The 55739-nt window shown below is 70.1% G+C and carries 57 protein-coding genes and 1 pseudogene (2 of these 58 running past the window's edge); 33 read left to right on the top strand and 25 right to left on the bottom strand.

Annotated features, from left to right (window positions below; all coding sequences use genetic code 11):
- Positions 1–307 carry the 3' portion of an energy transducer TonB gene (locus tag LDO11_RS02525; RefSeq protein WP_129135763.1) on the top strand. 266 nt of this gene lie to the left of the window's left edge, so only the last 307 of its 573 coding nucleotides appear in the window; the start codon falls outside the window, past its left edge; its stop codon occupies positions 305–307.
- A 12-nt stretch (positions 308–319) separates the two neighbouring features.
- On the opposite strand, the gene aroA is transcribed toward LDO11_RS02525, so the two are convergent.
- The 3 genes from aroA to serC are packed head-to-tail and all read right to left on the bottom strand — an operon-like array spanning position 320 to position 3891.
- Positions 320–1672 (bottom strand): 3-phosphoshikimate 1-carboxyvinyltransferase, encoded by a 1353-nt coding sequence (aroA, locus tag LDO11_RS02520; RefSeq protein ID WP_232140206.1) that lies wholly within the window; start codon positions 1670–1672, stop codon positions 320–322.
- Positions 1669–2802 carry a prephenate dehydratase gene (gene pheA / locus LDO11_RS02515; RefSeq protein WP_129135761.1) on the bottom strand — a complete coding sequence of 378 codons (1134 nt, stop codon included), beginning with the start codon at positions 2800–2802 and terminating at the stop codon, positions 1669–1671. The genes aroA and pheA overlap by 4 nt, the downstream gene beginning before the upstream one ends.
- Before the next feature lie 3 nt (positions 2803–2805).
- Complete coding sequence (serC, locus tag LDO11_RS02510) at positions 2806–3891, bottom strand: 3-phosphoserine/phosphohydroxythreonine transaminase (RefSeq protein ID WP_232140328.1); 1086 nt, start codon at positions 3889–3891, stop codon at positions 2806–2808.
- Between the two features lie 159 nt (positions 3892–4050).
- Here serC and msrP point away from each other — a divergent pair, with 159 nt between their 5' ends.
- The gene (gene msrP, locus LDO11_RS02505; protein WP_232140205.1) at positions 4051–5037 is read left to right on the top strand and encodes a protein-methionine-sulfoxide reductase catalytic subunit MsrP; all 987 of its coding nucleotides are present in this window, start codon (positions 4051–4053) and stop codon (positions 5035–5037) included.
- 45 nt (positions 5038–5082) lie between these two features.
- Positions 5083–5700, top strand: coding sequence for a protein-methionine-sulfoxide reductase heme-binding subunit MsrQ (msrQ, locus tag LDO11_RS02500; protein WP_232140327.1), 618 nt, complete (start codon positions 5083–5085; stop codon positions 5698–5700).
- Between the two features lie 26 nt (positions 5701–5726).
- Here msrQ and LDO11_RS02495 read toward each other — a convergent pair whose 3' ends face one another.
- Positions 5727–6518, bottom strand: coding sequence for an FHA domain-containing protein (locus tag LDO11_RS02495; protein ID WP_232140204.1), 792 nt, complete (start codon positions 6516–6518; stop codon positions 5727–5729).
- Between the two features lie 84 nt (positions 6519–6602).
- Here LDO11_RS02495 and LDO11_RS02490 point away from each other — a divergent pair, with 84 nt between their 5' ends.
- The 8 genes from LDO11_RS02490 to phoU all read left to right on the top strand — a co-directional run bounded on the left by LDO11_RS02490 (position 6603) and on the right by phoU (position 13862).
- A complete protein-coding gene (locus tag LDO11_RS02490; protein ID WP_232140203.1) occupies positions 6603–6881 on the top strand; it encodes a polyhydroxyalkanoic acid system family protein in 279 nt (92 codons plus the stop codon).
- 143 nt (positions 6882–7024) lie between these two features.
- Positions 7025–7723, top strand: coding sequence for a phasin family protein (locus tag LDO11_RS02485; protein ID WP_232140202.1), 699 nt, complete (start codon positions 7025–7027; stop codon positions 7721–7723).
- A gap of 120 nt (positions 7724–7843) precedes the next feature.
- Positions 7844–8788, top strand: coding sequence for a restriction endonuclease (locus tag LDO11_RS02480; RefSeq protein WP_232140201.1), 945 nt, complete (start codon positions 7844–7846; stop codon positions 8786–8788).
- A 457-nt stretch (positions 8789–9245) separates the two neighbouring features.
- Positions 9246–10355 carry a phosphate ABC transporter substrate-binding protein PstS gene (gene pstS, locus LDO11_RS02475; protein WP_232140200.1) on the top strand — a complete coding sequence of 370 codons (1110 nt, stop codon included), beginning with the start codon at positions 9246–9248 and terminating at the stop codon, positions 10353–10355.
- 21 nt (positions 10356–10376) lie between these two features.
- Entirely contained in the window at positions 10377–11351 is a 975-nt protein-coding gene (pstC, locus tag LDO11_RS02470; RefSeq protein WP_232140199.1) for a phosphate ABC transporter permease subunit PstC, read from the top strand.
- Positions 11351–12235, top strand: a complete 885-nt coding sequence (gene pstA / locus LDO11_RS02465; RefSeq protein WP_100323107.1) for a phosphate ABC transporter permease PstA — start codon at positions 11351–11353, stop codon at positions 12233–12235. The genes pstC and pstA overlap by 1 nt, the downstream gene beginning before the upstream one ends.
- Before the next feature lie 33 nt (positions 12236–12268).
- Positions 12269–13096, top strand: a complete 828-nt coding sequence (pstB, locus tag LDO11_RS02460; protein WP_435574578.1) for a phosphate ABC transporter ATP-binding protein PstB — start codon at positions 12269–12271, stop codon at positions 13094–13096.
- Positions 13097–13157: 61 nt separating this feature from the next.
- Positions 13158–13862 carry a phosphate signaling complex protein PhoU gene (phoU, locus tag LDO11_RS02455; protein ID WP_232140197.1) on the top strand — a complete coding sequence of 235 codons (705 nt, stop codon included), beginning with the start codon at positions 13158–13160 and terminating at the stop codon, positions 13860–13862.
- A gap of 63 nt (positions 13863–13925) precedes the next feature.
- Here the strand turns inward: phoU and LDO11_RS02450 are convergent, their stop codons facing one another.
- Positions 13926–14507 (bottom strand): NUDIX hydrolase, encoded by a 582-nt coding sequence (locus LDO11_RS02450; RefSeq protein WP_129135755.1) that lies wholly within the window; start codon positions 14505–14507, stop codon positions 13926–13928.
- A 167-nt stretch (positions 14508–14674) separates the two neighbouring features.
- On the opposite strand from LDO11_RS02450, the gene LDO11_RS02445 reads away from it, so the two are divergent.
- Together LDO11_RS02445 and LDO11_RS02440 are read left to right on the top strand one after the other, a co-directional pair.
- On the top strand, positions 14675–16144 hold the full coding sequence (locus tag LDO11_RS02445; protein WP_232140196.1) for an amino acid permease: 1470 nt from the start codon (positions 14675–14677) through the stop codon (positions 16142–16144).
- Between the two features lie 84 nt (positions 16145–16228).
- Positions 16229–17530: an amino acid permease gene (locus LDO11_RS02440; RefSeq protein WP_164972135.1), complete on the top strand. Its 1302-nt coding sequence runs from the start codon at positions 16229–16231 to the stop codon at positions 17528–17530.
- Positions 17531–17626: 96 nt separating this feature from the next.
- Here LDO11_RS02440 and LDO11_RS02435 read toward each other — a convergent pair whose 3' ends face one another.
- Positions 17627–18970, bottom strand: coding sequence for a dicarboxylate/amino acid:cation symporter (locus tag LDO11_RS02435; RefSeq protein ID WP_343226073.1), 1344 nt, complete (start codon positions 18968–18970; stop codon positions 17627–17629).
- A 101-nt stretch (positions 18971–19071) separates the two neighbouring features.
- On the opposite strand from LDO11_RS02435, the gene LDO11_RS02430 reads away from it, so the two are divergent.
- The 4 genes from LDO11_RS02430 (at position 19072) to LDO11_RS15815 (ending at position 21974) form a co-directional block, all read left to right on the top strand.
- Positions 19072–19713, top strand: a complete 642-nt coding sequence (locus tag LDO11_RS02430) for a methylthioribulose 1-phosphate dehydratase (protein WP_129135752.1) — start codon at positions 19072–19074, stop codon at positions 19711–19713.
- 110 nt (positions 19714–19823) lie between these two features.
- A complete protein-coding gene (locus LDO11_RS02425) occupies positions 19824–20372 on the top strand; it encodes a 1,2-dihydroxy-3-keto-5-methylthiopentene dioxygenase (RefSeq protein ID WP_129135751.1) in 549 nt (182 codons plus the stop codon).
- A gap of 13 nt (positions 20373–20385) precedes the next feature.
- Entirely contained in the window at positions 20386–21081 is a 696-nt protein-coding gene (mtnC, locus tag LDO11_RS02420; protein WP_232140325.1) for an acireductone synthase, read from the top strand.
- Positions 21078–21974 carry a C13 family peptidase gene (locus LDO11_RS15815; protein WP_232140195.1) on the top strand — a complete coding sequence of 299 codons (897 nt, stop codon included), beginning with the start codon at positions 21078–21080 and terminating at the stop codon, positions 21972–21974. Before mtnC ends, LDO11_RS15815 begins: the two co-directional genes overlap by 4 nt.
- 102 nt (positions 21975–22076) lie before the next feature.
- Here the strand turns inward: LDO11_RS15815 and LDO11_RS02410 are convergent, their stop codons facing one another.
- On the bottom strand, positions 22077–23591 hold the full coding sequence (locus LDO11_RS02410) for a calcineurin-like phosphoesterase C-terminal domain-containing protein (protein WP_435574588.1): 1515 nt from the start codon (positions 23589–23591) through the stop codon (positions 22077–22079).
- Between the two features lie 192 nt (positions 23592–23783).
- Between LDO11_RS02410 and LDO11_RS02405 the strand changes: the two genes are divergently transcribed.
- Positions 23784–24428 (top strand): mechanosensitive ion channel family protein, encoded by a 645-nt coding sequence (locus LDO11_RS02405; protein WP_129135747.1) that lies wholly within the window; start codon positions 23784–23786, stop codon positions 24426–24428.
- A gap of 117 nt (positions 24429–24545) precedes the next feature.
- Here the strand turns inward: LDO11_RS02405 and LDO11_RS02400 are convergent, their stop codons facing one another.
- A complete protein-coding gene (locus tag LDO11_RS02400) occupies positions 24546–24812 on the bottom strand; it encodes a DksA/TraR family C4-type zinc finger protein (protein WP_129135746.1) in 267 nt (88 codons plus the stop codon).
- 151 nt (positions 24813–24963) lie between these two features.
- Between LDO11_RS02400 and LDO11_RS02395 the strand changes: the two genes are divergently transcribed.
- Genes LDO11_RS02395 through LDO11_RS02380 form a run of 4 tightly spaced genes read left to right on the top strand, consistent with a single transcriptional unit; the run spans position 24964 to position 28825 of the window.
- Complete coding sequence (locus LDO11_RS02395) at positions 24964–25356, top strand: hypothetical protein (RefSeq protein WP_232140193.1); 393 nt, start codon at positions 24964–24966, stop codon at positions 25354–25356.
- 27 nt (positions 25357–25383) lie between these two features.
- Entirely contained in the window at positions 25384–26673 is a 1290-nt protein-coding gene (locus LDO11_RS02390) for a TIGR03862 family flavoprotein (protein WP_232140192.1), read from the top strand.
- A 38-nt stretch (positions 26674–26711) separates the two neighbouring features.
- Positions 26712–27017, top strand: coding sequence for a DUF2388 domain-containing protein (locus LDO11_RS02385; protein ID WP_129135743.1), 306 nt, complete (start codon positions 26712–26714; stop codon positions 27015–27017).
- Between the two features lie 32 nt (positions 27018–27049).
- Positions 27050–28825, top strand: coding sequence for a DUF7844 domain-containing protein (locus LDO11_RS02380; protein WP_232140191.1), 1776 nt, complete (start codon positions 27050–27052; stop codon positions 28823–28825).
- A gap of 12 nt (positions 28826–28837) precedes the next feature.
- Here the strand turns inward: LDO11_RS02380 and LDO11_RS02375 are convergent, their stop codons facing one another.
- Entirely contained in the window at positions 28838–29695 is an 858-nt protein-coding gene (locus LDO11_RS02375; protein WP_232140190.1) for a hypothetical protein, read from the bottom strand.
- A 58-nt stretch (positions 29696–29753) separates the two neighbouring features.
- Between LDO11_RS02375 and LDO11_RS02370 the strand changes: the two genes are divergently transcribed.
- The 3 genes from LDO11_RS02370 to LDO11_RS02360 all read left to right on the top strand — a co-directional run bounded on the left by LDO11_RS02370 (position 29754) and on the right by LDO11_RS02360 (position 33488).
- The gene (locus tag LDO11_RS02370) at positions 29754–31580 is read left to right on the top strand and encodes a DUF885 domain-containing protein (protein ID WP_232140189.1); all 1827 of its coding nucleotides are present in this window, start codon (positions 29754–29756) and stop codon (positions 31578–31580) included.
- A 200-nt stretch (positions 31581–31780) separates the two neighbouring features.
- Positions 31781–32686 (top strand): hypothetical protein, encoded by a 906-nt coding sequence (locus tag LDO11_RS02365; RefSeq protein WP_232140188.1) that lies wholly within the window; start codon positions 31781–31783, stop codon positions 32684–32686.
- A 34-nt stretch (positions 32687–32720) separates the two neighbouring features.
- Complete coding sequence (locus LDO11_RS02360) at positions 32721–33488, top strand: hypothetical protein (protein ID WP_232140187.1); 768 nt, start codon at positions 32721–32723, stop codon at positions 33486–33488.
- 211 nt (positions 33489–33699) lie between these two features.
- Here LDO11_RS02360 and LDO11_RS02355 read toward each other — a convergent pair whose 3' ends face one another.
- Positions 33700–35826, bottom strand: coding sequence for a M13 family metallopeptidase (locus tag LDO11_RS02355; protein ID WP_232140186.1), 2127 nt, complete (start codon positions 35824–35826; stop codon positions 33700–33702).
- A 146-nt stretch (positions 35827–35972) separates the two neighbouring features.
- On the opposite strand from LDO11_RS02355, the gene LDO11_RS02350 reads away from it, so the two are divergent.
- Complete coding sequence (locus LDO11_RS02350) at positions 35973–36401, top strand: VOC family protein (protein WP_232140185.1); 429 nt, start codon at positions 35973–35975, stop codon at positions 36399–36401.
- 11 nt (positions 36402–36412) lie between these two features.
- Here the strand turns inward: LDO11_RS02350 and LDO11_RS02345 are convergent, their stop codons facing one another.
- The 6 genes from LDO11_RS02345 to LDO11_RS02320 form a co-directional block, all read right to left on the bottom strand.
- Positions 36413–38206: a GGDEF domain-containing protein gene (locus tag LDO11_RS02345; RefSeq protein ID WP_232140184.1), complete on the bottom strand. Its 1794-nt coding sequence runs from the start codon at positions 38204–38206 to the stop codon at positions 36413–36415.
- Between the two features lie 49 nt (positions 38207–38255).
- Positions 38256–38498, bottom strand: a complete 243-nt coding sequence (locus LDO11_RS02340; RefSeq protein ID WP_232140183.1) for a hypothetical protein — start codon at positions 38496–38498, stop codon at positions 38256–38258.
- A 73-nt stretch (positions 38499–38571) separates the two neighbouring features.
- Positions 38572–39426, bottom strand: a complete 855-nt coding sequence (locus tag LDO11_RS02335) for an SAM-dependent methyltransferase (RefSeq protein ID WP_255683148.1) — start codon at positions 39424–39426, stop codon at positions 38572–38574.
- A gap of 37 nt (positions 39427–39463) precedes the next feature.
- On the bottom strand, positions 39464–39790 hold the full coding sequence (locus tag LDO11_RS02330; protein ID WP_232140181.1) for a GNAT family N-acetyltransferase: 327 nt from the start codon (positions 39788–39790) through the stop codon (positions 39464–39466).
- Complete coding sequence (locus LDO11_RS02325; protein ID WP_232140180.1) at positions 39751–40689, bottom strand: M20/M25/M40 family metallo-hydrolase; 939 nt, start codon at positions 40687–40689, stop codon at positions 39751–39753. The genes LDO11_RS02330 and LDO11_RS02325 overlap by 40 nt, the downstream gene beginning before the upstream one ends.
- An 84-nt stretch (positions 40690–40773) precedes the next feature.
- On the bottom strand, positions 40774–41925 hold the full coding sequence (locus LDO11_RS02320) for an NAD-dependent epimerase/dehydratase family protein (RefSeq protein WP_232140179.1): 1152 nt from the start codon (positions 41923–41925) through the stop codon (positions 40774–40776).
- 242 nt (positions 41926–42167) lie between these two features.
- Between LDO11_RS02320 and LDO11_RS02315 the strand changes: the two genes are divergently transcribed.
- Positions 42168–42422, top strand: a complete 255-nt coding sequence (locus LDO11_RS02315) for a hypothetical protein (protein WP_232140178.1) — start codon at positions 42168–42170, stop codon at positions 42420–42422.
- 69 nt (positions 42423–42491) lie between these two features.
- Positions 42492–43040 (top strand): BON domain-containing protein, encoded by a 549-nt coding sequence (locus LDO11_RS02310; protein WP_232140177.1) that lies wholly within the window; start codon positions 42492–42494, stop codon positions 43038–43040.
- A 52-nt stretch (positions 43041–43092) separates the two neighbouring features.
- Here LDO11_RS02310 and LDO11_RS02305 read toward each other — a convergent pair whose 3' ends face one another.
- The 4 genes from LDO11_RS02305 to LDO11_RS02290 form a co-directional block, all read right to left on the bottom strand.
- Positions 43093–44070: an HDOD domain-containing protein gene (locus tag LDO11_RS02305; protein ID WP_232140176.1), complete on the bottom strand. Its 978-nt coding sequence runs from the start codon at positions 44068–44070 to the stop codon at positions 43093–43095.
- Between the two features lie 82 nt (positions 44071–44152).
- Positions 44153–45085, bottom strand: coding sequence for a M14 family metallopeptidase (locus LDO11_RS02300; RefSeq protein ID WP_232140175.1), 933 nt, complete (start codon positions 45083–45085; stop codon positions 44153–44155).
- A 119-nt stretch (positions 45086–45204) separates the two neighbouring features.
- The gene (dinG, locus tag LDO11_RS02295; RefSeq protein WP_232140324.1) at positions 45205–47364 is read right to left on the bottom strand and encodes an ATP-dependent DNA helicase DinG; all 2160 of its coding nucleotides are present in this window, start codon (positions 47362–47364) and stop codon (positions 45205–45207) included.
- Positions 47365–47466: 102 nt separating this feature from the next.
- Positions 47467–47868: a hypothetical protein gene (locus LDO11_RS02290; RefSeq protein WP_232140174.1), complete on the bottom strand. Its 402-nt coding sequence runs from the start codon at positions 47866–47868 to the stop codon at positions 47467–47469.
- A gap of 174 nt (positions 47869–48042) precedes the next feature.
- On the opposite strand from LDO11_RS02290, the gene LDO11_RS02285 reads away from it, so the two are divergent.
- Together LDO11_RS02285 and LDO11_RS02280 are read left to right on the top strand one after the other, a co-directional pair.
- On the top strand, positions 48043–48540 hold the full coding sequence (locus LDO11_RS02285; protein WP_232140173.1) for a lipocalin family protein: 498 nt from the start codon (positions 48043–48045) through the stop codon (positions 48538–48540).
- Positions 48537–49319, top strand: a complete 783-nt coding sequence (locus tag LDO11_RS02280; protein ID WP_232140172.1) for an oxygenase MpaB family protein — start codon at positions 48537–48539, stop codon at positions 49317–49319. The genes LDO11_RS02285 and LDO11_RS02280 overlap by 4 nt, the downstream gene beginning before the upstream one ends.
- A gap of 66 nt (positions 49320–49385) precedes the next feature.
- Here the strand turns inward: LDO11_RS02280 and LDO11_RS02275 are convergent, their stop codons facing one another.
- Positions 49386–50114, bottom strand: a complete 729-nt coding sequence (locus LDO11_RS02275; protein ID WP_232140171.1) for a hypothetical protein — start codon at positions 50112–50114, stop codon at positions 49386–49388.
- 123 nt (positions 50115–50237) lie between these two features.
- On the opposite strand from LDO11_RS02275, the gene LDO11_RS02270 reads away from it, so the two are divergent.
- On the top strand, positions 50238–51548 hold the full coding sequence (locus LDO11_RS02270) for a diguanylate cyclase (RefSeq protein WP_232140170.1): 1311 nt from the start codon (positions 50238–50240) through the stop codon (positions 51546–51548).
- Positions 51549–51603: 55 nt separating this feature from the next.
- On the opposite strand, the gene LDO11_RS02265 is transcribed toward LDO11_RS02270, so the two are convergent.
- Complete coding sequence (locus LDO11_RS02265) at positions 51604–52116, bottom strand: ferritin-like domain-containing protein (RefSeq protein ID WP_232140169.1); 513 nt, start codon at positions 52114–52116, stop codon at positions 51604–51606.
- A gap of 179 nt (positions 52117–52295) precedes the next feature.
- Between LDO11_RS02265 and LDO11_RS02260 the strand changes: the two genes are divergently transcribed.
- Positions 52296–53171, top strand: a complete 876-nt coding sequence (locus tag LDO11_RS02260) for an MBL fold metallo-hydrolase (RefSeq protein ID WP_232140168.1) — start codon at positions 52296–52298, stop codon at positions 53169–53171.
- Between the two features lie 15 nt (positions 53172–53186).
- Here LDO11_RS02260 and LDO11_RS02255 read toward each other — a convergent pair whose 3' ends face one another.
- The 3 genes and pseudogenes from LDO11_RS02255 to LDO11_RS02245 all read right to left on the bottom strand — a co-directional run.
- A complete protein-coding gene (locus LDO11_RS02255) occupies positions 53187–53942 on the bottom strand; it encodes a DUF72 domain-containing protein (RefSeq protein ID WP_232140167.1) in 756 nt (251 codons plus the stop codon).
- Positions 53943–54085: 143 nt separating this feature from the next.
- On the bottom strand, positions 54086–54502 hold the full coding sequence (locus tag LDO11_RS02250; protein ID WP_435574587.1) for a DUF1428 domain-containing protein: 417 nt from the start codon (positions 54500–54502) through the stop codon (positions 54086–54088).
- 18 nt (positions 54503–54520) lie between these two features.
- Positions 54521–54811: pseudogene (locus LDO11_RS02245) on the bottom strand (DUF1428 domain-containing protein); the annotation flags it as partial.
- Between the two features lie 191 nt (positions 54812–55002).
- On the opposite strand from LDO11_RS02245, the gene LDO11_RS02240 reads away from it, so the two are divergent.
- A protein-coding gene (locus LDO11_RS02240) for a DNA-formamidopyrimidine glycosylase family protein (RefSeq protein ID WP_232140166.1) crosses the window boundary here: on the top strand, positions 55003–55739 show its 5' portion. 67 nt of this gene lie beyond the right edge of the window; the window shows 737 of its 804 coding nt (coding positions 1–737); its start codon is at positions 55003–55005; its stop codon lies beyond the right edge, outside the window.

The raw sequence follows: 55739 nt of genomic DNA, 5'->3' as shown, positions 1-55739 counted from the left end.
GCCGGCCGTCGGCGTGACCCGCGATGCCAGCCCGGTGACCCCGATCGACCCCGGCTACCCGGCCGCCGCCCTGCGGGCACGTGAGGAGGGCCTTGTCATGCTGAGCGCCAGCGTCGACAGCGAGGGCCGGACCGGCGACATCGAGATCATCGAGTCCAGCCGTTCGCGGGAACTCGACCGTGCCGCGCTTGCGGCGGTACGCGATGCACGTTTCTCCCCGGCCATGCGCGATGGCGAGCCGATCGCCTCCACCGTGCAGGTGCCGGTGGACTTCCGCCTCGAGGCCAACGCGTCCGCGCAGCGCTGAGCACGCGCGACTTCAGGAAGTCCGATCCACGGCGAGTGCGGCAGGGAGGCCGCCCTCGCGTGCCAGGCCGAAGCCTGCGGCCTGGCCGAGTTCCACGAATCCCGGAAACGACGTGGCGACGTTGGCCACGTCCTCGATGATCACCGCATCGCGCGCGCACTGCGCGGCCACCGCGAACGCCATCGCCACGCGATGGTCGCCGTGGCTGTCGACGCGGCCGCCCCGCAGTTCGCCGCCATGGATGCGCGCCCCGTCCGGTGATTCGTCCACCCCGATGCCCAGGGTGCGCAGCCCCGCGGCGACCGTGGCGATGCGATCGGATTCCTTGACGCGCAGCTCGGCGGCGCCGCGCACGGTGGTCACGCCCTGCGCGCAGGCGGCAGCCACGAACAGTGCCGGGAACTCGTCGATCATGTCGGCGACATGTTCCACCGGCACCTCGATCCCATGCAGCGGCGCATGCCGGACGACGAGGTCGGCGACCGGCTCGCCGCCCTGCTCATTCACGGCCTCGACCGTGATGTCCGCGCCCATCCGCTGCATTACATGCAGCAGCCCGGTGCGTCGCGGGTTCATGCCCACCCGGCGCAGGCGCAGTTCCGAACCCGGCACCACGGTGGCGGCGACGATGAAGAACGCCGCCGAGGAGAAATCCGCGGGTACGTGCACGTCGGTCGCGCGCAGCCGGTGACCGCCAGGGACGATGGCGCGGCCCGGTGAGAACGTGATCGGCCAGCCGAACGCCGCCAGCATGCGCTCGGTGTAGTCGCGCGTGGGCTGCGGTTCGATGACGGTGGTACTGCCCTCGGCAAACAGACCTGCCAGCAACACCGCGGACTTCACCTGCGCACTGGCGATGTCGGCGATGAACTCGATGCCCTGCAGCCGCGTAGCGCCATGCACCTGCAGTGGCGGCAGCCCGCCATCGGCGGTGTCGATGCGCGCACCCATGCGCGCCAGCGGCACGGTGACGCGGTGCATCGGCCGCTTCGACAGCGAGGCATCGCCGACCAGTACGCTGTCGAACGGCTGACCGGCCAGCAGACCGGCGAGCAGGCGCATCGCGGTGCCGGCGTTGCCGCAGTCGAGCGCTGCCGACGGCGCGCGCAGGCCATCGATGCCCACGCCATGCACGATGCGGCTGCCGGCCTGCGGCGTGTCGATCCGCACGCCCAGTCGGCGGAAGATCGACTCGGTGGCGCGGGCGTCCTCGCCCTCGAGGAAGCCGTCGATGCGCGACACCCCATCGGCCAGCGATGCCAGCATGATCGCGCGGTGCGAAACCGACTTGTCGCCCGGAATTTCCAGCGTGCCGCGCAGGGCGGAGCCCGGCATGGCATTCCATGACACCAGGGGGGCGCTCATGGCACCGCCACCGGGAACGACCCCAGCACCCGCACGTCCCCGGCGAAGGCGTTGAGTTCGTCCAGTGCGTCGCGCAGCGGTGATTCCTCCGCGTGTCCCGACACCTCGATGAAGAACGCGTACTGCCAGAGCCCGCCATGGGCCGGGCGCGATTCGATGCGGTTCATGCTGATGCCACGCCGCGCCAGCGGATCGAGGATCGAATACAGGGCACCCGGCTGGTCGCGGATGAATACCAGCAGCGAGGTGCGGTCATTGCCCGACGGCGGGAAGGCCGCGCGGCCGATCACCAGGAAGCGTGTGGTGTTGTCGTCGCGGTCCTCGATCGGGCCGGCCACCACCTGCATGCCGTAGACATGGGCGGCGTTTTCGCCGGCGATCGCCGCTGCGTCGTCGGCATTGCGGGCGCGGCGCACGCCCTCGGCATTGCTCGCCACCGGATGCTTCTCGGCGGTGGCGAGGTGCTGGCGCAACCAATTGCGGCATTGCGCGAGGGAGAGACCGTGCGAGTACACGCGCTCGATGTCCGCGAGGCGGCCGGTGCGCGACAGCAGGTACTGATGCACCCGCAACTCGACCTCACCGCAGATCATCAGCGGCGAGGTCAGGAAGAGGTCCAGGGTCGACTGGATCGTGCCCTGCCCTGAATTCTCCACCGGCACCACGCCGAAGTCGGCGGTACCGCTGGCAACCTCGTCGAACACCTCCTCCACGCTCGCCAGCGGAATGCCCCGCGCGGAATGGCCGAAGTGCCGGTGCACGGCCTGCTGGGAGAAGGTGCCCTCCGGCCCGAGGTAACCGACCTTGAGCGGCTCCTGCTGGGCAAGGCACGCCGACATGATCTCGCGGAACAGCCGCACCAGCACCTCGTCCGACAGCGGGCCCTGGTTGCGGTCCACCACTCGGCGCAGCACCTGGGCTTCGCGCTCGGGCCGGTAGTAGTCCACCGCGGCGGCCAGCGGGCCCTTGGCGCGGCCGACCTGGCGTGCCCACTGCGCACGCTCGGCGATCAGCGACTGGATCTCGCGGTCGATGCCGTCGATCTGCGCGCGCACCGCGGCAAGGTCGGGCACGGCCGATGGCGCGTCGTCGCCCGTCCCGATGCCAGGCGGCCTGTCGTCGATCGTCATCGCTCAGCCCCGACGCTGCTGGAAGTCGCGCATGTAGGCCGCGAGCGCCTCCGCGCCGGCAACCGGCATCGCGTTGTAGATCGATGCGCGCATGCCGCCGAGCACGCGATGGCCGCGCAGCCCGATCAGGCCCGCCTCGCGGGCGCCGGCGAGGAAGTCCTCGTCCAGCGCGGCGTCGTGCAGGAAGAACGGTACGTTCATGCGCGAACGCACCGCCGCATCGACGTCGTTGCGGTAGAAGCCGCCGGAGCCGTCGATGGCCGCGTAGAGCACGTGCGCCTTCGCGGCGCTGCGACGGGCGAATTCCTCCACCCCGCCCTCGTCGAGCATCCAGCGCACGGTGAGCCCGAGCATGTACCAGTTCCAGCTGGGCGGCGTGTTGAGCATGGATTCCGCGGCAAGGTGCGCGCGGTAGTCGAAGATCTCCGCACGCGGCTGGCCCGCGCGCGCCAGCAGTTCACGATCGACCACCACGACACCGATGCCGACCGGGCCGAGGTTCTTCTGCGCACCGGCATAGATGAGCCCGTAACCGCCGACATCGATCGGCTCGGAGGCGATCGATGAGCTGAAGTCCGCGAACAGCGGCACCGGACCGGTGTCGGGCACCTCGCGGAACTCGACGCCATGGATGGTTTCGTTGGCGGTGATGTGTACATAGGCCGCATCCGCCGACAGCGCCCACTGCGCGCGTTCCGGGATGCTGCGAAAGCCGTCGGCCTCGCTGCTGGCGGCGATGCGCAGGTCGACGTACGGCGCCACCTGCTTCAGCGCTGTGCGCCCCCAGTGGCCGGTGACCACGTAATCGGCAGGCTGCCCCGGAGCGGCGAAGTTCAGTGCGATCAGCGCCTGCTGGGTGGTGGCACCGCCGCCGAGGAACAGCACCGCGTAGTCGTCTGGAATCCCGACCAGGGTCCGCAGGTCCGCTTCGGCGCGGCGTGCGACTTCGATGAATTCCTCGCCGCGATGGCTCAACTCGACGATCGATGCGCCGGCGTGGCCGTATTCGAGCATCTCCTCGCGGGCCCGCTCGAGGACGGGCTCGGGCAGCGCGGCCGGGCCGGCGCTGAAGTTGTAGGCACGCGACATGGTGGCGACATCCATCTGTGGGAGGCCGGCCGGCTGTGCGCCTGCCGGTGGCCTAGTATGCCGCAGCGTTGCGCAGGCAGGACGCGCGTTCGCGCGCATGCAACACCCACGGGCGCACACTGCCGTCGACCGGGTGCCCCACCCGACTGGAGCCGGATCATGGCAGGCGACCGCAGGATCTTGCGCGAGGCGCTGCGCATCCGCGAAGACGACGTCACCGACGAGGCCGTCTGGCGGCAGCGCCGCCGGCTGCTCGCCGCGTTCGGTGCACTTCCCGCGCTCGGGCTGTCGGCCTGCGCCGGGGCCGAAGCGCCTCCGGCACCCGCGGGACCGCCCCCGTCAGCTGCCTCGGTGGAGGCCGGCTTCTCCACCGACGAGGTGCTGACCCGCGAGACCGACGCCACCACCTACAACAACTTCTACGAGTTCGGCACCGGCAAGGCGGATCCCTCGCGCGCCGCGCGCACGCTGCACACCTCGCCGTGGCAGGTGGAGGTCGGCGGCGAATGCGCGCGGCCCGGCACGCTCGAACTCAACGACCTGTTGCGCGGCTTCCTGCCCGAGGAACGCATCTACCGGCTGCGCTGCGTGGAAGGCTGGTCGATGGTGATCCCGTGGCTGGGCGTGCCGCTGGGCGATGTGCTGCGACGCTTCGAGCCGACGTCCAATGCGAAGTACGTGGCGTTCACCACGCTGGCCGACCGCACCCAGATGCCCGGCATGCGCTACCGCTCGATCGACTGGCCCTACCGCGAGGGCCTGCGCATCGACGAGGCGATGCATCCGCTGACACTGCTGGCCACGGGGATGTACGGCAAGCCGCTGCCGCAGCAGAACGGCGCGCCGCTGCGGCTGGTGGTGCCGTGGAAGTACGGGTTCAAGAGCATCAAGTCGATCGTGGCCATCCACTTCGTCGAGCGAATGCCGCCCACCGCCTGGAACGACCTGCAGCCGCGCGAGTACGGGTTCTTCGCCAACGTCAATCCGGACGTGGACCATCCGCGCTGGAGCCAGGGCAGCGAACGGCGCATCAGCGGCACCGAGGGCAAGCTGTTCGCCAACCGCATCGCCACCCGGCCGTTCAACGGCTACGCGGACCAGGTGGCGTCGATGTACGCGGGCATGGACCTGCGTCGCTGGTACTGACCGCGCGTGCAGGCATCCACCCATCGCAGGGCCACGCCGGGCTGGCTGATCGCGGCCAAGGCCGGCGTGCATGCGCTGGCGCTCGCGCCGGTCGCGCTGTTGGCATTGCGCGCATGGCAGGTGCAGACCGGCGCCGACATCGACGCGCTGGGCCCGGACCCGGTGGCGATGATCGAACACACGCTCGGGCTGTGGGCGCTGCGGCTGTTGCTGCTGACCCTGGCGGTGACCCCCCTGCGGCAGCTGACAGGGCAGGCACAGCTGCTGCGCTTCCGACGCATGCTGGGGCTGTACGCCTTCTTCTATGCCAGCCTGCATTTCGCCGCGTGGCTGGTGCTGGACCTCCGCCTGGACTGGGCCGGCGTCGCCACCGAGATCGCCCGCCGGCCGTTCATCACCGTGGGTTTCCTTGCATGGCTGTTGCTGGTGCCACTCGCGGTCACGTCCACCCGTGGCTGGATGCGTCGCCTCGCCGGTGCGTGGCAGCGAGTGCATCGGCTGGTCTATGCGATCGCCGCCCTGGCGGTGCTGCATTTCTGGTGGGTGGTGAAGTCCGACATCCGCGAGCCGCTGCTGTACGCGGTGCTGCTTGCGCTGCTGCTGGGCTGGCGGTTGTGGCGCCGGCTGCATCCTCCGGCACGGCCAGCGCGTCGCGCAGGCTGATCACGGGCCCACGTGATGTGCGCGGATCAGTCCGCGCCGTACAGCAGCAACAGGCTGAGCAGGCCGGCGATCAGCAGCGCCGCCAGCAGCAGCCATGGCAGCGGCCACGGGCGTCGCCGTGGCGACCCGTCGTCGTCGGCCGGCAGTTCCACGTCCGGGAACGCCGGCTCGTGCGAGCCGCCGCCCAGCGGAGCCTCGACGACGAAGCGGTGGTAGGCATCGAAGACCACCTGGTCGCCCGGCTGCAGCAGCGCATCGCGCACGCTTTCGCCGTTGACGATGCTGCCGTCCGCGGAGCCCAGGTCACGCAACAGCACGTCACCGCCGACCAGTTCCACGCGCGCGTGTCGTTCGGCGAACGCTGGATCGTCGATATGGATGTCGGCCTCGGCGTGGCTCCCGACCAGCCGTGGACGATCGAGGGTGAAGCTGCGCCCATGGTGGCGCCCGCCGATCGCACGCAGGACGATGTGCAGCCCGGCCGCGGCGTCCGCCGGGGTCGCAAGCTCACTCACGCCCGGCCTGCGTACCGGTGCACCACCCAGCAGCCGCAATTCGGCACCTTCGATATGCAGGGTGTCGCCACGGCGCAGCATCGCCAGCCGCTGCACCGGACGCCCATTGACGTGCACCCCGCGCCTGCCTTCGCCGACCGTGAGCCACACGCCACGCCGGTCCACGCACAGCATGGCGATGGCGTCGCCACCGTCGATGCGGCCGATGCCGCCGCCGGGAAGCTGGCCGATGCGATGCATGCCGACATCGAGCGGCAGGTCAGGCTGATCGCCGCCGACGAAGCGGAGTCTGAGGATTTCCATGCGCGGCGAATCTAGCACGCGCATGGCTGGAGTCAGTCACCCGCTGCACGCAGAATGGATGCCCCTCCCGGTACCAGGTGCATCATGTCCGATATCGACATCCGCCATCCCCATTCGCTGCCACTGCCGCAGGCACGTGCGGCGGTCGAGGAGATCTCCGCGAAGCTGGCACAGAAGTTCGACGTGCGCTGCGCATGGAATGGCGACGTATTGAACTTCCAGCGCTCGGGCGTCGATGGCGCGATCGCGCTGGCCGGCGACGAGGTGCGGGTCACCGCGAAGCTCGGCTTCCTGCTGTCGGCGATGCGCGGCCCGATCGAAGCCGAGATCCGCCGGGTGCTGGAAAAGGAATTCAGCGCCTGAGGCACCCGGGCGGGGATCCTCCCCGCCCTCCGGCCCATGCCGTCACCGGACCTGCCGGCATACGGGCATCGACGACGCCTCTAGACGCCGCGCTAATGCCGGGTACGACACGATCGGCTGGTCACACGACGCTGGAGACCAGCATGGCGACGTACAAGAAAGCCGACGACACCCGCACCGCGACCCCGCCGCCACCGCCGCCCGAAACCTCGTTCCAGCGCGCCCTCGGCGAATCGGCGCAGCAGATCTGGCTCGCCGGACTCGGCGCGCTCGGGCGCGCGCAGGAGGAAGGCGGCCGGTTGTTCGAAACCCTGGTACGCGAGGGCCGCGAGCTCGATCGCAGTGCGCGTGGCCATTTCGACGCACATGCCGACGAACTGCGCGATGGCGTCGGGTCCACCGTCGATGACGCCCGCGAGCAGGTCACCGCCGGCTGGGAGCGCCTCGAGCGGCTGTTCGACGGCGGCCTGCAGCGCACCCTCACCCGTCTTGGCGTGCCGACCCGTCGCGATGTCGCCGAACTCAACGCGCGCATCGAGGCGTTGACGGCCGAGCTGCGCGCGCGCGACGCCGCAGCACGCCGCGAGAAGGCACGCCGGGCCGACGGCGACGACGCCGCCACCAAGCCGCGCGCCCCGGGCACACGCCGCAGCCGGTCCGGCGCGACCGGTGCCCGTTCGGCATCGGGCGGCACCGCGACGTCTGCAGTCGCACCTGGCGCCGCCAGCTCATCGTCATCGACCGCGGCCGCGAAACCGACGGGCGCCGGCACGACAGGCTCTGCTGGCACATCCACCACCCCGCTGCCGGCGACTTCCAGGGGGCCGGACACTGGCGCCTGACCACCAACGCCGGGATGTCCGGGCAGGTGCCGCCGCAGGCGGCGCCTTTAACCCCCAGCGCGAATCCGTCTATCCTGCCGACCGCCGGCCGCAGGGGACCGGCCTCGAAAAGGGGTTGTCGTGAGTGCAGTACTGCAGTGGGTCGTCACACTGGCGGTGATGGCGGCGGTGGGGATCCTGGGAACCGTCTATGTGCGCGGCGTGCTGATGCGCCGCGACGAGACCGCCGCGGGCATCCGTGCGCTTGCGGCGATGTCCTGGCGGGAATTCCTGCACCTGGTGCTGGAGGCCATGGCCCGTCGCGGATTCACCCGCGTTCTGGACAGGGAGGTCGCTTCGGGCGACAGCGAGTACACCCTGGGCCGCGGTCAGGAACGCTGGCTACTGGCGTGCAAGCACGGCAGCGCCTACGTGATCGGCAAACTGACGGTCAACGAGCTGGTCAGCGACGTGCACATGGCCAATGCGACCGGTGGACTGCTGGTCACCCAGGGGCAGATCGACGACAACGCGCGCGCGGCTTCTGCCAACCAGCGCATCGAACTGCTTGATGGCGCCACCCTGTGGCCGGAAGTGCGCGAGCTGGTCAAGCCTGCCCAGCTGGAGGCGATCTGCGCAGGCGCCGCCCAGCGCGCCCGCCAGCGCACGCTGATGGTCTGGTTGGCGGCGCTGCTGGCCGGCATCGCGACGTTCATGGTGGTGCCCACCCTGCTCCCGCCGCGCACGGAAGCGTCCGCGGCGCCGACGGTGTCGGTGCCTGCATCGGGTCCGCCCACTGCACCATCCGGCGATACCCTCGAGGCCGAAGCGACGGATCTGTCGCCGGAGCAGCAACGCCAGGCCGCCATCACCGCGATCGCGACGCTGCCGATGGTCGACCGCGCCCTCTGGACCACCCAGTCCACGCTGGAGGTCCATCTGCTCGATACCGACGCCGACCAGGCGTTCGAGGCGCTATGCCCGCTGATCGTCCGTCACTCGGCGATCTCCTCGTCCCGGATCCAGCTGACGCCTCCCCCGGGCAGCGCCGCGCAGGTGCGGTTCCGGCAGTGCCGGAGCTACTGACGACCGGCTACGGCATCGCCCAGGCGGTGTCACGGCCTGGTCATCCTGCTGCCATGGTCCGATCATCAGCCCGCGATTGAATGTGCCGCGAGCGGAATCGGCCCGCCGCACCAGAGCACGTCGTGTCCATGAAGCACTACGCCCGGTTCGCGGCGGCTGCGTTTCGCCTGTCAGACCTGCCCGCACGCCCGGCACCACGTGGCGGGCGTTGGACGTCCGTTGCGCCAGCAGGCAGGCAATCGACAGCGTTCTTCTCTCTCCCCTCCCTTGGCGGGCCTCCGGGCCCGTTTTTTTTTGCGCCAGGGGCGGTAGATGGTCCGGCGCACCGGCCATGGCCGGTGCGCCGGAGCCGCATGGTCGGCGGTCCGCGCCCGGCAATGTAATCAAGCTGAAACAAAAACATCATTTTATATGCGCATCCGCCGGTCAGCCGGCCTTCCATGAATCCGGAGTGCTCATGAACCTCTCCCGAGCCGGTCTGGCGACCCTGGCCCTGTCGATCGCCTTCGGCCTGGCCGCATGCCAGCCCTCCGGCGATGCGCAGACCACCGCCGGTGGCGCGTCCGCCGATGGCAGCAGTGCGCAGGGCAGCAACGACCGCGTGGCCGCCGAGATCTCGGGTGCCGGCGCCTCCTTCATCTTCCCGCTGGTGTCGAAGTGGTCGGCCGATTACAACGCCGCCACCGGCAACCGCGTCAATTACCAGTCGATCGGCTCGGGCGGCGGCATCGCCCAGATCAAGGCCGGCACCGTGGATTTCGGCTCCTCGGACCGCCCGCTCGACAGCGCCGAGCTTGCCGAAGCCGGCCTCGGCCAGTTCCCGTCCGCGATCGGCGGCGTGGTCCCCGTGGTGAACATCGAAGGCCTCGCACCCGGCCAGTTGCGCCTGGACGGCCCGACCCTTGCGCGCATTTTCCTGGGCGAGATCACCACGTGGAACGATCCGGCGATCGTGGCGCTCAACGGGGGCACCTCGCTGCCCAGCGGCAAGATCAGCATCGTCCACCGCTCCGACGGCTCCGGCACCACGTTCAACTTCACCAACTACCTGTCCAAGGTCAGCCCGGAATGGAAGTCCAGGGTCGGCGAAGGCACTACGGTCCAGTGGTCGACCGGCGTGGGCGGCAAGGGCAATGAAGGCGTGGCCTCGTACGTGCAGCAGATCCGCGGCTCGATCGGCTACGTGGAACTGGCCTACGCGCTGCAGAACAGCATGCCCTACGCCTCGCTGCGCAATGCCGCCGGCAACTGGGTGGAACCCAGTGAAGCAAGCTTCGCCGCGGCCGCCGAGACCGCGGACTGGGCGAACGCGCAGGACTTCAACCTGGTGATCACCGACGCCCCGGGCGCCGAGGCCTGGCCGATCACCGCCACCAACTTCATGCTGATGCACAAGCAGCCGCGCGATGCGGAGCGCGCGCGCGCGACGCTCGAGTTCTTCCAGTGGGCGTTCGCCAACGGCAAGACCCAGGCCGCCGAGCTCCACTACGTGCCGTTGCCCGAGCCGCTTGTGCAGCAGGTGCAGGCGTACTGGCAGAGCGAGTTCGGCTTCCAGCCGCAGCAGTAAGGACCGGCCGACAGCCTGCGCATGAACGCGATTTCCATCCCCGAGTCGCGGCCGGCCCCCACCGGTCGCGACATCCGCGATGCACGTGCGGACCGCCTGTTCCGCTGGGTACTCACCGGCACCGTGGTGTTCGTGCTGCTGGCGCTGGCCAGCGCGGCGCTGTCGATGCTGTGGGGCGGGCGCGACGTGCTCGCCAGCGAAGGCCTGAGCTTCTTCTATTCGTCCGACTGGAACCCGGTCGAGAACCGGTACGGCGCGCTGGTGCCGATCTACGGCACCATCGTCACCGCGCTCATCGCGATGGTGATCGCGGTACCGGTGAGCTTCGGCATCGCGTTCTTCCTCACCGAGGTCGCGCCACGCTGGCTGCGCGGCCCGGTCGGCACCGCCATCGAACTGCTGGCGGGCATTCCCTCGATCATCTACGGCATGTGGGGCCTGTTCGTGCTGGTGCCGGTGATGACCGAGTACGTCACCCCCTGGCTCAACGACCACCTCGGCACCGTGCCCGGCATCGGCATGCTGTTCCGCGGCCCGCCGCTGGGCATCGGCATGCTCACCGCCGGCTTCGTGCTGGCGATCATGGTGATCCCCTTCATTTCCTCCGTGATGCGCGAGGTGTTCCTGACGGTCCCCACGCGGCTCAAGGAATCCGCCTATGCGCTCGGTGCGACGAAGTGGGAAGTCAGCTGGGACATCGTGCTGCCCTACACCCGGTCCGCGGTGATCGGCGGCGTGTTCCTCGGCCTGGGTCGTGCGCTGGGCGAGACGATGGCGGTGGCGTTCGTCATCGGCAATTCGGTCCGCCTGACGCCGTCCCTCCTCGAGCCCGGAACCACCATCGCCGCGCTGATCGCGAATGACTTCGGCGAGGCCACCGAGACCTACCGCTCCGCGCTGCTGCTGCTCGGCTTCGTGCTGTTCCTGGTGACGTTCGTGGTGCTCGCGATCGCCCGGTTCATGCTCATGCAACTGTCGCGCCGGGAGGGCACATGATGGCCGCGAACGGGAGCCACGTCGCGCGCGGATCCGATGCGCTCTACCTGCGCCGGCGCATCCGCAACGTCATCGCCATCGTGCTGTCCGTGCTCACCGCATGCTTCGGCCTGTTCTTCCTCGGCTGGATCCTCTGGACGCTGGTGGCCAAGGCGGCCGGCGGCATCAACATCGAGCTCTTCACGCAGATGACGCCGCCGCCGATGGTCGAAGGCGGCCTGCTCAACGCGTTCTTCGGAAGTGCGGTGATGTGCGCCCTGGCGATCGGCATCGGCACGCCGCTGGGCGTGGCCGCGGGAACGTGGCTCGCCGAGTACGGCGGCGCACGCAAGATCGGCATCGTGGTGCGTTTCGTCAACGACATCCTGCTGTCGGCACCGTCGATCGTGCTCGGACTGTTCGTCTACACCCTGTTCGTGATGCAGACCGGGGGCCGCTTCTCGGGACTCGCCGGCGCGATCGCCCTGGCCTTCATCGTATTGCCGGTGGTGGTACGCACCACCGACGAAATGCTGCGCCTGGTCCCGACGCAGATGCGCGAGGCCGCACTGTCGTTGGGCATTCCGCAGTGGAAGGTCATCGTGCAGGTGCTGTACCGGAGCGCGATGGCAGGTATCGTGACCGGCGTGCTGCTGGCCCTGGCCCGCATTTCGGGCGAAACCGCGCCACTGCTGTTCACCGCCTTCGGCAACCAGTACTGGAACAGCGACATCATGCGTCCGATGGCGAGCGTTCCGGTGGTGATGTACCAGTACGCCGGCAGCCCGTATGAATCCTGGCAGCAGCTTGCGTGGGCCGGCGCACTGGTGCTGACCGCGTTCGTGCTGGTTGTCAGCCTGCTCGCACGCGTGCTGCTGCTGCGCAACCGCATCACCAACGACTGACCCGCCATGACCTTCCTCGCGACGGACCTGTCCATGAACGAATCCACCGCCCACGCGCCGCAGCGGATCCAGCTCGCGACGCCCGAACGCGCGACGCAGGCCGATGCTCCGGTGAAGATCGCCGCACGCAACCTGGACTTCCATTACGGCAAGTTCCACGCGCTCAAGGGCATCAACATCGAGATTCCGGAGAAGCGGGTCACGGCGATGATCGGGCCGTCGGGCTGCGGCAAATCCACGCTGCTGCGGGTGTTCAACCGCATCTACGCGCTGTATCCGGGCATGCAGGCCAGCGGCGAGGTGCTGCTGGATGGGGAGAACGTGCTGGCGCCGAAGTACCCGCTCAACCGCCTGCGCTCGAAGGTGGGCATGGTGTTCCAGAAGCCGGTGCCGTTCCCGATGACGATCTACGAGAACGTCGCCTACGCGATCCGCCACCACGAGAAGCTGTCCAAGGCGCAGATGCACGAGCGCGTGGAACTGGCGCTGCGGCAGGCGGCGCTGTGGGACGAGGTCAAGGACAAGCTCGGCCAGAGCGCGCTGGGCCTGTCGGGCGGCCAGCAGCAGCGGCTGTGCATCGCGCGTGCGGTGGCGCTGCGCCCCGACGTGCTGCTGCTCGACGAGCCCACCTCGGCACTCGACCCGATCTCCACCAGCCGCATCGAACAGCTGGTCGAGGAGCTCAAGCGCGACTACACGATCGTCATCGTCACCCACAACATGCAGCAGGCCGCGCGCGTCTCGGACTTCACCGCCTTCATGTACCTCGGGGACATGATCGAGCACGACACCACGCAGGCGATCTTCTCCAACCCCTCGAAGCAGCAGACCGAGGACTACATCACCGGCCGGTTCGGCTGACGTTGCCATTCGTGCCCGCACGCTTCGCAGCCGCCCGGACCACCCCTCTCGGGAACCTCCCATGACCACGCAGCCCCACAACCATATCGTCAAGAGCTACGACGACGAACGCCAGCGTCTGCTGGCGGAGATCCTGCGGATGGGCGAAATGGCTGCGTCGCAGCTGGAAGCGGCACTCGACGTGATCGAGCGTCGCGACGACAACGCCGCCGCGCGCATCGTCGCCAACGACGAAGCGATCGACGAGCTGGAGAAGGAGGTCAGCCACGACGTCATGCGCCTGGCCCTGCGCGGCCCGCTGGCGCGCGACCTGCGCGAGATCCTGTCCGCGTTGCGGATTTCCTCCGACATCGAACGTATCGGCGACTATGCCGCCAATGCCGCCAAGCGGTCGGTCGCACTCAACCAGTCGCCCCCGCTGCCGCTCACCCGCGGCCTCAACGGGCTGGCCGAGCTGGCCGTGCGCCAGCTGCGCGAGGTGCTGGTGGCCTATCGCGACCTGGACGCCGACGCCGCGCAGCGGGTGCGGGAATCCGACGCCGAACTGGACGCGCGCTACACCGGTCTGTTCCGCGAGCTGCTGACCTACATGATGGAAGACGCACGCTCGATCACACCGTGCACGCACCTGCTGTTCATCGCCAAGAACCTCGAGCGCATTGGCGACCACGCCACCAACATCGCCGAGAACGTGTGGTTCCTGGTGCATGGCGACGACAGCCTGCCGCCGCGCGAGAAGCGCGATACGACCAACACCGTGGGTTGAGACGAGAAGTTCGTCCTGGAGCGAGCGGGTACGCGGCCCTGGACGCGCGTCCATCCCGCCGCGTCACGACGTGAGCGATACCGCTTCCCTCTCCTTCCGCGCAAGCCACTTGCGCGCCATCCGCCGGAGTGAGGGGTCGGCCGCGTTGTCTGTCGCAACGCGATCGATCGGTCGCCATGCAAGCGCATGCGACTCCTCGCTGACCACGAAGTTCTCGTCTGTACCCGCCCGCACGACGTAACGCACGTCGTGGTGCCAGTGCCCGGGCACGTCAGTGCGCGCCGGGATCCAGTGCCGGTCGAGGTCGAAGATGGCCGGCTCCACCGTCAACCCGCTCAGCCCGGTTTCCTCGCAGGCTTCGCGCAGCGCCGAGGCCGCAAGGTCGCGATCGCCGTCGGCATGCCCGCCCGGCTGCAGCCAGCGGTCGAGCTTGCGGTGGTGGGTGAGCAGGGTGCGCGTGCCATCCATGCTGACCAGCCACGCCGACGCCGTGAAGTGGCCGGCGAGGCGTTCGCGCACGAAGGGATCGTCGACGTCGTCGACCAGTGCGATGAATGCGCCGGCCACATCGGCTTCTTCCGGCCAGCGGCGCGCGTAATCGGCGAAGGCCGCGAGCAGCGTCCGCGACGGTGTGTCGACAGGCATGACCAATGGCATACGGAGTGGCGGAAAGCGCACGATTATCCATGGCTTCACGCGCTTGTGATCCCGTTGCAGCTTTGGCAAGGTACGGCGGTTGCGTTCCCGGGGGGAGCGCGCACCGCAGGCGTCGGCTGCCGACGTCCCGCTCGTACTCAATGCTGGGGAACAACATGCTCAGAGACCTCTTCAGGGTCAAACCGGTCGAAGCCGCACCGCGCGTGGACGCGGGTGAACCAGTCGAAGGGAGTCTCCAGGGCGAAGCCCAACTCAAGCGCACCCTCACCGCGAAGCACCTCGTGCTGCTCGGGCTGGGCGCGGTCATCGGCGCCGGCATCTTCGTGCTGACCGGTCAGGCCGCGGCCAACCACGCCGGCCCGGCGATCATGCTGAGCTTCGTCATCGCCGGCATCGCCTGCGCCCTGGCCGGCCTGTGCTATGCCGAGTTCGCGGCGCTGCTGCCGGTCTCGGGCAGTGCGTATTCGTATTCCTATGCCACGCTGGGCGAATTCGTCGCCTGGTTCATCGGCTGGTGCCTGGTGCTCGAATACCTGTTCGCCTCCTCCACGGTGGCGGTCGGCTGGTCCGGGTATCTCGTGAGCTTCCTCACGTCGACGCTGGGCATACCCTTCCCGGCGGAGCTTGCCGGTGCGCCGATCGCCTGGGAGAACGGTGGCTTCGTGCGTACCGCCAACATCTTCAACCTGCCCGCGGTCGTCATCGTCGCCGCGGTGAGCGGGCTGTGCTATGTCGGCATCACCCAGTCCGCGTTCGTCAACGGCATCGTCGTGGCGATCAAGGTCACGGTCATCGCCGCATTCCTCGGTGTCGGCATCTTCTACGTCGATCCCGCCAACTGGACGCCCTTCATCCCGGAGAACACCGGCCCGGGCCAGTTCGGCATGGACGGCGTGTTCCGCGCGGCCACCGTGGTGTTCTTCGCCTATATCGGCTTCGACGCGGTCTCGACCGCGGCCGGCGAGGCCAAGAACCCGCAGCGCGACATGCCGATCGGCATCCTCGGTTCGCTGGCGCTGTGCACGGTGATCTACATCGCGGTCTGCGCGGTGCTGACCGGCATGACACCCTTCACCGAACTCAACACCGCCAAGCCGGTGGCCACCGCACTCGAGCCGTATGCGGAGCTCGCGTGGCTGAAGACCGCTGTCGAGATCGGCGCCATCGCCGGCCTGTCGTCGGTGATCCTGGTGATGCTGATGGCGCAGCCGCGCATCTTCTACACGATGTCGCGCGACGGCCTGCTTCCTGGGATCTTCGGCAAGGTGCACCCGAAGCACCACACGCCCTACGTCGGCACGATCATCGTCGGCATCGCCGCGTGCCTGCTGGCGGGCCTGATGCCGCTGAGCGTGCTCGGCGAACTGGTGTCGATGGGCACCCTGGTCGCGTTCGCCACTGTGTGCCTGGGCGTGCTGGTGCTGCGCCGTACGCGCCCCGAACTGCACCGGCCGTTCCGCGTTCCGGCGGCGACGATCATCTGCCCGCTCGGCTTCCTCGCCTGCATGTTCCTGTTCTCCCAGTCGTTCCTGGAGCACTGGAAGCTGTTCACCGCGTGGACCTTCGTCGGCCTGCTGATCTACTTCTTCTACGGGCGCCGCAACAGCAAGCTCAACACCCGTTGATGCATGACCATCCCGGCCCGCCGCGTGCGGGCCGGAATGTGTTTCCCGCACCCGAAGGGTGCGCCTCTCCAGCTGGATGCGCGGATGTCCACCGTCTCCACGGCCAAGAAGATCGGCCCCGTGCTTGCGACCTTCATGGTCGCCAACAACATGATCGGTTCGGGGTTCTTCCTGCTGCCGGCCACGCTGGCCCGTTCCGGCGCGATCACCGCGCTGAGCTGGCTGCTGGCGACCTGCCTGGCGGTGGTGCTGGGCGCGGCCTTCGCCCGCCTGGCGCGGCAGTACCCGGAAATGAACTCGCCCGACGACTACGTGCGCCCGGTGCTCGGGCGTGACTTCGGCTTCCTCACCAGCACCCTGTACTGGGTGTCGTCGTGGATCGGCAACAACGCCATCGCGGTGGCGGCGTTCGGATACCTGATCCTGCTGCTGCCGATCGAGGATGGCTACGGCGTGCGCCTGGCCGGTCAGCTCCTGCTGATCTGGCTGATGTTCGCGCTCAACATGATGGGTCCGCGGCCGATTGCCCGCTTCCAGTCGTTCTGCGTGGTGTTCGGGCTGCTGCCGGTGGCAGCCGTGCTGATCGCCGGCTGGGCAAGCTTCGACCAGGGCATCTACCGCGCGGCCTGGAATGTCTCCGGCGAATCGGATGCGGCGGTGGTGTTCGGCTCGCTGGCGCCGATCTTCTGGGCCTTCATCGGCCTGGAAACCGGTGCGATGGTGGCCGGCGTGGTGGACGACCCCGACCGCAACGTGCCGCGCGCCACCATCGGCGGCGTGCTCATCGCCGGCACCGTGTACCTGGTGTCGTCGGTGCTGATGATGGGCATCGTGCCGGCCGACGTCCTGGCCGATTCGAGCGCTCCGTTCGCGCTGGTTGCCGGCGAGATGTTCGGCGCCTGGGCGATCCCGGTGATTGCCGCGGCCGCGGCGATCAAGGCCACCGGCACGCTGGGCGGCTGGATGCTGGTGTCGGGCGAGACCGGCGCCCGTGCGGCACAGCGTGGTTACCTGCCGGCGATCTTCGGCCGCCTACGCGCAAACGGCTCCGCCGGCTGGGGGCTCTTCATCGTCGCGCTGTCGATGAGCGCGATCGCAGTGCTGACCATGGCCTCCACGGTCGGTGCCCAGTTCGAGGTCATCATCGAGATGGTGGTGATGCTGGTGGTGATGGCCTATGCCACCGCCGGTCTGGCGCTACTGCTGGGCACCCGCGAGCGTCCGTCGGGCCGTCGCGAGCGCATGCTGGGCATGGGCGCACTAGTGGCCTGCGGCCTGCTGGTGTGGTCGACCCCGGTCGACACCCTGATCGGCTCGCTGGTCATCGCCCTGCTCGCCTGGGCCGCCTACCGCGGCTTTGCGCGGCGCAGCCCGGACGTGCGCTGAAGCTGGCCCGCTGCGGGACGCACCACCCGAGGCGGTGAGGCGCCGTCCGGAGCCGCAAATGCTGCGGCCTCCAACTCACGACGCCGCGACGGCCTTCTAGACCCGCTCCACGCTCTGTTCCAACGCCACCACTGGCCCCGCATCCACCGGCTCGCCCCCGGACACGATCGCCGCCAGCGCGAGATCGCCGGTCACGTTGAGCGTGGTCCGGCACATGTCGAGAAAATGGTTCACGCCCAGGATCAGGCCGATCCCGATCGGGTTGACGCCCACCATCGCGCAGATCAACGCGATCACCGGCAGCGAGCCCGAGGGCACGCCGGCGGTGCCGATGCCGCCGAGGATGCACACCAGCATCACCATGAACTGCTGGCCCAGCGTCAGCTCCACGCCGAAGAACTGCGCCAGGAACAGCACCGTCACGCCCTCGAACAGCGCAGTGCCGTTCTGGTTGGCGGTCGCTCCGACGGTGAGCACGAAACGCGAGACCCGCGGTGGAAGGTGCAGGTTCTCCTCCGCCACCCGCAGCGCGGTCGGCAACGTCGCGTTGCTCGACGCGGTGGAGAACGCCATCAGCATCGCTTCCTGGATGTTGCGGAAGAACGCCAGCGGCGAATGGCCGGCAAGCTTCAGCGCGATCGAATAGCTGACGAACATGTGCAGCGCGAGCGCGCCGACGACCACGCCGACGAACGCACCGAGGCGGATCAGCAGCTCGAAGCCGAAGATCGCCGCCAGGTTGAACATGAAACAGAACACCGCGTACGGCGCCAGCCGGATGACCAGCCCGATCAGCGTCATCGACACCTCGAACACCGCCTCGATCACCCGCCGCAAGGGCGCCGTCTTTTCCGGGTCGGTCAGCACGATGCCGATGCCGAACATCACCGCGAAGAACATCAGCGCGAGGATCGAGGCATTGCTCGACGCGGCGTCGATGACGTTGCTCGGCACGATCGACAGCAGCATGTCCATGCCGCGCGGGGTGTCATCGACGCTGGCGACGATCTGCTGCGTGCGCCCGGTGTTCTCGGCGATCAGTGAATCCGCAAGCACCGGGTCCACGCCCGCACCCGGGCGCAGCCAGTTGGTGGCCACCAGCCCGATCAGCACCGCAACCGTGGACAGCGCCACCGTGCAGGCCAGTGTCCTCCAGCCGATCCGGCCGAGCGAGCGCACGTCGCCCATCTCGGCGATGCCCGCCACCAGCGCCGAGAACAGCAGCGGGACGATCAGCATGAAGATCAGGTTGAGGAAGATCGTGGAGAACGGCGTGGTCACGTAGCGCGTGACCGCCTGCACCCACTCCGCATCCGCGCTGGTCAGATAGGCCACGAGCCCGGCCACGAGGCCGGCGACGAAGCCGATGAGCATCTTCCAGTGCAGCGGGAGCCTGCGACGTGGTGCTGGCGCTGCTGCTGACGCTGACGACGACACCATGGCCATCTCTCCCCGGGACGCGGCAGCTTAGGCAGGCCGCGGCACCCACGCCAGTCCTGCCGGGCAACGGTATAGTGGCGGCTGTTCGAGGAAGTCCTGCCATGAGCGCCGTTCCATACGACACCAAGCAGCTGGCCGATGCCGCCGGCGAGATCATCGTCAACGTCCGCGAACTGGCGGCGCTCGGGTGGACGCCGGCCACCAGCAGCAACTTCTCGCAGCGCCTGGATGCCGGGCACGCTGCGATCACCATATCCGGGCGCGACAAGGGTCGCCTCACCGAGGCCGACATCATGGTGGTCGACCTCGACGGCCAGGCCGTCGGCAGCCAGCACCGCCCGTCTGCCGAGACCCTGCTGCACACCCGGCTCTACCGCCGCGATGCGGAGATCGGTTGCGTGCTGCACACGCATTCGCACAACCAGACCGTCGCCTCGCGCCTGTTCGCCGGCGAAGGCCGCGTCCGTCTCGAGGGCTACGAACTGCTGAAGGCGTTCCGTGGCAACGCCACCCACGAAGCCGCGATCGACCTGCCGGTGCTGCCCAACAGCCAGCACATGCCGACGCTTGCGGCGCTGGTCGACACCCTGCTCGACCAGACACCGATGTGGGGCTATCTGATCGATGGCCATGGCCTGTACGCCTGGGGCCGCGACATGGCGGAAGCGCGCCGCCACCTGGACGCGTTCGAGTTCCTGATCGGTTGCGAACTCGACCTGCGACGGCTGGGCGTGCGCGGCTGAACACCCCGGCCGTTGCGTGGCGTGTCGCCTTGTGTTCCGCCGGCCGCACCCCCACGCCGGACTTCAATGCACAACCTGTGCCGCCCTCTCCGCGGCCAAAGGAGCCCCCGATGAGCCGACTGCGCATCTTCGCCGACGATGCCCCCGATGTTCCGCTGCTGACCAGCCACGACGGCGACGAGATCGCCCGCGAGCTGGCCCGCATCGGCGTGACCTTCGAGCGCTGGCAGGCCAGCCAGCCGGTGGCGCCGGGGGCGTCGCAGGAAGAAGTCATTGCCGCCTACCGTGACGACATCGACCGCCTGGTCGCCGAGCGCGGCTTCAACAGCGTCGACGTCATCAGCATCGCCCCCGACAACCCGAAGCGCGAGGAAATGCGCGAGAAGTTCCTCGACGAGCACTTCCACAAGGAGGACGAGGTGCGCTTCTTCGTGGCAGGCTCGGGGCTGTTCACGCTGCACGTGGATGACCGCGTCTACGAGATCGAGTGCGTCAAGGACGACCTGATCGCGGTGCCGGACGGCACCACGCACTGGTTCGACATGGGCCCGGAGCCGAACTTCGTGGCGATCCGTTTCTTCCAGCAGCCCGACGGCTGGATCGGCCATTTCACCGGCACCGACATCGCCCGGAAATTCCCGCGCTACCAGCGCGACTGAGTCCGCCATGGCCATGCTTCCGCACACCATCCTCACCGACATCGAGGGCACCACCAGCAGCATTTCCTTCGTCAAGGAGGTGCTGTTCCCGTACGCGCGCACGCGGCTGGCGGACTTCATCGCCGCCAACGCCGAAGACCGCGAGGTGCGGCGCTGGGTCGATGCCGTGGCCGGCGAGGCCGGCGTGTCCAGCGACGCCGAAGTGGTGGCGATCCTCGAGCAGTGGATCGACGCCGACCGCAAGCACACCACGCTCAAGGCGCTGCAGGGCCTGCTGTGGGCCGAGGGTTACCGCGGCGGCGACTTCACCGCGCATGTCTACCCCGATGCGGCGGAGAAGCTGCGCGCCTGGCACGCGGCAGGCCATCGGATCGCGGTGTACTCCTCGGGCTCGGTCCCGGCGCAGAAGCTCTTCTTCGGCCACAGCGATGCCGGCGACCTCGGCGCGCTGGTGTCGGCCTGGTTCGACACCGAAACCGGCGGCAAGCGCGAGGCCGCGAGCTATGCGCGCATCGCCGGGGCACTCGATACCGCGCCGGACACCATCCTGTTCCTCTCCGACGTGGTCGAGGAACTCGACGCCGCCCGCGAAGCGGGGCTGCAGACCGTGCTGCTGGACCGCCACGAGGACTACCCGCAGCCGCGTACCGGCGACGCCACCGGCGGTCATCGCCGGGTCGAGCGTTTCGACGAAATCGACGCCGGGTGAGCGCGCGGCCCGTGCGCCGGCGATGGTCCCTGCCCGCGCTGCTGCTGTGCGCGCTGGTGGCACTGCCCGCCTGTGCGCAGCCGGTCGACGACGGATGGGCGGCGCGCGACCGCGAACTGATCGACGCGGCCCTGGCCGCGCTGCCGCCGCAGCGGCCCGGCATCACCGACCTGTACGTGCTGGGTGTTGCCGGTGACGGGCAGGAGGACGTGTTCCGCAATGAGGTCGAGCACCTGCAGCAGGTGGCGGCGACGCGCCTGGGCAATGGCGGGCGCACGCTTGCACTGGTGAACCATCCCGACAGCCTCGACGAGGCCGCGCCGCAGCCGTTGGCGACCGCTGCCAGCCTGCGCCACGCGCTTGCCGGGCTGGGCCGGGCAATGGACCCCGGGGAAGACGTCCTGCTGCTGTTCGTCACCACACACGGCAGCGAGGACCATGAACTCGCGATGGTGCTGCCGCCGATGATCGACGAGGGCATCGGCCCGGCGGACCTGCGCGCCGCACTCGACGACTCCGGCATCCGCCACCGCGTACTGGTGGTGTCGGCGTGCTTCTCCGGCGGCTTCATCGACAGCCTGCAGGGCCCCAACACCCTGCTGGTCACCGCAGCCAGTGCGGACCGCCCGTCGTTCGGCTGCGGTGCCGAGGCCGAGCTGACCTACTTCGGGCGTGCCTGGCTGGTGGACGGCCTCAACGCCACTCCTGACCCCATCGCCGCCTACGACGTGGCCACCCGGGCGATCGCCAGGCGCGAGCGCGAAGCCGGCTTCGAGCCTTCGCTGCCGCAGATCTCGGTCGGGTCACACATCGCCGCGCGCCTGCAACGGTGGCGGGCGGCGATGGAACCCGGGCTGCCGGTGCCGTTCATGGCACCCGCAACACAGCCGTAGACACCGCAGGCGACGCGCACGACGTGCGTGCCCCGCCCCAAGCGCAGTGCTCCAGCTCCGGACGGTCGCGGACAGAACGAATCAATCGTCCAGGCGTCGGCCTCAGTCGACCCACTCATCCAGCCGATAGGACGTACTTGCGCGCTGTTCGCCCTGCCAGCGGTCGAATGCCCGGACCTCGACGCGGTGCTCGCCGGCCGGCAGACCGGTCAGCAGTGCGCCTCGCCACAGATGGGTCGATGGCACCGCCTCGGGCGAGCGGTCGCGCCCGCGCAGGGCGTCGGCCAGGTCGTCGCGCGCGTTCTCGATGGTCAGCCGCGGGTCCGCTGCCTCGACGCGACGCATCGGCTGCCAGTCGCCTTCGCCCACGCGGAACTCGACCCGCGTGTCCGGCAGCCCCATGTAGACGTTGGCGTACACGCCCCAGGCCGGATAGGCCCCGCGGCGCAGGACACGCGGCGCATGCAGACCCATCGCGGTGGTGGCATCGCCGCCGTCGCCCACGCGCGCCGGATGCCAGGCAAGCGCGTAGTCGCCACCGCTGCGAACCAGCAGCGTGGCATGGCCGTTGGGCGTGCCGTCGGCCATGGTGGCGTCCGGAATGCCGGCGGCATCCGGCGCCCCGCTCCAGAACGCACCGCTGACCGCGCCGACGTTGAACTCGTGCAGCGGCTTCGCGCCAGACCATCCGCTGGCAGCGTCGTGGAACACATGCTGCAGCGTGTGGCGATGGCCACTCAGCACCAGCACCCGCGGGTGCGTGGCCAACAGGTCGTACAGGCGCTGGCGATCGGCGGGCCGGAAGGTCTCGCGTCCGGCCGGGGCATCGAACAGCGGCACGTGCATCAGCACCACCAGCAGGCGGTCGCGCGCCACGGTCGGCAGGTAGGCCTTGAGGAAATCGAACTGGCCGGGCCGCAGGCCGCCGGTGTAGCCGGAGCTGCCGGCGGGCTGTGCAATGACGTTGTCCAGGCCCACGAAGACCGCTTCCGGCTCCTCCCAGGCGAAGGTGTCCGGGCCGTAGACCGCCTGGAAGCTGTGCAGCGAGCGGGCGTCATCGGCGGGATCGAGATCGTGGTTGCCGGCCACGTGCAGCCATGGAAGCCCGAGCATGGTGGTCACCGCGTTGATCGCGGGATACAGCGACAGGTCGTCGTTGGCGACATCGCCGAGGGTCACCCCCAGCGCAGCCGTATGACGCCCGACCAGCGGTGCGACCACGTCGTCACGGTAGTAGCCGACCTCACGCAGGTCGCTGGTCTGCGGATCCGAGAACACCAGCACTTCCAGCGCGTCGCGCGTCACCGGCTCCGGACGCAGCACGAAGCTGCAGTCCGTGGCGTCGGGCTGTCGCCAGAAATCGGGCAGGCCCTCTCCGTTGGCGGGTGCCACGTGGCCCGCCGGCTTGATGACGAATACCGGAGCCTGCGGCGCCGCGGCGAACGCGAAGCGCCCATCGTCGCCGGTCGTGACGAGCTGCCTTCCATCCGAGACCCGGACCGCGGCGATGCCATCGCCGTCCGGATCGACGACGCGACCCTCCATGCAACTGGCGGCGACGTTGCCGCTGATCGCGGACAGCAGGAGGACGGACAGGATCGGTGTGCGCATCGCGATTCATGCAGTGGAAACGAACCGGCATTATGCGATCGCGCGATGACGGCACGTCGATCGACACGGACCACGTGGTCGCCGTGCCTCGGCGACGACGACGCCGTACTGCCCGTCGACATGGATCATGTCGCGGACAACGGCCGTTGCCGGCATGCGCCTTCTACAATGGCCGGTCCCTGACGACGGAACCCCCGAATGCGCCACACACTGCTGCCCGGCTGGTGGACAGGCTGGCTGGGCGTGATCGTGCCCCTCGCCCAGGTGGCGCTGGTGCTGCTGGTGGCGTGGCTGCTGCAGCGGCTGGTCCACCGCGTCGTGCTGCGCGTCAACGCACGCTACGACCTGCCGCCGCAGCTCGCCGTGGGTACCCGCCGGGTGCTCGGCTTCGTCATCTATGCCGCGGCCATCATGCTGATCCTCGAGCGGCTCGGCGTGTCCGGGACCGTGCTGTGGACGGCGTTCACCGGTTTCGCGGCGGTGGCAGCGGTTGCGTTCTTCGCGGCCTGGAGCGTGCTGTCGAACATCTTCTGCACCATCCTGATCTTCACCACACGCCCGTTCCGCCTGTTCGACCACGTCGAACTGCTGGAGAACGGTGAGAAGCCCGGGCTGCGCGGGCGCGTGGTCGACATCAACCTCGTCTACACCACGCTGCACGAGACCGGCGCCGAGGGAGCCGGGACCATCCTGCTGGTACCGAACAACCTGTTCTTCCAGCGCACGGTGCGGCGCTGGCGCGGGCCGCCGCCGGCACTGCCGCGCCTGCCGGGCCTGCAGGCGGACGGCGCCGATGCCCGTGCCGCAACCGCACGTGGCGGCGCACTCGACCTCGACGATTGAGCATGACCCCTGGCGACGTGCGGTTCCGATCCGGCCGGGCATGTCGGCCGGCTTCGCAGGCCACGTCCGGCGCGACTCCATCCAGCGCACACCGGCCTGTCCGGAACGCATCCCGCCCTACCGCAGCTGGCTGTCCTTGCTTCCACGCCGGTTGTAGCCGCTGGCCGCGAGTTGCTCGCGGTCTTCGGCTTCCTGGCAGCGCACGCACAGGCGCACGCCGGGCACGGCCTTCCGGCGCGCTTCCGGAATCGGCGCCTCGCACTCCTCGCAGTGGGTCAGGCCCGGACCCTGGCGCAGCTGGCTGCGCGCACGCTTGATCGCATCCTCGACGGTGGCGTCGATCTGCTCCTGCACGGCGCCATCGCCGGCCCATCCGGTTGCCATGTCCCAGCCTCCGCATCATCTGGAACCCCACCATATGGGGCCGCCCGTGACGCCGGCAACGTGATTCCGATGCGACGTTCAGCTGCGACCCTGCCATCGCCCCGTTACGATGGGCGCCGGCCAGATGGCGCTGCCAGCGGATCCACCCTGCATGTCCCGATTCTCCAAGGCGCGTCGCGATGCCCGGCGCAAGGACGAACCCGCGCGGCCGATCCGCCGCCTTGGCGATCCGCTGCGCCTGCAGGCGCGCCTGGCCGAACCGGGTGGTGAGACCGTTGCCGCCGCTGCCTTGCGCGATGGCGAGTGGCTGCTGCTGCTCGACGGCCGCACCGCGGCGCGTACCGACAGCGCGGCGATGGTGCTGGCGATGCTGCGCCATATCGCCCGTCGGCACGCCACGGGCGAGGCCGGACTGCAGCTGCGCTGCTCGCCGCAGTTGCGCGCGGCGGCGGCCGACGAGGCCGCAGCGCACGCGCGTACGCTGACCGAGCATCTCGACGCCCTGGAAGCGGAGCGCCAGACCCGGCACGTGACGGTGTCCTGATCGGCGTCGCGCGCCGATAATGGCGCCATGTCCGAAAGCCACCCAGCCGCCCTGCCCGGCGTCGCCATCGTCGGTGGCGGCCCGGCCGGCCTGATTGCTGCCGAAGTCCTGCGAGCCGCCGGGGTCGAGGTCGACCTGTTCGAAGCCAGGGGCTCGGTCGGCCGCAAGTTCCTGATCGCCGGCAAGGGCGGTCTCAACCTCACCCATTCCGAGCCGTTCGATGCATTCGTGGCGCGCTATGGCGCGCGCCGTGCGGCGGTGGCCGGCTGGCTGCAGCGCTTCGATGCCGACGCGTTGCGCGAGTGGGCCCGCGGGCACGGCGTCGAGACCTTCGTCGGCAGTTCCGGGCGGGTGTTTCCAAGCGATCTCAAGGCCGCCCCGCTGCTGCGCGGCTGGGTGCGGCGCCTGCGCGAATCCGGCGTGCGCTTCCACGTGCAGCACCGCTGGCTGGGCTGGGACGAAGACGGCGCACTGCGCTTCCAGACCGCGCAGGGCGAGCGCCGCCTGCAGGCGCGCGCCACCCTGCTCGCCCTGGGCGGCGCCAGCTGGCCACAGCTGGGCTCCGACGGCGCGTGGGTGGCACCGCTGCAGCAGGCCGGCATCGCCGTCGCTCCGCTGGAACCGGCCAACTGCGGCTTCGATGCCGGCTGGAGCACGCACTTCGCCGAACGCCACGCCGGCGCCCCGCTGAAACCGGTGGTGCTGCACTGGACCGACCTCCACGGCAGCGCACGGCAGCTGCAGGGCGAGTGCGTGGTGACCGCGACCGGCATCGAAGGCAGCGCGATCTACGCGATCGCCGCCGACCTGCGCGACGCCATCGCCCGCGACGGCGAAACCACGCTGTGGCTGGACCTGGCACCCGGCCGCGACGCTGCGCGGCTGGCGGCCGACCTCGCGCGTCCGCGCGGCAAGCGCAGCGCCAGCGAGCACCTGCGCCGCAACGCCGGCATCGATGGCGTGCGCGCCGGCCTGCTGCGCGAAGTCGCGGGCGCGGCATTGCCCGACGATCCGCATGCGCGGGCGACGCTGCTCAAGCGCCTGCCGGTGCGCCTGCTTCGCGCGCGGCCGGTGGCCGAGGCGATCAGCACGGCAGGCGGCGTGCGACTGGAAGCGCTCGACGCCGCACTGATGGCGCAGGCCCGGCCAGGCGTGTTTCTGGCCGGCGAGATGCTCGACTGGGAAGCCCCGACCGGCGGCTACCTGCTGACCGCCTGCTTCGCCAGCGGCGTGGTTGCCGCCGAAGGCATGCTCGCCTGGCTGGCAGATCATGGAACCGCGACCCCGGCCCGCGGCGCCGACACGGCAATGCGCTAGGCTGCCGCCGCCACTCCTGCACGTTCCCGGACTTCACCATGCGCCGCATTGCCGTCACGCCTGCCCTTCTCCTGGCCATCCTCGCGGCTCCCGCCGCGGCGTCGAGCTTCGCCGGCACCTCGGCCGGCGCCACATCGGGCGGCGTGTCGGCCTCGAGCGGCAGTACCTCCGGCAACGACAAGGTGCTGGTGGAAGCACGCAGCGACGCCGCCAGCTTCGTGGCCACCGACGGCCGCATCCGTGGCGTGCGCCTGGAAGCGGCGCTGCGCCACCTGCGTGCACAATCCGACGCCGCACGCGACGCCAGTGACCTCGCGCTCGCGAGGAGCATCCTCGCGCTGTGAGCCGTGTGCGCCACGCGGGCGCGGGCTGCAGGGTGCTGTCCATACTCGCGCTGTTGCTGGCCGTCCAGGCACACGCCGCGGCGTTGCCGATCACGCCGGCACCCACCGATGCCGCCACCCACGCCGCCGTCGGCGGACTGCTCGAACGCGCCGGGGACGTACTGCCGTCCGCGCTGCAGGCGCAGTTGCCGCCATTGCGCCTGGAGGTGGTCGATACCCTGCCCGCACATGTGCAGGGCCGGCAGCACGCGCACCGGATCCGGCTGCCACGACGGCTGGTCCTCGCACCCGCGGCGGACGGCGACGCCGATCCCGCACTGGCGGCGCTGCTGCACGAGATCGCGCATGTGCTCGACGCCCGGCTGCGGCTGTCACGCGATCCGCGGCTGCTCGATCTCGCCGGCTGGCAGCTGCGGCCGCGGCGGTTCGGCCTGCGCAACGCAGACAACCCGCTGCGCGACCGCAGCCCCGATCCGTACGAGCTGCACAGCCCGGCGGAATTCGTCGCGGTCAACTTCGAGCACTTCCTTCTGGATCCGGACTACCGCTGCCGTCGGCCGGCGCTGCATCGCCATCTCGCCATGCGGCTCGGGGTCGACGGTGAACACGCACCACTACGGCCGTGTGCGGATGCACTGCCGTTCGTGACCGCGAGCGAACACGGCGATCACCCGCCGCTGGACGCGCTCGACCCGGCGCGCGTGCACGCGGTCGAGTACCTGTTCGCCGAGCCCACGCATGCGCCGATGAGCCGCTGGGGCCACAGCATGTTGCGGCTGGTGGTGTGCGCGCCCGGCCGCACGCCCGGGCCGGACTGCCGTTTCGACCTTGCGCACCACCGCGTGCTGTCGTTCCGCGCGTTCGTCGACGACGTGCAGATCTCCAGCTGGCGCGGGCTCACCGGGCACTATCCGTCGCGGTTGTTCGTGCTGCCGTTGTCGCAGGTGGTCGAGGAATACACGCAGGTCGAGCTGCGCGGCCTGCGCGCAGTGCCGCTGCGGCTGCAGCAGGCCGAAATCGCGGCCTTGATCGAACGTGCGGCGCAGCTGCACTGGAACTACGACGGGCGCTACAGTTTCCTGGGCAACAACTGCGCGACCGAGACCTTCAAGCTGCTGCATGACGCCGTGCCACGCCTGGCGTCCGCGCGACTGGCGGCGATCACGCCGAACGGGTTGCTGCGCAAGCTGGAACGCCGCGGCATCGCCGATGCCTCGGTGCTTGCCGACAGGGACAACGCCATCCGGCACGGCCATCTCTTCCCCGCCGCGGACGCCCACTACCAGGCGCTGTTCGACGTGGCCGATGGCATGCTCGACCTGCCCGTACGCGACGCCCGCGCATGGCTGGCACTTGAAGCCGGTACGCGTACGCCGTGGCTGCAGCGTGGCGACCTGCGCAGCACCGCCGCGTTGCTGGTGCTGGAGGAGGCGGCGCTGCGCCGCGCCGAACTGCGCGCGTATGACGCCCTGAAACACCGACTGCTGCGCGCCGGCGACGCGGACGCAGCCACCGCCCGCGGCCTGGCCGAGGAGGTCCTCGCGGCCGAGGGCGTGCTGGTGCGCCCGGCGATGCTGCTGGCCCGGGTGCCGGGCTATGGACTGCCGCAGGCGGACGAGCTGACGGTCGCCGGCGAACGGGCGGCGACGCTCGATTCCGCACGGCGCGAACGGTCCGGCAACCTGCATGCACGCGCACAGGCGATGCTGCCGGCGGCAATGGCCGACGAGCTGGCAGCGATCCACGCCAACGTCAGCCGGACCACCGCACGCCTGCGCCGCCTCAGCGCCGGGGACGTGGCGTCGTAGCGCCGCTCCGCATCACCTCACGCAACGCACCCGCTGCAGCTGCAGTCCGTCGGGGCCGGTGATTTCGAGCGTATCGGCGTCGCGCAGGCGCAGGCGCTGTTCGGCCTCCCACTGTTCGCCCTCGCCCACATAGGCGAACACCACGGTCGCGATATCCTCGCCTTCGGGATGCACCGCGCGCGGGGTTCCCACACTCTCGTGGAAGTGGATCGCATCCGCGGCGATCGTGATGCCCCCGATGCTGGCCGGATCGGTGCACGCGGCCGCATCCGGCGCCCAGCGGCCGGTGAACGCGGCCGGCAACATCGGCATGTCGCGCTGCTCATCCGGCTCACCCGGCGCCGGCATCGACGCCGGGCGCGCGCACCCTGGATGCGGCCCGTCGCCGTCGACGGTCAGCTCGCCCGAGAACGGAAACGCCGCGCCGGACATGCTGTCCTCGCAGGGCGAGACCCGCACCACCGCCTCGACGCTGCCCGCGGCGTCACGGGCAATGACCGTGCGCGTGTCCCCCTCCACGGTGGCGCGCTCCACCGCCATGCGGCGCTCGCCGAGATCGACCCCGGTCAACACCAGCTCGCGAGCGTCCACCCGCGCCTGCAGGAACGGTTCGTTGGTGGCGATGACCAGATCCTGCTTCAGCACGGACCCATCGCCCACCGCAACGGCCGCAGGCAGCTGCGGCGGCGGCGCGTCGCCGACGTTCCGCGTCGGCTCACCGCATCCGCCCAGCAACGTGCACAAACCTGCAGCGATCAGGTACCGGAACCGGTGCATGGTGTCGTCCTCCAGATCGGGGATCGACAGGGTAATCGCCACGACGCCCGCTCCGCACCGTGCCCACGACACCCCGTCCAGGCCGAACGGCACCCGGACAGCCGGCGCCGCATGGCTAGAATCGTGCGACCACTGTCTTCCAGGAGCTGCCGTGCCCATCAGGTTCCGTCCCGCCCCGCTGGGGATCGCGCTCGCCACCGCGCTCACGCTCGCCGCCTGCTCCACGCCTGCCAATCCGACCGGCACGTCGCCCGCATCGACCACTGCGCAGGACGAGCGCGGCGTCGCCGCGTTCTTCGAGTCCTTTACCGACACATGGATGCGCCGCCAGCCGTCGTCGGCCACCGCCAGCGGCTATTTCGACGATCCGGCACTGCAGGCGGAAATGGACCGCCAGCTCACCCCGCAGACACGGGAATTCCGCCGCGAGACGGTGGCACTGGCGCAACAGGGCCTGGCGGAGCTGGCGCGCTTCGACCGCGCGGCGATGGATCCGACCGAACGCGTGTCCGCCGAACTGATGGCCTGGCAGCTGCAGAGCATCGTCAACGGCGAACAGCACGCCGATTCCGATTTCCCGTTGCAGCAGTTCAGCGGCGCCAATGTCGGCCTGCCGAACCTGATGACCGTCGTGCACCCGGTGCGCAACGCCCAGGACGCGGCGAACTACCTGTCCCGGCTGCGCCAGTTCGAGGCACGGATGGACGAAGCGACCGCGCGCTCGCGCGAGCTCGCCGCGCGCGAGATCCTGCCGCCGCGCTTCATCCTCGAAGCGACCATCGCGCAGATGCGCCAGTTCATCAGCCCCGCACCGGAGGCCAACCCGCTGGTGACCACGTTCGACGACCGCCTGGCGTCGGCGGAGGCGATCGATGCCGGCACCCGCCGGGCGCACGTGGCCGACGCCACAGCGGTCGTGCGCAACAGCGTCTATCCGGCATGGCAGCGCGCCATCGCGGCGCTGGAAGCGCAGCTGCCCGCCGCCACCGACGATGCCGGGCTGTGGCGGTTCGACGGCGGTGCCGAGGCGTACGCGCATCATCTGCGCCGGTTCACCTCCACCTCGCTCAGTGCCGAGGAGATCCACGAGATCGGCAGGCGCGAAGTGGCACGCATCGAAGGCGAGATGGACACCATCCTGCGTTCGATCGGCCGCACCGACGGCAGCGTCCGCGAGCGCATCGACGCACTGCGCAAGGACCTCGCCTACAGCAACGACGACGCCGGCCGCAAGGCGATCATGGACGACATCGAAACCATGATGCGCGACGCCGAACGACGTGCCGATGCGCTGTTCGACATCCGCCCGAAGACGGCGGTGATCGCCCAGCCCTATCCGGAGTACCGCTGGGCCAGCGCCGCGGCGAGCTACACCGCGCCGCCGCTGGACGGCTCGCGCCCGGGCGTCTACCAGATGCCGCTGCGCCCCGACCGGCTGACCCGCTTCGGCCTGCGCACGCTGGTCTACCACGAGGCGGTGCCGGGCCATCACTTCCAGGTGGCGCTGTCGGTGGAGAACCGGGCGCTGCCGAAGTTCCGCCAGACCCGTGCACTCGGTGGCATCTCCGCCTTCAGCGAAGGCTGGGCGCTGTACGCCGAGCGCCTGGCCGCCGAGGAAGGCTGGTACGAGAGCGATCCGGAAGGGCGGCTCGGCCAGCTCGATGCCGCGCTGTTCCGCGCCCGGCGCCTGGTCGCCGACACCGGCCTGCACGCGATGCGCTGGACCCGCCAGCAGGCGATCGACTACGGCATCCCGCCGTCGGAGGTCGACCGCTACGTGGTGATGCCGGGCCAGGCGACCTCGTACATGATCGGCCAGCTCGAGATCGTGCGCCTGCGCGACAAGGCCCGCGACGCCCTGGGCGAGCGCTTCGACCCGCGCGAGTTCCACAACCGCGTGCTGCTGACCGGCGTGGTGCCGCTGGAACTGCTGGAGCGCGAGGTGGATGCCTACATCGCGGAAGCCGCGCAGGCATGAAGGTCGCGCGGCGACGGCCGCTGGTGCTGACGGCGATGGCGCTGGCCGCTGCCGTACTGGGCTGGTGAGTGTTGCACACCCACCAGCCCGCCGCTCCGGCTGGAGCGGAGCCGGAGGCTGCAACCACCACGGCCCCCGCCGCGGCGTTCTCCAATCCACATCCGCCCCTTCCCGCTGGCACGTTCGACGCGAACCGGGCCGTGCTCGAGGACGCCGCGCAGCGTGGCGATGCGGAAGCCTCGTTCCGGATCGGCCAGGCCCTGGCGTACTGCCTGCGCTATCGCCCGGTCCCTGCCGCCCAGCTCACGCAGATGCTGGCCAGCGCCATCGCCGAGGTCGGTGACGCCGTGCGAATCGGTGGGCGGCCGGTCGGCGACGATCGCAACATCGACCTGTTCCTGTATGCGCATGCCGAGGGCGAACGGCTGTGCGCCGGCACCGACAGCCTGCGCGAGACGCCACCAGCCGGCACCGCCTACGGCCATATCGCCCGTGCCGCCGCCCAGGGGCACCCGGGCGCGATGGCGCTGTACCCGCAGGTCGCATTCGAGGAGTTCCAGGACCCGGCGGCGCTGGTGGACAACGCCACCAAGGTGGCGCGGCGGCGCGACCTCGCCAGGACCATGCTCGAGGCCGCCATCCGCGCCGGCGAGCCGGATGCCCTGCGCAACGCCGCGGGTGCCTATGCCAGCGATGGCTGGCTGCCCGCGGATCCGCCACGTGCCCTGGCCTACTGGTTCGCCTACCTCGGCACGCCCGATGGCCAGCGCCTTCCCGAGGGCCTGCGCATGGAGATGGAAACGAAGTTTCTGCACGGACAACCCGCGGACACGGTGGGCGAGGCCCGCGCCGTGCACGGCAACTCCTTGCAACGCATGACTGGCGCATGGGGGACCGCCGATGACACCTACGCGCGGACTTCTCCTCATCACCGCGGCAGCCCTGCTGGCCGCCTGTCAGCGCGACGATCCCCTGCCGGTCCCGCCGGAGGAGGCGGCGGAACAGCCCGCTGCCCCGGCAGACAGCGCCGAACTCGACTCCCTGCGCAAGGCGCTGGCCCCGGCGCGGATGCGGGCGCAGGACAACCTGTCATTTCCCGGCACTGACGACGCCATTGCCGAGAACCTACGACGATGGGCGATGCCGCTTGCGGAGTTCATCGCCGAATTCGAGCCGCTTGCAGCGGCCGGAGACACCGAAGCGACGCTGCTGGTCGGGAGCCGCCTGTCGCGTTGTCACAAGGCACTCGCCGACGACACGCCTGCCCGGCTGCTGCAGGAGCTCGAGCGCGAACAGGCGTGGCTCGAATCCCGCCCCGACATGCCCGGCCTCGAGGCGCGGCAGGCCAACATCGAGCGCCAGCTTCTCGAACGCCTGGAAAACCACGAGAGCTGCCGTGCGTTGCCTGCCGGCATGATCGAGCGCAGCTTCCAGCGCACCGAGCGCCTGGCGCTGTCAGGCGATACCGGTGCGCGCAGCTGGTACGTCGACTACGCGCTTGCCGGATTCCGGACCCGCGAGCAGGTGATCCGCCACGTGGAAGAGGTGGCACGCCGCCGCACGCACGCGCGCAGCTGGCTCGAGGACGCGTTGCAGGCGGGCGACGTATCCGCTCTGATCACCTACGCAAACCAGCTCAACGGGGTCTCCGGCGACAACCTGCTGTACCCGCCCGACGCGCGTGCCGGCATCGTGTATGGCTACGTGGGTGACCTGGTCCTGGCCCGACGCAACGCCACAAGCGCGTCGGACGGGGCGGAGCAGCGCATGCATCGCCAGCGTTACGACCACCTGTGGCGGGACGGCCCGCAGGGCGGCCGCGGTTCGTACAGCCAGGCCGAATGGGACGCGATCACGGAGGAAGGCCGGCAGCTCTACGAGCGCTCGTTCCGCTCCACGCAGGATTGACCGGTCGTAGCACGGGCGCGTGTGGCGGTAGCACATCACCCGGCGGCCCGGCAGTGACCGGTATGCCGCCAACCGGATGATCGTTGCCCGGCCCGCCAATGGCCTGTGCGAGTGACCCAAACGCAACAGGGCCGGATGACCCGGCCCTGTTGCCTGCAGCGTGGAAGAAGGGCCGAATCGTGCCGGCCCCTCCCTTATCCGCGGATCGGGATCACCAGATCCGCACGCGGTCTTCCGGGGCGATGTAGAGCGGGTCGCTCTCGGTCACGTTGAACGCGTCGTACCAGGCATCGATATTGCGCAGCGGCGCAAACGCGCGGATGTGGCCCGGCGAATGGGTGCCGTTGACCAGCTGCTGGCGCAGCGCGTCGTCGCGCCACAGGGTGCGCCACACCTGCGCCCAGCCCATGAACAGGCGCTGCTCGCCGGTGAAGCCGTCGATGACAGGAGCGGGCTTGCCGTCGAGCGAGCGGCGGTAGGCCTCCAGCGCAATGGTCAGGCCGCCGAGGTCACCGATGTTCTCGCCCATCGCCACGCGACCGTTGATGTGCATGCCCGGCAGCTGCGGGAACTCGAACGCCTCGTACTGCGCACCCAGCTTCGCGGCCTGGGCCTCGAACTTCGCCGCGTCCTCGGCGGTCCACCAGTCACGCAGCAGGCCGGCGCCATCGGACTTGCGGCCCTGGTCGTCGAAGCCGTGGATGATCTCGTGGCCGATCACGCCGCCGATGGCGCCGTAATTGACCGCCGGGTCGGCATCCGGATCGAAGAACGGCGGCTGCAGGATCGCGGCCGGGAACACGATCTCGTTCTTGACCGAGTTGTAGTAGGCGTTGACGGTCTGCGGGGTCATGCCCCACTCGGCCTTGTCGACCGGCTTGCCGATGCGGCCCTTGCGGTAATCCCATTCGAACGCCATCGCGCGCTCGGCATTGCCGAACACGTCGCCATTGGCGAGCTGCAGGCCGCTGTAGTCACGCCACTCGTCCGGGTGGCCGATCTTCAGGCCGAAGCCTGCGAGCTTCGACCGTGCCTCGGCCTTGGTCGCCGGGCTCATCCAGTCCAGCTGGTCGAGGCGCGCACCCATCGCCACCTTCACGTTGGCGACCAGCTCGTCCATCTTCGCCTTGGCATCCGGCGGGAAATAGAGCTTCACGTAGTCCTCGCCGATCGCCTCGCCCATCGCCGACGAGGTGTAGGCCACCGCACGCTTCCAGCGTGCGCGCTGCTCCGGCTGGCCGGACAGGAACTTCGAACGGAACTCGAAGTGCGCGTCGGCGAAGTCGCTCGACAGCAGCGGCGCGGCGTTGTCGGTGGTGTGGAATGCCTGCCAGGCCTTGAGAGTGTCGAGGTCGGCATCGGCGAAGATCTTCGCGATCTTCGGGAACGCGGTGTCCTGGCGGATCACGCCGGCATCGGCGTAATCGACCTCAGCGGCGGCGAGGTAGGTCTGCCACGGGAAGCCGGGCGCGACGGTATCGAGTTCGGCGAACTTCACCGGGTTGTAGGTCTTGTCGCGATCGCGGCTCTCGGCGCGGGTCCAGTGGGCCTCGGCGATCTGCGTTTCCATCGCCATGATCTTCTGCGCATTGCCCTGCGGGTCGTCCCAGCCGGCAAGCTGCAGCAGTTCGGCGATGTAGGCCACGTAGCGCTCGCGCTGTGGCGCGAACTTCTCGTCGAGGTACATCTGGCGGTCGCCCAGGCCCAGGCCCGACTGGCTGAGGTAGAGGGTGTAGACATCGGGGTTGCGCTGGTCGTCGCCGACGTAGTGGCCGAAGAAGCTGCCACCGAAGGTCGCGTTGCGCTCGCCCATCAGGCGCGCCATGCCGTCCTTGCCGTCGACGGCGCGGATCGCGTCGAGCTTCGGCTGCAGCGGCTTCGCACCGAGCGCCTCGACCGCCGCCTCGTCCATGAAGCCCTGGTACAGCGCGGCCAGCTTGGCGGCGTTGTCGGTGCCGGCCGGATTGCCGAGCTGGTAGCCCTCGAGCATCCGGTGCACGCGCGCCTCGGACAGGTCGCGCAGGATCAGGAACGAGCCGTACATCGACTGGTCGGCGGGGATCTCGGTGTTCTCGGCCCAGGTGCCGCTGACGTAGGCGAAGAAGTCCTCGCCGGGCTTCACGTCGGTGTTCATGCCGGCGGTGTCGATGCCCCAGCTGCCGAAGCGGCGCGCCTCGATCACTTCGCCGCTGCCGCCCTGCCCTTCGGGGGTGGCCTGGAAGAGGGCCACCATGTCGCAGGACGCGTCGATGCAGGCATGGTTGTCATGGGCCGCGGCCAGCGGCGCGACACCGGCGAGTGCCAGCGCGGTGGCAAGGGACAGCAGGGACTTCTTCATCGGGTTCTCCGGTCGTGTAAGCGGGGCGCACGGATTGCCCCAGCCACCCAGAGTACCCGCAGGCCGGGGGTGCGCCGTGGGCCAAAAGTCCCGGGTCGTCCCGGCCGCGGACCGGCAGTAGGATGTCGGCGCCAGGAGGAGGACGCATGGAAACCGACGAACTGCACCGCGGGCGACTCATCGACCACCTGCAACTGGTGGTCCGCGACCTCGACGCCAGCCGACGCTTCTATACGGCCGTGCTGGATGCGCTGGGCGTACCGGTCGGCGGCTCCGGCGAAGGCTGGTTCTGGGCCGACGAGCTGTTCGTCTGCACGGCCGTCAGCGGGGCGGCGCAGGGACAGCTGACCGGCCGACAGCACATCGCCTTCCAGGCGCCCGACCGCGCCGCCGTCGACACGTTCCATTGTGCCGCGCTCGCCGCGGGCGGTCGCGACAACGGCGCGCCGGGCGTACGCCCCTACCACCCGGGCTACTACGCCGCCTTCGTGCTCGATCCCGACGGCAACAACATCGAAGCCGTCCACCATGGCGACGCCCACCGCAGCGCGCCATCGGTGCACATCACGTTCTGAGACCTGCCTGCCTACACCGGCAGGACGCGCCGCTCACCGCCCGACGGGCGCAGGTCGATCGGCCCGTCGCCGGTGCCGGATCGCGGCGTCAGCGCGCGCACGTTGTCCTCGTCGAACACCGCCACGCGCGCGCGGCCGGCGCGCTTGGCCGCATACATCGCGCGGTCGGCATGCGACATCAGCCGGGTCAGGTCATAGCCCGACAGCGTGGTGTCGGTGATGCCGAAACTCGCCGCGATGCACAGGTCATACCCGCGCCGGCCGGTATCGACCGCGGCCAGCTGCGCCAGCGCATCCTCGGCCACCCGCCGCCCGGTGGCGGCGTCGCAGCCCGGCAGCAGCATCGCGAACTCCTCGCCGCCCAGCCGGCCGATGCAGTCGCCGGGCCCGCACAGCTCCGCGCACGCCTTCGCCACCTGCTGCAGCACCCAGTCGCCGGCCTCGTGGCCGAAGCGGTCGTTGACCTGCTTGAAGTGGTCGAGATCGAAGGTCAGCAGTGCGACCACCCGGTGGTCCTGCCGGCATGCCGCCAGCAGCCGCCCGGCCTTCTCGGTGAAGTGGTGGCGGTTGGAGACGCCGGTCAGCGCATCGAGTTCGGCCAGGCGCCGCAGGCGCATCTGCAGGCGCTTGGTCTTGAACGCCCAGTACGCGGTGGTGGCCAGCAGGAACGACAGCAGGCCGGCCACGACCAGCCACAGCCGTGCGCGCTGTTTCGTGGTGCTCTGGTCGAGTTGCAGCAGCGCGTTCTTCTGGTTGAGCAGTTCGATCTGCTGCGCCTGCTGCTGCGACTGGTGGCGCACGATCTGGTAGGCCATCTCGCGCGACTTGACGTCGTCGAGGTGCCGGCGCTCCGCGTCCACGAACGCCTTGTAGGCCTCGAGGGTGGCCGCGGGATCGCCGCGCTCGCTGGCAATGCGATAGAGCGTGCCGTACGCCGACACCAGCGGTTCGATATTGCCGATCCCGCGGGTGCGCTGCACCGCGACCGCGGCATGGGCCTCCGCCTGCGCCTGCGCGCCGTCGCGCAGGCGGTACTCCGCAAGCAGCGCGTGGTAGACGCCCTGCAGGAACGGATAGCGGATGTCCTCGACGGTCGGCAGGTAGCTTTCCAGCAGCCTGATCGCCTGGTCCACGCGATCGCTCGCCGCAAGCCAGCGTGCAAGGTGGGCGCGCGCGAAGGCGGCGAACACACGTTCGTTGATCGAATCGCAGTGGGCGATGTTGGCGCGCAGCCGCGCCTCGTCGAGATCCTCCTCCAGCCCCAGCGCGGCTTCCGCCACCAGGTTCTCCGCGGCGCAGGTGTTGCGCGGCTCGGGCCGGGAATCCAGCACCGCCTGCGCCAGCTGCAGGCCGAGCCGGTACTCGCCGACCTGGTTGTAGACCACGCCCGCATTGAGCAATCCGCGGTGCCGGATCTCCAGGTCCTGGATGTGATCGCGCAGCGGCAGGATCTCCTCGAGGATGCGCAGCGAGTCCTCGAAGCGGCGGTTGGCGGCGTGGATGTTCGACAGCAGACCACCGCCCTCGAAGCGGATATCGGCGTCGCGGCTTTCCCCGAGCACCTCCTCGAGCAAAGCCACGGCCGGACCGGACTCGCCCAGCAGGGCATGACGATACGCGCGCAGGATCTGCAGCCGCTGCCGCTGCTGCGGCGTGGCGTCGTGCGCACGCGCGTCGAGCTCGGCCAGCAGCTGCTGGAAACGCGCCACGTCCGACGTCTTGACGCTGCCCGCCTCGACGAGCAGCGCCTCGACCTCGTCGACACCGGCGGCCGCCGCACCCGCGGCCACAGCCACCATCGGCATCGCGAGCAACAGGCACAGCGCGGACAGCAACCGCCCGCGCGTGGGCCAGCTACTCCGGCGCGCGGTCCCCGCGCTCGGCCGGTTCCGGCTGGCCGTCGTCATGTCCTTCATCGGTCCGCTCCTCGGGAAACTCCGTTTCGCCCTCATCCGGCGCGATGATCATGCACATCAGCGCATCGTGCCGCGCGCGCTCGCTGGCGACGGACGCGACCAGCGCCGCCATGTCGTCGACCACGCTGCCACGTGGCAGCTCTCCCAGCGCCTCGAGCCTGCCCAGGTCCTCGTCAAACATCCGCCTTCCCCTCTGTGTGGTTGATACCGCATACCCGACAACAGACGCACACCCGTCGCAGGCCCGCCGGTGCTCAGGCCGGCGCCGCCTCGCGATGTTCCGCAGTCGTACCCCTGCCCCCGGCAAACGCATCTCGCGTCGACCACCGGCCGGCCTGGCGCAGGCGTTCGATCATGGCCTCGTCGCGCCGCATCGGCCGCGCCGGCGGGATCACCAGTGTCGCCTGCATCGACGGGCTGGCATCCACCAGCGCATCCAGCGCGATCGGCGCCATCAGCGCACGATCGACCGGCAGCGTCGCGGCCTCGTAGAGGATCACTTCGTGGTCAGGCGGATAGCCGTCGGCCAGCAGCTTGCCCACCAGGAGCGCGCGTTCGACCGCGCCGGTGCTGCGGCGGCTGACGCCGAGGTCGCCAACCACGCCGATCTGCCACAGCACGAGGTAGGCGGACGGGTCGATGCGCCGCACGTAGGCGAGGTACTGGCTGGCTTCCAGATGCAGGCAACCGACGCGGCCGGGATCGATGCCGAGATCCGCATAGAGGCAGTCCTCCGCCGAGACCGCCGGCTCCATCCACGCGTCGAAGCCTTCCGCGCGCGCCTGCGCGATCGCGCGGTGCGGGACGGTGGCGAATACGCCGGGGTGGCCGTAGAACGCCCCGCAGACGCGCGCACCGCGGCGCACCTCGGCCATCATCATCGACACCATGTCGCGGTACGCGGCGTGCCGCGAACGCCCCTCGCCATAGCACGGCTGCAGGCTGCGCACGTCGGCATGCATGCCCTGCACCCAGCGCTCGACGATCGGGTCCGCGGCGGCCACGAACACCACGTCGGCACTGGAGATTTCACTGCGCGCACGCGGTGCCAGATGCGCCCCCAGCATCATCCCCAGCCCCACGCAGGAAAGTCGCCCCCGACTGCCCATCCCAGGTGTCCCCCGACACTCGCGAATGTGAATTAGATCACCCTTTGACGCCGGGCGACAGCACCGGCAGCCGCGTCGCTGGAAGGCTGCACCAGCCGACGTAGCCGCCCTCCCCGGCGCGTGGCAGGAAACCCAGCCGCAGCATCAGCTGGCGCACTGCCACGTTGCCCGGGCGGTGCCTGGCGTCGAGTACTCCGCCCACAGCATGGACCTGCTGCTGCAGCGCTGCCACGACCTCCGTCGCGTATCCGCAGCCGGACTGCCGCGGATCGAACATCAGCCCGAGCTCGCCGCGCGCGGGGTCCGCTGTGGGCGCCACCGTCATCAGGCCGATCGGCACTGCGGCATCGAGTGTCTGCAGCATCCACGCGTACATCGACGGCGGTGTGCGCTGCGCGGCGCGCAGCAGGCGGCGGGCAACGGCGGCGAATCCACCAGCGACTTCAGCGACCCGTGCACCTCCGAACGCAGCGGGCCGCCGTGCCCGCCGCCACGCGACTCCAGCTCGAAGTACACCAGGCCCTTGACCCCCAGGTTGAGCGCGACGCTGCCGTCCGCGGCCTGGATGTTCATCGGAAAGAACGCGCCGTCCGCCCGGCGCAGGCGCTCCTGCCACGGCTCCAGCACCGCGCCGAAGTTCGGCGAGCCCAGCTCCTCCTCGCCTTCGGCGACCACATACAGGTTCACCGGCAGGGTGCCGCGGGTCCTGAGCACCGCGTCCACCGCATTGAGGAATGCGCGCTGCGGACCCTTCTGGTTGGTTGCACCGCGCGCCATCAGCACGGTGCCCAGTTCGTGCTCCACCAGCTCGCCGGCAAACGGATCATCGATGCGCCAGTTGGGCTCCACCGGCTGCACGTCGTACATCATGTAGACCACCAGCGTGCGCGCGGCGCCGGCGTCGTAATGGGCCAGCACGCCGGGATGCCCGGGCGTCTCCACCAGCTCGACCTCCTGGAAGCCGATCGTGCGCAGGTCGTCGGCGAGCATCTGCGCCATGGCGTCGATGCCGTCGTCGACGGCACTGATCGAGCGCTGGCGCACCCAGCGCTGCAGGTGCTCCACGTGGCTGTCGAGGTCCGCATCGATGCGCGCGTACACGTCGTCGTGCCGCTGGGCATAGGCCGGCACCGCGGAGGCATCGAACACCGCATCGGTGGAGAACGCCCACTGCGGTCGCGGCGAGGCCTGCAGCGGCGCCCATGCCAGGCCTGCGATCGCCAGCAGACAGCCCAGGCCCCCTCCGTATCGCGATCCGCGCATCCGATCCTCCCCCAGCCACGATCGGCCGATCTTAGCGCGGCTCGCCGCCCTGTCGCGGCGGCCGGGTTCCGGGGCGCTGCGGGCTCAGGTGGCGGCCGCCCCGTCCCGCGCGTGCCACTCGCGCAGCAGTTCGGTCTCGCGCTCGCGCGACATGCCGGCACGCTGTTCGGCCTGCCGCTCGGCAGGCAGCGCGCGGTGCCACGCCAGCAGGTCGGTGACGGTCGTGGCCAGCGGCCGGAACGTGAGTCCCGCCGCGATCGCGCGGCGGTTGTCCACCTGGCCATAGCCGCCGTACTCGTGGTCCTGCGGGAACCAGATCGGCAGGTCGGCTCCGAACCTCACTTCGCGCGCGGCAAGGAATTCCGCCGGCACGTGGGTGAAGCGGGCATCGCCACCGGTCGCCGCCCTGATGCCGGCGAGGAAGGTGTCGGTGTCCATGCGCCGTGCCGGGCCGACCGCGTTGAAGGTGCCGGACGTGCGCGCCTCGGCCAGCCGGATCACCCATTCGCCGACGTCGCGACCGTCGATGAACTGCACCGGGTCGCGACCGTCGCCGGGCACCAGCACCTCGCCGCCTTCCGCCACGCGCAGGGGCCAGTAGGTGAAGCGGCCGGTGTCGTCGCGCGGGCCGACGATGTAACCGGGTCGCACCACGGTCACCGCATCACCGAACTGCCTGCGCGCCTCGGCTTCGCTGGCGGCCTTGAGCGGTCCGTACATGCCGGCCATGTCGGCGCGGAAGGTGTCCATGGTCTCGGCCAGCGGGTCGGCGCCGGTGTAGGCGGCCAGCGGGGCGTCCTCGCCGATGCCGGGGCGGCTGCCATCGGCATACACCGAGATGGTCGAGATGAAGACGTAATGCCCGACCCGCCCGCGCAGGGCCGCGCCGGCGTCGCGCACCCAGAACGGCAGCGTGGTCGGGTTGTCGATGCAGACGTCCCATTCCCGGCCGTCGAGGGCGGAGAGGTCGCCGGTGTTGCGGTCGCCATGCACCTGTTCGACCGCGCCCGGCCACCCGGGTGTCGGCCGCTTGCCGCGGTTGAACAGGGTCACCCGGTGCCCGCGGGCGAGCGCGTAGTCGACCTGGAAGGGGCCGGTGAAGCCGGTGCCGCCGAGGATCAGGATGCGCAACGGGCGCTCGGCCCTGGCCACGCTCGACGCGGCGAACGCGGGGAATGCGCCGGCCGCTGCGGCCAGTGCGGTGAACTTCAGCAGGTCACGACGGGACGTCGGCATGGCGGGCTCCGCGGCAGGGTGTGCGGCGAGTCTGCATCCGCCGGGTCCGGCACGGCCCGTGCCGGAAGTGGGAGTGACTGCAGCCGTATCCGGTATCCGGTATCCGCACCCCTGATGCCCGCAGGCCGTCGCGCTGAACGATATCTCGACACCACCGATGCACGGGCTGCACGCCGCTGCGTCGATAGTCGGGCACGTTCCCCCGTTCGGATACGGCGCACGGCGCCGACAGGAGACAGCCAATGAAGCGCGACCACGATCGACACGACCAGCGCCATCGCGGGCAGTGGCAGGAAAACGAGGACCGCCAGTTCAGCCGCCCTGACGACTGGGCCGCCCGCGGCCGTCCCGATGCCGGCGACCAGCAGCATCGTGCCCGCGACCACGAACGCCACTCGGGTGGTCGCCGCGGCGAGGACCGACGCCCCGAAGGGCGCGACGATGGCGACTACACCCGGCAACTGTCGGAGCGCTATGGCCACGGCGAAGGCGGCTAAAACCGCGAGGCCTATGCGCAGGGTGGATACGGCGGCAACGGACCCCGCCAGGGCGGCTTCGGTCACGGCATGTCCGGCCCCCCGGTCGAGGAGTCGCGCGAAGGGCGCTACTGCTCCCATCCGCGCCTCGAGCAGTACGACACCTCGTCGCTCGGGCGCGGCCGCGGCGACGACATCTCCACGATGTACCAGGGTGGCGAGGACGAGCCGCGACGCATCGGTGGGCACCGCAACGGCGGCGAGCCCTGGCGAGGCGGCAGTGACGATCCCACGCTGCGCGGGGGCTTCCGCGGCCGCGGCCCGAAGGGCTATACGCGCTCGGACGAGCGGATCATGGAAACCCTGTGCGAGCGCCTGGCCGACGACGACGATGTCGACGCCTCGGACATCTCCGTCGAGGTGCGCGACGGCGTCGCCACCCTCACCGGCACCGTGTCGCACCGCTGGATGAAGCACCGTGCCGAGGACCTGGCCGAAGCCTGCAGCGGCGTGAAGGATGTCGAGAACCGCATCCGCGTGGGCGGCCGCGCCGGGGACGACCAGCGCCACTCGATCGGCACGCTGCCGGCCGACGCGTCGCAGTCCACCGGCGGCGGGGGCGGACAGCGCGATTCCTGATACGTGCCGTCACGCGATGTGGAGCGCCGCCCACGGGCGGCGCTTTCGCGGGTTACGACGCCGCCAGCGCCAGCGGCGCCACATTCCCTGGCGCGTCCGCTTCGCGCATCGCACCCAGCGCCCGCGCCCCGGCAGCGCATGCGGTGTCGACCACGCGCGCGAGTTCGCTGCCGGCGCCGGAGTCCTCCAGCGATTGCCAGGTGCGTGCCGGCAGGTCCCAGTTGCGGGCCACCACCCGGCCGATGCGCGGCGCCCATGCCTGCAGGAGTTGCGCGACCGCCGGCAGCGGCAACGCCGCCAGGCCGCGGCGAGCATGTTCGTCGCGCAGCGCCTGCACCACCACGATCGCGCCCAGCCCCTGCAGCAGCACCAGCAGCTGCGCGGCGAAGGCATCGACGCCCGGCCTGCGCGCGTGCTCGCGGAGCGCGAGCGTGGCGTACTGGGTGTGCTCCCAGACCAGGTCCGGCAGGCGGCCGAAGGCCCCGCCCTCGGTGTGCATCACCGGCTGCATCAGCGCAAGCGCCACCAGCTGGCGCATGCCCTGCATGCCGACCAGCGTGACGGCGCGCTCGAGGCTCCCCACCGGAGCCGGGTAGACCCGGTACAGCGCGCTGTTGGCGAGCTTCAGCAGGTTGGCGGCAAGCGCCGGATCACGACTCACCACAGCGGCCAGCTGCGCCGCGGACGAGGCGTCGTCGTTGAGCGCGCCAAGCAGCTGCGGCAGCAGCTGCGGTCGTCGCGGCAGGCGTCCGGGTTCCGACGCGAAGCGCTCCAGCGAGCGCGCGGCCGCCGCGATGGCATCGTCGTGCGCTGGCGCCGCGCCCTCGGCCGTCACCGCACCGAGTGACAGCTCCAGCAGCGCGTGCGCCCAGTCCGCGGCGGGCTGCGCGACTTTCGTCGGCGATGGGGCATCACCCTCCGGGACACGCGCATCTGCGCCCGTGCGCAGCGGGCGACGGCGTCGCGACCACCACCATGCCAGCGCCGCCAGCGCGGCCCCCGTCAGCCCCGTTGCCACGATTGCATCCATCCGTTGCGCACCGCCTTCCGTTCCCCGGCGCGCATGGTACTCCAGCGCCTTCACGCGGCGCCTTCGCCGCGTGGCGCGCGACTCAGCGCGCGACCGGATGCGCCAGCGCGTAGTCGAGTGCGGCGCGGATGGCGGCGACCTGCGCGGCGTCGCACTGCGCGGGCGTGGCATCGGCGCTGTCCGGATAGACCTCGGTGGTGGTGACGTAGGGCGCACCGGTGATGCCGGCACACAGGCCCAGGCGCTGGACGGGATACTCGATCACCCCCGGCGCGACCACCGGCGAGCCGATGATCTCGCCGCGTTCGTCGGCCGGTGCGATATGGGTGACCCGCGCGACTGCCTCGATCACCGCCGCCTGGAAGCCGGGCTGCGGACGCTCGCTGTCGTCGACCAGGTAGAACCCGTCCGGAATACTGCCCGGCACCCACTCGGCGCCGTCGCGCGCGGCAAGTGCCGGGCGGAACTCCGATTCATCGGTGTCGGTGGTCTCGTGCAGGTCCACATGCACCCGCATCCGGTCGCGCAGTGGTGCCACCAGCGCCATCAGCGCGGCGGATTCCGCAGCCGGGCTGCCGGCACGGAAGGAGCGGTTCGGATCGACCGCATCGGCGTTCCAGCGATGGATGCGCTCGTAGGCCCACGGGCTGACGCACGGCACCACCAGCAGGCCGATGCGCCCGGCGTATTCGTGGCCGTGCGCACGCGCGAAGGCGAGCGCGCCGCGCACGCCGCTGGTCTCGTAGCCGTGCACGCCGCCGGTCACCAGCGCCAGCGGGCGTCCCACGTCCCAGTCGCGGCTGCGCAGTGCCAGCAGCGGATAGCCATCCGGCGGGTATTCCACGCTGCCGTATTCGACCACGTCCCAGTCGCCGCGCAGCCGCTCGATGGCCTGCACCACGTCGTCGGCATGGCTGCGCAGGCGGCGCTGGCGCGACAGCCATTGCGCGCGTTCCGCCGCGCCCCAGGCGACGCCGGGGGTGCCGATGGGATAGAAAGCGCGGGTCGTGGACATGGCATCACCGTGGCAGGAGGGGGCCCGGACTCTAGCATCGCGGTCCAAACCCGGCGGCCGGGTCACGGGGCGACCCCGCCCGGCAACGGCCGCCCGCATGCGGAGACGATTGCAGCCGGTCAGCCGATCACCCGCTCGAACGGCGGCAACGCATCGAGGATGCGCTGGCCGTACTGGCGCGTGAGCAGGCGCGAGTCGAGGATGACCACGCGGCCGGTGTCCTCGCCGGTGCGGATCAGCCGCCCGGCGAACTGGGTCAGGGTGCGCAGCGCCTGCGGCACCGCGATCAGGTTGAACGGGTTGTGCCCGCGGCTTTCCAGCCATTCGCCGAGCGTCGCCGTCTGCGGATCGGTGGGCACGGCGAACGGCACCTGGGTGATCACCACCGTGGTGCAGGCCTCGCCCGGCAGGTCGAGTCCTTCGCCGAACGAGTTCAGCCCGAACAGCACCGAACCCCTGCCGGCGGCGACGCGTTCCAGATGCTCGGCCACCAGCCGGCTCTTGTTGCCATGCGCCTGCACCAGCACCGACGCCCGCCGCGCGGCGGGCAGCAGTTCGGCCACCTTCTCCATCTTCCAGCGCGAGGTGAACAGCACCATGCTGCCGCGGCCCCAGTCGAGCTCGCGATCGAGCCACCGCGCGACTTCGCGCGGGTGGCCTTCGCGGTCGTCGGGCGGCACGGGGAACCGCGGAACCACCAGTTGCGCCTGGCGCTGCAGGTCGAACGGCGAGTCCAGCGACACCATCTCGGCGTGGGACGGGATGCCGTTCTCGGCGGCGAACGCGCGGAAGTCATGGCCCGCCGCCAGCGTGGCGCTGGTCATCACCACCGCGTCCACCTCGCGCCACACCAGCGAGCGCAGCACCTGCGCCGCCGATACCGGCGATGCGTGGCAGTGCAGCTCGCCGTCGCGGTCCATCGCGATCCAGCGCGCCATCGGTGGCTGGCCCTCGTGGTCCTCGCGGCGCCAGCCGGCCCACAGCGCGTCCTGCTGGGCCATCGCCTCGACCACCGGCCCCAGCGTGCGCAGCAGGCGTTCGCGCAGCGGCTCGTCGGGTTTCCCCTTCGAGGCGGCCTGCTGGGCGGCATGCACCCAGTTGTAGAGCTCGCGGGTGTCGTCGGCGAGCGCCTCGATCGTCGGCATCCACGCATCCGGAAGCCGCCCCATCGGCGCGCGCCAGACCGCCTCGCGCTCGGACGGGTCCGGCGTCCACGCCAGCTCGAGTTCGCTACGGAAGGCCTTGAGCGCCTTGGCCAGGCGTGCGGCCAGCTCCACCACGTCACCCGGCAGCATCCGGCCGATGGTGTCCTTGTCCAGCGTGCGGTACGCGCTGGCAATCAGTCCCTCCATGCGCCGTACCTGGCGCGCGGCCTCGCCCAGGCCGATGCGGGCGGCGCCCTGGTCGATGGCCACCCCCGGCAGGTGGTGCGCCTCGTCGAGCACCAGCAGCATCTCGCCGGGCGGCGCCAGCAACGGCTGGCCGTTCTCGAGCTCGCCCATGGTCAGCGACGACAGCAGCAGCGCATGGTTGGTGACCACGATCTGCGCCTCGCGCACGGTCTGGCGTGCGCGCAGCACCGGGCACTGCGCGGCATGGCTGCAACGGCGGCCGGCGCAGCCGGATGCGGGCGTGGTGATGTGGCCGCGCAACGCAGGCGAAACCGGCGTCGGCGCATCGTCGAGGTCGCCGTCCCACGAACGGTCGGACAGCGCCTCGAGCAGGCGGCCGGCGGCCTCGATCTCCAGCACCGTCGGCGGGCGGTCGTAGAGGCGTTCGCCCTCCTCCGCCGGCATGTCGCCGAACATCGACGCCTGCCCCGGCCCGGCATGCAGCTCCAGCGCATTGCGCGGGCACAGGTAGCGGGTGCGGCCCTTGGCCAGCGCCACCCGCGCATCGAGCCCGGTGGCCTTGAGGAACGCCGGGATATCGCGATCGACCAGCTGCGACTGCAGCGCCACGGTGCCGGTGCTGATCACCAGCTTGCGCTGGCTGGCCAGCGCGATCGGCACCCCGGCGCTGAGGTAGCCGAGGCTCTTGCCGACGCCGGTGGGCGCCTGGATCGCCGCCACGCCGCCACTGGTGGCCAGCGCGCGCGAGGCGACGCCGATCATCTGCCGCTGGGCGCGGCGCGGGCTGAACCCTGGCGTGTTCTCCTGCAGCCGCTGGTAGGCCTGGCGCACCGCGTCCTTCATGCCCTCGGTGAGCGCGCGGGCGGGCGCGTCGTCGGTCGTGGGTGTTGCGTCAGTGGGAGAAGCGGCGGCGGCGGATTCCATCATCCGGCTATTGTCGGCCATCGCGGCCGGCATCCGCCCCGCGACCGCCACGGCGCAGGCCGGATGCTGAAGCGCGTTCAGGCTGTCGCGCGGTGCGTGCCGGGATTACTGGCCGACGGCGGCCGCGTCCCCGTCATTCGCACTCTGGCGCTGGTCACGGGCCGCGTCCTGACGCGTCAACGGGTCGAAGATCCGCTCGCCATCCAGCTCGATCCACTCCACGTCGCCCTGCAGGCCGAAATGGCAGCGCGCGGTGGCTTCGCGCAGTGCACCGCCCTCGGCGCCTGCGACCTGCAGGCCGCTGCCCGCATCCCACGACACCAGGAAGCCGTTGTCGCCTTCGGCGGCCCGGGCCTGCGGCTCCGGAATCACCGCCGAGCCGGAATCGGCCAGCAGCTGCCCCAGCATTCGCTCGCAGGCCACCACCGCATCGCGCTCGGCCCAGCGCTCGGCCGAGCAGCCGGTCAGGATCACGCCCGCGGCCAGCGCATGGATCCAGATCTTCATCGCACATCCTCTTCAATCCTGGGCCTGCGCCCGATGCGGCGAAGGTAACGCGGGGACATGCGCGGACCGTTGCCGTGGCCCTCACATCGCACTCCTGAATGGCGGCGCGCGGCGTATGCGACGGGTTCACCGGTGCCTGCCTACACAGGGAGTCCCCGAACGAGGACATCTTCGATGAGCCATCACGACGAACCCGCGACCGTGCCCTCGGTCGACCTGCAGCGCTATCTCGGCACCTGGTACGAGATCGCCCGGCTGCCGATGCGCCATGAGCCCGAGGATTACCGCGACATCACCGCCACCTACAGCCTGCAGGACGACGGCAAGGTGCGCGTGGCCAACCGCGCGATCGATGGCAACGGCGAGCCGCAGGAAGCGATCGGCGAGGCGACGCCCGTCGACGACAGCAACAGCAGGCTCAAGGTGAGCTTCCTGCCCGACGGGCTGCGCTGGATCCCCTTCACCAAAGGCGACTACTGGATCCTGCGGCTCGACCCCGACTACCGCATCAGCCTGGTCGGCAGCCCGGACCGCAGGTACCTGTGGCTGCTGGCGCGTGAGCCCACGATCGATGCCGTCACCCGCGAGGACTACCTCGCCACCGCGCGCGAACGCGGCTTCGACCTGACCGGGCTGATCGACACGCCGCAGGGCAGCGCCGCGACCCGATGACAGGCGCGCCGACGATCGGCCCGGGCCTGGCTGACATCAACCGCGAGGCCTATCTCTACTTCGGCGCCGGCGCGGCGGTGGCCTGGCAGATGGCCGACCCCGGCGTAGGCCGCGGCGTGGCGCGTCACAGCACCACCCTGGAGCGGCCGCTCGACCGGCTGCGGGCGACGATGACCTATATCTACGCAGTGAGCCTCGGCGACGACGAGGACCGGCGTGCGGTGCGGCGCATGGTCGACCGCGCGCACGCGCCGGTGCGCGGCCCCGGCTACAACGCCTTCGACCGCGACCTGCAGCTGTGGGTGGCGGCCACGCTCTATCGCGGGGCGCTGGACATGTACCAGCTGTTCGTTAGCCCGCTCGGCGGGCCAGCCCGCGAGCACCTGTACCGGCAGGCGCACGCATTCGGGCGCACGCTGCAGGTGCCCGACGACCAGTGGCCGGCGGATGCCGATGCGTTCGAGCACTGGTGGAACGCGCGCCTCGCCACGCTCCGGGTGGAACCGGAAGTGCGCGACGACATGCAGGCGGTGCTGCGCGGCGGGCGCACGCCCTGGTACCTGCGCACGGCCCTGCCACTGCAGCGCTTCGCCACCCGCGGGCTGCTGCCGCCCGCGTTGCGCGAGGCCTACGGGCTGCCATGGTCGGCACGCGACGAACAGCGCTGGCAGCAGTTCCGCCGCATCGCGCCCAGGCTCTACTGGATGACCCCGGCCTGGCTGCGCCAACTGCCGGCGAGGCGGGTGCTGGCGGACTTCCGCCGCCGGCAGGGGCGCTGACGCAACCGCGTCACGCCCTGCCCCCACAGCGCCGCGGCGCCTTCGGCGACACCCCGTATGGCGCGGTTACCCGCCGCCCGCTTCGCTCCCATCCGCACCCAGCGTGCGCTGCACGTTGCCGTCCGCATCCAGGAAGTCGATGCGCGCAGCGCCGTCCTCCTCGACACGGAACTGCAGGCGCGTCTTTCCGCTGCCATCGCGCAGCTGCAGGGCGGCGATGCCGTCACGTGTGCGCCCGACGAACAGGCGCGGCACCAGCGGTTGCGCATTGTCGGCAAATGCCTGCTGCGCTGCTGCGCGCTCCGCCTCCGGCAGCGCGCGGATGCGCTCCATGGCCTGCAAGAGTTCCTCGATCGGGGTATCACCGACGTCGTTGACGGTCAGTCCGGATTCGTAGCCGCCGCGGACCTGCTGCATGCTCAGGCCCAGCGCCTGGTCGCGGTGGTAGGGGTCGAAACTGAGGTGCCCGCTGGTCACCGGCCGGCCGTCCTCGCCCACCTTGCCGCGAAACACCAGCCCGCCGGTTTCGGTGCCCTCGTCGTTGTAGAAGATCATCCCGGCGACGCCGCGCTCGAACGGGTACTCGCGCCCCTTGACGATGCCGCCGGGAAAGCGATCGCGGCCGGCCACGACCATCCGCAGGGTCCCGTCCGGCTCGCGCAGGTTGATCCGCTGCACGTCGATCTCGTCGAACGTTGCGGTGCGGGTGTCGCGCGCGCCGGTCAACAGGACGACCGCCAGTGCCAGCGTCAGCACGCCGGAATAGACCACCAGAAACCGCTCCGAATGCCGCATGCCACGTCCTCGATGTGATCAGGGCGCACAGGATACGCCCGGCATACGCCGCGGGCAGGCTCAAGTCGGCGCCCGCCGGGCCGATATGGGCTGCGACTCTCGCAACGACCCGGGTGCCTCGGCATGCACGTCCTTCCACTGCGTTCGCCGTCGGCCGCGCTGCCGCAACGCATCCTGCTGGTGGAGAACTCGCGCAGCTATACGCAGATGGTGGCCGGGGCCATCGAGCAGAAGCTCGGGCTTCCGGTCACGGTGGCGGCCAACCTCGCCGAGGCGCACGAGGCGCTGCGCGCACATGACGACTGGTTCCTCGCGCTCACCGGGCTGGTGCTGGCCGACGGCAACCGCGACGCGGTGGTGGATTTCTTCCTCGACCGCGGCCTGCCCACGGTGGTGGTCAGCGGCGTCTACGACGAGGACCTGCGCCGCCGGGTGCTGCGCCGGCAGATCATCGACTTCGTGCTGAAGAACGCACCGGGAAGCCTGGACTACCTGCTGTGGCTGGTGCAGCGGCTGGACCGCAACCGCCGGGTCTCGGCGCTGGTGGTCGACGATTCCTCATCGGCGCGCGGCTACGCGGCCGCCCTGCTGGAGCTCTACGGCTACACCGTGGTGCAGGCCGCGGATGGCGACGCCGCGCTCGCTGCGCTGGAGGCGGATTCCACCATCCGGCTTGCGGTGGTCGACCAGGAAATGCCCGGCATGCAGGGCATCGAACTGGCACGCCGCATGCGCAGCGTGCGCACCCGCGACCGGCTTGCCGTGATTGGCGTCTCGGGCACCGGGGACCCGGGGCTGGTCGCGCATTTCCTCAAGAACGGCGCCAACGATTTCCTGCGCAAGCCGTTCTCGCGCGAGGAGTTCTTCTGCCGGGTGTCGCAGAACATCGACCAGCTGGAACTGATCGGCAGCCTGCAGGACCTCGCCACCCGCGACTTCCTCACCGGGCTGGCCAACCGCCGCCACTTCCTCGAAGAGAGCGAGCACGCACTGGCGCGGCTGCAGGCCGGGCGCGAGACGGCGACCGTGGCGATGCTCGACATCGACCACTTCAAGCACATCAACGACACCTGGGGACACGAGGCCGGCGACCACGCATTGCGTGCGATCGCCGCCGCGGTCGCCGGCCATGCGCGACCGCAGGATCTCGTCGCGCGCTTCGGCGGCGAGGAATTCTGCATGCTGGTTCCCGGGCTGCCGGAGGATGGCGCCTATGGCTACTTCGAGGCCCTGCGGCAGCGCATCGCGGGGTTGCGGATCCCGGTGGGTGCGGAAGAGCTGTGCGTGACCGTCAGCATCGGCATGACGATGGTGTCGGCGGACGACAGCCTGAGCCGCCTGATCGCCGAGGCCGACCGCTGCCTGTATCTCGCCAAGGCCGCGGGACGCGACCGGGTCCAGCCGAGCTGGGCACCGGCCGCGTCCGTGGCCTGAGCCGCGCACGGATTGTTGCGGGCGCACGCACCGGGGCATGGCGCCCCGGCCTGGATCACTTCTTCGCGGTCTCGCCCGGCATTTCCGAACGGGCAAGGAACTCGCGGATGGTTTCCGGCAGGTGCTCGAGCAGCCACTTCGACATCGCGATCTCCTGCTCGAGGATCTGCTCGCAGGCGCGCTGCGTCTGGGTGTCGCCGATCGCGCCGGCGGCGGCGATCAGGGTGGTGTACGAGGCGATCTCCATGTTCTCGAACACATAGCTGGCCATCGAACCCTTGACGATCTCGTCGGACGCGGTCATCCCGCCGATCGCCTGGCCCATCGCCGCGATCTTGCCCATCGTGTCCTTGACCGCCGAGGTCGACCCGCCGAGGCGCTCGATGCATTCCTCGAGCAGACGCTGCTGGCCGAGGGTTTCCTGCAGGTGCTCCTCGATGCGCATCTTCAGCTTCGGGTAGTTCTCGATCCGCCCGGCCTGCGCCTTGAGCATGCTCTCGGCCTGCAGCTCCATCGCGTGCGCATCGCGCAGCCAGTCGAGCAGGTGTTCACGCGCTTCGGTCGTCATCGGTGCATCTCCTGGAAAGGGGGGGGGACGGCACTTTCCCGCCGCAGGCGTGAACGGTCCGAGATGGCCCGATGTCGGGTTGCCGGGTGCGGGCCGGCAGTGTCACCACCGGCCGCCGGATTCACCGCGAGCCCACCGCGGCCATTGCACCCTCGCGCTTTGCCCGTGGAGCCGAACCGATGTCCATGCGCGTGCATCACCTCAACTGCATCTCGACCTGCCCGCTGGGGGGGCGGCTGATGGACGGCCGCTCGCGATCGTTGCTTGAACGTGGCCACCTCGCCTGCCATTGCCTGCTGATCGAAACGCCCGACTCGCTGGTGCTCGTCGACACCGGCCTGGGGTTGCGCGACGTCGCCGACCCGCAGTCACGCCTGAGCCGTTTCTTCCTCACCCTGCTGCGGCCCGAATTCCGCGAGCAGATGACCGCGGTGCGGCAGGTCGAGCGCCTGGGCTTCGACCCGGCCGACGTCCGCCACATCCTGCTCAGCCACCTGGATTTCGACCACGCCGGCGGACTCGACGACTTTCCGAATGCCACCGTGCACATGCTGGCCAGCGAACGCGAACATGCAGTGCGGCAGCGCAGCTGGCTCGATCGCCAGCGCTTACGGCCCCAGCAGTGGTCGACACAGCCGAACTGGCGCACCTACGGCACCGAAGGCGGCAGCGGATGGAATGGCTTCGAAGGGGTGCGGACCCCCGACGGGCTGCCGCCGGAGATCCTCATGGTCCCGCTGCCCGGGCACACCCACGGGCATGCGGGCATCGCGGTGTATTCCGGTGGCCGCTGGAAGTTCCTCGCCGCCGATGCCTACTTCCATGCCGGGGAGATGGCATCCACCCCCGTCTGCCCGCCCGGACTGCGCTTCTACCAGTGGATGATGGAGCTCGACCGCGACGCACGGCTGCACAACCAGGACCGCCTGCGGGCGCTGGCGCGCGGGAGCCGTGACGTCGACATCTTCTGCTCGCACGACATCGCCGAGTTCGAGCAGCTCAGCGGCCGCTCCGCGGGCATTCCGGCGGAGGGCTTCGCAACGCCACGGCTCTGAGGCCCGGCACCGCCTTCATTTCCCTGCAAGCATTGCCTGCAGGCGTGCCGCGTCGCCCATCGCATGCCCGCCCGCGGTGTTGTCGAGGATGCACCAGCCGGCCGGAGCGCCACGCGTGCCCGCACGCATCGCCGCAGCCAGCGCGCCCAGCGCGGCATCGTCGTAGGGGCTGTAGTAGATGCGCGGCGAGCCGTGCCAGCGCCAGTAGCGCCAGTCCCGCTGCGAGCCTCCGGCCTGTGCGGCGGATGGCAACCGCGCCGGATCGGCGGCCACACGTGCCACCCCGTGGCGCTGCCACAGTACGTCCACCGCCGGTTCGAGCCAGCTGGCATGGCGGGGTTCACAGGCCACCGGCACGTCGGTGCGACGCCGCAGCATGGTGAAGAAGGTACCGGCGGTGCGCGCGTCGAAGACCAGCCCCGGCGGCAGCTGCACCAGCAGGCCGCCGAGCTTCGGGCCCAGCCCGGCGATCGAGTCGAGGAAGGCGCTGAGCGCATCCCCCACCCCGTGCAGGCGCGCGTCGTGGGTGATCGCCTGCGGCACCTTGACCGAGAAACGGAAAGCCTTCGGCACGCTGGCGGCCCAGCGCTCGAAGGTGCGCGGCTGATGCGGACGATAGAACGTGGAGTTGATCTCGACGATGGAAAAACGCGTGGCATAACGCGCCAGGTGGCTTTCGCCCGGGCCGAACAGGTGCATGTGCTGCGACGGGATCGACCACCCCGCGCAGCCGACCAGTAACCGACCGCCGCGACGTTTCGCCGCCGTCATGCCATGCACGCGCGCAGCAGCAGGTTCAACACCACGGTCAGCACCACCGAGGCGATGATGCTGACCAGGCAGCCGGAGGTGCGGATGCGCGCGGGCATGGCGCGGCCATTCCAGGATGGCCCTCCTGCATACCCGGCCGCACGTCAACGCGATGGCGAGGCGGAATCGAACAGCGGTACGAAGCCGCCCCAGAACATGCGTTTGCCGTCGAACGGCATCTCCCACTGCGCCGTGTCGCCGGCGTCCTGTTCCATCACCCGGGCGGCCGCATCACAGGTGGCGCGATCGGGCCAGTTGATCCAGGAGAACACGATGACCTCGTCGTCGCGTGCCTGTGTCGCGCGATGGAAGTCGGTGCGTTTGCCGTGCGGCACGTCCTCGCCCCAGGCCTCCACCACGCCCAGCGCACCGCCCTTGCCGAATATCTCCCAGCCCTTGCCGGCCATGTCGACATACGCGTCCCGGTTGGCCGCTGGCACCGCCAGTGCGAACCCCTGGTAGTACCCGCCGCCCACCGCGTCGCCCTGCTCGTAGACCGTGGCGAAGCCGCCCCAGATCATGCGGCTGCCGTCGAACGGCATCTGCATGTCGCGCATCGCCGGATCGTCGTTCATCGCCTGCCATGCGGCGTCGGCGCTGGCACGGTCGGGCCAGGTGATCCAGCCGAAGGTGACCGTCTCGTCGTCCTGGGCGTCCACCGCGCGATGGAAGTCGGTGAGCGTGCCGTGCGGCACGTCCTCGCCCCAGGTCTCGACCATCCGTGTCGCGCCGTGGCGCTGGAACAGCGACCAGCACTCGCGCGCGTGGTCGAGGTACTGCTGGCGGTTCGCGGTGGGTACGGCCGCGATCGACCCCGTGTGGTAGCTCATCGTGGTGCTCTCCTGTGTGGGGCCTCCCGCTGGCGGGAGCCTGGGCGTGCCGGGGCACGGCGCAGCCGGGCCAACGTGGATCGGTGATGGTGGCGGCCACCGCCGGCCCACGGTGCGGATCCCTGCCGGCGGATGCCACGGCGTCGGCACCGTTGACGCCTGCCTCATCGGGCATGGCGATACTGCCGCGCATGCCTGAAGGTCCATCGCTGGTCATCCTCCGCGAAGCCGCGGCCCGTTTCGCCGGGCGCAAGGTGCTGCGGGTCTCGGGCAACAGCACCCAGGACATCGAGCGCATGCGCGGTCGCAAGGTGCTGGCGGTGCGCACCTGGGGCAAGCACTTCCTGCTGCAGTTCGACGGCTTCGGCCTGCGCATCCACTTCCTGCTGTTCGGCAGCTACCGGATCAACGAGGAGAAGGCCACCGCGCCGCGGCTGTCGCTGGGCTTCAGCAAGGGCGAGGTGCTGAACTTCTACGCCTGCTCGGTGCGCTTCATCGAGGGCGAGCTCGACGACACCTATGACTGGACCGCCGACGTGATGAACGACGACTGGGATGCCGCGGCCGCGCGGCGCAAATTGCGGTTGCAGCCGGAGAGCCTCGCCGCCGACGCGCTGCTCGACCAGGACGTGTTTGCCGGGGTCGGCAACATCATCAAGAACGAGGTGCTGCATCGCATCCGTGTGCATCCGGAGAGCCGCGTCGGCGCCCTGCCGCCGCGCAAGCTGTCGGAACTGGTGACCCAGGCGCGCGAATACAGTTTCGACTTCTACCACTGGAAGAAGGCGTTCGTGCTGAAGAAGAACTACCAGGTGCACACGAAGACGACCTGCCCGCGCGATGGCACGCGCCTGAGCTACCGCAAGCACCTGGGCCAGGCGCAGCGGCGCGCATTCTGGTGCGACACCTGCCAGCGCCTGTACGGCGA

The sequence above is a fragment of the Alterluteimonas muca genome, from assembly GCF_021191595.1.
Taxonomy (GTDB): domain Bacteria; phylum Pseudomonadota; class Gammaproteobacteria; order Xanthomonadales; family Xanthomonadaceae; genus Luteimonas; species Luteimonas muca.
The sequence above is the reverse complement of the archived record's forward strand: the minus strand, read 5'-3'. Positions and strand labels throughout refer to the sequence as shown.

Coding starts and splice junctions, on each gene's coding strand:
- aroA (WP_232140206.1), bottom strand. CDS start 1,672: ATGAGCGCCCCCCTGGTGTCATGGAATGCCATGCCGGGCTCCGCCCTG.
- pheA (WP_129135761.1), bottom strand. CDS start 2,802: ATGACGATCGACGACAGGCCGCCTGGCATCGGGACGGGCGACGACGCG.
- serC (WP_232140328.1), bottom strand. CDS start 3,891: ATGTCGCGTGCCTACAACTTCAGCGCCGGCCCGGCCGCGCTGCCCGAG.
- msrP (WP_232140205.1), top strand. CDS start 4,051: ATGGCAGGCGACCGCAGGATCTTGCGCGAGGCGCTGCGCATCCGCGAA.
- LDO11_RS02495 (WP_232140204.1), bottom strand. CDS start 6,518: ATGGAAATCCTCAGACTCCGCTTCGTCGGCGGCGATCAGCCTGACCTG.
- LDO11_RS02490 (WP_232140203.1), top strand. CDS start 6,603: ATGTCCGATATCGACATCCGCCATCCCCATTCGCTGCCACTGCCGCAG.
- LDO11_RS02485 (WP_232140202.1), top strand. CDS start 7,025: ATGGCGACGTACAAGAAAGCCGACGACACCCGCACCGCGACCCCGCCG.
- pstS (WP_232140200.1), top strand. CDS start 9,246: ATGAACCTCTCCCGAGCCGGTCTGGCGACCCTGGCCCTGTCGATCGCC.
- pstC (WP_232140199.1), top strand. CDS start 10,377: ATGAACGCGATTTCCATCCCCGAGTCGCGGCCGGCCCCCACCGGTCGC.
- pstA (WP_100323107.1), top strand. CDS start 11,351: ATGGCCGCGAACGGGAGCCACGTCGCGCGCGGATCCGATGCGCTCTAC.
- pstB (WP_435574578.1), top strand. CDS start 12,269: ATGAACGAATCCACCGCCCACGCGCCGCAGCGGATCCAGCTCGCGACG.
- phoU (WP_232140197.1), top strand. CDS start 13,158: ATGACCACGCAGCCCCACAACCATATCGTCAAGAGCTACGACGACGAA.
- LDO11_RS02450 (WP_129135755.1), bottom strand. CDS start 14,507: ATGCCTGTCGACACACCGTCGCGGACGCTGCTCGCGGCCTTCGCCGAT.
- LDO11_RS02445 (WP_232140196.1), top strand. CDS start 14,675: ATGCTCAGAGACCTCTTCAGGGTCAAACCGGTCGAAGCCGCACCGCGC.
- LDO11_RS02440 (WP_164972135.1), top strand. CDS start 16,229: ATGTCCACCGTCTCCACGGCCAAGAAGATCGGCCCCGTGCTTGCGACC.
- LDO11_RS02435 (WP_343226073.1), bottom strand. CDS start 18,970: ATGGTGTCGTCGTCAGCGTCAGCAGCAGCGCCAGCACCACGTCGCAGG.
- LDO11_RS02430 (WP_129135752.1), top strand. CDS start 19,072: ATGAGCGCCGTTCCATACGACACCAAGCAGCTGGCCGATGCCGCCGGC.
- LDO11_RS02425 (WP_129135751.1), top strand. CDS start 19,824: ATGAGCCGACTGCGCATCTTCGCCGACGATGCCCCCGATGTTCCGCTG.
- mtnC (WP_232140325.1), top strand. CDS start 20,386: ATGCTTCCGCACACCATCCTCACCGACATCGAGGGCACCACCAGCAGC.
- LDO11_RS02405 (WP_129135747.1), top strand. CDS start 23,784: ATGCGCCACACACTGCTGCCCGGCTGGTGGACAGGCTGGCTGGGCGTG.
- LDO11_RS02400 (WP_129135746.1), bottom strand. CDS start 24,812: ATGGCAACCGGATGGGCCGGCGATGGCGCCGTGCAGGAGCAGATCGAC.
- LDO11_RS02395 (WP_232140193.1), top strand. CDS start 24,964: ATGTCCCGATTCTCCAAGGCGCGTCGCGATGCCCGGCGCAAGGACGAA.
- LDO11_RS02390 (WP_232140192.1), top strand. CDS start 25,384: ATGTCCGAAAGCCACCCAGCCGCCCTGCCCGGCGTCGCCATCGTCGGT.
- LDO11_RS02385 (WP_129135743.1), top strand. CDS start 26,712: ATGCGCCGCATTGCCGTCACGCCTGCCCTTCTCCTGGCCATCCTCGCG.
- LDO11_RS02360 (WP_232140187.1), top strand. CDS start 32,721: ATGCCGCTTGCGGAGTTCATCGCCGAATTCGAGCCGCTTGCAGCGGCC.
- LDO11_RS02355 (WP_232140186.1), bottom strand. CDS start 35,826: ATGAAGAAGTCCCTGCTGTCCCTTGCCACCGCGCTGGCACTCGCCGGT.
- LDO11_RS02350 (WP_232140185.1), top strand. CDS start 35,973: ATGGAAACCGACGAACTGCACCGCGGGCGACTCATCGACCACCTGCAA.
- LDO11_RS02345 (WP_232140184.1), bottom strand. CDS start 38,206: ATGCCGATGGTGGCTGTGGCCGCGGGTGCGGCGGCCGCCGGTGTCGAC.
- LDO11_RS02340 (WP_232140183.1), bottom strand. CDS start 38,498: ATGTTTGACGAGGACCTGGGCAGGCTCGAGGCGCTGGGAGAGCTGCCA.
- LDO11_RS02335 (WP_255683148.1), bottom strand. CDS start 39,426: ATGGGCAGTCGGGGGCGACTTTCCTGCGTGGGGCTGGGGATGATGCTG.
- LDO11_RS02330 (WP_232140181.1), bottom strand. CDS start 39,790: ATGCTGCAGACACTCGATGCCGCAGTGCCGATCGGCCTGATGACGGTG.
- LDO11_RS02325 (WP_232140180.1), bottom strand. CDS start 40,689: ATGCGCGGATCGCGATACGGAGGGGGCCTGGGCTGTCTGCTGGCGATC.
- LDO11_RS02320 (WP_232140179.1), bottom strand. CDS start 41,925: ATGCCGACGTCCCGTCGTGACCTGCTGAAGTTCACCGCACTGGCCGCA.
- LDO11_RS02315 (WP_232140178.1), top strand. CDS start 42,168: ATGAAGCGCGACCACGATCGACACGACCAGCGCCATCGCGGGCAGTGG.
- LDO11_RS02310 (WP_232140177.1), top strand. CDS start 42,492: ATGTCCGGCCCCCCGGTCGAGGAGTCGCGCGAAGGGCGCTACTGCTCC.
- LDO11_RS02305 (WP_232140176.1), bottom strand. CDS start 44,070: ATGGATGCAATCGTGGCAACGGGGCTGACGGGGGCCGCGCTGGCGGCG.
- LDO11_RS02300 (WP_232140175.1), bottom strand. CDS start 45,085: ATGTCCACGACCCGCGCTTTCTATCCCATCGGCACCCCCGGCGTCGCC.
- dinG (WP_232140324.1), bottom strand. CDS start 47,364: ATGATGGAATCCGCCGCCGCCGCTTCTCCCACTGACGCAACACCCACG.
- LDO11_RS02290 (WP_232140174.1), bottom strand. CDS start 47,868: ATGAAGATCTGGATCCATGCGCTGGCCGCGGGCGTGATCCTGACCGGC.
- LDO11_RS02285 (WP_232140173.1), top strand. CDS start 48,043: ATGAGCCATCACGACGAACCCGCGACCGTGCCCTCGGTCGACCTGCAG.
- LDO11_RS02280 (WP_232140172.1), top strand. CDS start 48,537: ATGACAGGCGCGCCGACGATCGGCCCGGGCCTGGCTGACATCAACCGC.
- LDO11_RS02275 (WP_232140171.1), bottom strand. CDS start 50,114: ATGCGGCATTCGGAGCGGTTTCTGGTGGTCTATTCCGGCGTGCTGACG.
- LDO11_RS02270 (WP_232140170.1), top strand. CDS start 50,238: ATGCACGTCCTTCCACTGCGTTCGCCGTCGGCCGCGCTGCCGCAACGC.
- LDO11_RS02265 (WP_232140169.1), bottom strand. CDS start 52,116: ATGACGACCGAAGCGCGTGAACACCTGCTCGACTGGCTGCGCGATGCG.
- LDO11_RS02260 (WP_232140168.1), top strand. CDS start 52,296: ATGTCCATGCGCGTGCATCACCTCAACTGCATCTCGACCTGCCCGCTG.
- LDO11_RS02255 (WP_232140167.1), bottom strand. CDS start 53,942: ATGACGGCGGCGAAACGTCGCGGCGGTCGGTTACTGGTCGGCTGCGCG.
- LDO11_RS02250 (WP_435574587.1), bottom strand. CDS start 54,502: ATGATCTGGGGCGGCTTCGCCACGGTCTACGAGCAGGGCGACGCGGTG.